Origin of the sequence: Moraxella porci DSM 25326, from assembly GCF_002014855.1 — a bacterium.
GTDB lineage: Bacteria > Pseudomonadota > Gammaproteobacteria > Pseudomonadales > Moraxellaceae > Moraxella > Moraxella porci.
This window is the reverse complement of record NZ_MUYV01000005.1, coordinates 173,015-230,685: the sequence shown is the minus strand read 5'-3', so window position 1 is coordinate 230,685 and position 57,671 is coordinate 173,015. Positions and strand designations below refer to the sequence as shown.

55 protein-coding genes and 3 tRNA genes (2 of these 58 running past the window's edge) are annotated in these 57,671 nt (G+C 46.8%); 32 read left to right on the top strand and 26 right to left on the bottom strand.

What is annotated here, in order from left to right; all coding sequences use genetic code 11:
* The 8 genes from pfkB to msrB form a co-directional block, all read right to left on the bottom strand.
* Positions 1–432 carry the 5' end (the start) of a 1-phosphofructokinase gene (gene pfkB, locus B0681_RS05305; RefSeq protein ID WP_078317704.1) on the bottom strand. 507 nt of this gene lie to the left of the window's left edge, so the window shows 432 of its 939 coding nt (coding positions 1–432); the start codon lies at positions 430–432; its stop codon lies beyond the left edge, outside the window.
* A complete protein-coding gene (gene ptsP, locus B0681_RS05300; RefSeq protein ID WP_078317703.1) occupies positions 429–3,257 on the bottom strand; it encodes a phosphoenolpyruvate--protein phosphotransferase in 2,829 nt (942 codons plus the stop codon). The genes pfkB and ptsP overlap by 4 nt, the downstream gene beginning before the upstream one ends.
* Positions 3,258–3,484: 227 nt before the next feature.
* Positions 3,485–3,844, bottom strand: coding sequence for a SirB2 family protein (locus tag B0681_RS05295; RefSeq protein WP_078317702.1), 360 nt, complete (start codon positions 3,842–3,844; stop codon positions 3,485–3,487).
* Positions 3,845–3,868: 24 nt separating this feature from the next.
* A complete protein-coding gene (gene greA / locus B0681_RS05290; protein WP_078317744.1) occupies positions 3,869–4,345 on the bottom strand; it encodes a transcription elongation factor GreA in 477 nt (158 codons plus the stop codon).
* A gap of 217 nt (positions 4,346–4,562) precedes the next feature.
* Entirely contained in the window at positions 4,563–7,802 is a 3,240-nt protein-coding gene (carB, locus tag B0681_RS05285; RefSeq protein WP_078317701.1) for a carbamoyl-phosphate synthase large subunit, read from the bottom strand.
* Positions 7,803–7,836: 34 nt separating this feature from the next.
* Positions 7,837–8,778 (bottom strand): restriction endonuclease, encoded by a 942-nt coding sequence (locus B0681_RS05280; protein WP_078317700.1) that lies wholly within the window; start codon positions 8,776–8,778, stop codon positions 7,837–7,839.
* A 6-nt stretch (positions 8,779–8,784) separates the two neighbouring features.
* Positions 8,785–9,993 (bottom strand): glutamine-hydrolyzing carbamoyl-phosphate synthase small subunit, encoded by a 1,209-nt coding sequence (gene carA / locus B0681_RS05275; protein ID WP_078317699.1) that lies wholly within the window; start codon positions 9,991–9,993, stop codon positions 8,785–8,787.
* A gap of 303 nt (positions 9,994–10,296) precedes the next feature.
* Complete coding sequence (gene msrB, locus B0681_RS05270) at positions 10,297–10,713, bottom strand: peptide-methionine (R)-S-oxide reductase MsrB (protein ID WP_078317698.1); 417 nt, start codon at positions 10,711–10,713, stop codon at positions 10,297–10,299.
* Between the two features lie 282 nt (positions 10,714–10,995).
* Between msrB and B0681_RS05260 the strand changes: the two genes are divergently transcribed.
* The gene (locus tag B0681_RS05260; RefSeq protein ID WP_114144954.1) at positions 10,996–12,576 is read left to right on the top strand and encodes an aminotransferase class I/II-fold pyridoxal phosphate-dependent enzyme; all 1,581 of its coding nucleotides are present in this window, start codon (positions 10,996–10,998) and stop codon (positions 12,574–12,576) included.
* Between the two features lie 49 nt (positions 12,577–12,625).
* Here B0681_RS05260 and B0681_RS05255 read toward each other — a convergent pair whose 3' ends face one another.
* Positions 12,626–13,018, bottom strand: coding sequence for a helix-turn-helix domain-containing protein (locus B0681_RS05255; protein ID WP_158077921.1), 393 nt, complete (start codon positions 13,016–13,018; stop codon positions 12,626–12,628).
* A 103-nt stretch (positions 13,019–13,121) separates the two neighbouring features.
* Between B0681_RS05255 and B0681_RS05250 the strand changes: the two genes are divergently transcribed.
* From B0681_RS05250 to cysG, 6 genes are all read left to right on the top strand, one after another.
* Positions 13,122–13,304: a hypothetical protein gene (locus B0681_RS05250; RefSeq protein WP_078317694.1), complete on the top strand. Its 183-nt coding sequence runs from the start codon at positions 13,122–13,124 to the stop codon at positions 13,302–13,304.
* Positions 13,305–13,413: 109 nt separating this feature from the next.
* Positions 13,414–13,563 (top strand): hypothetical protein, encoded by a 150-nt coding sequence (locus B0681_RS10435; protein ID WP_169835679.1) that lies wholly within the window; start codon positions 13,414–13,416, stop codon positions 13,561–13,563.
* Between the two features lie 13 nt (positions 13,564–13,576).
* The gene (locus B0681_RS05245) at positions 13,577–13,780 is read left to right on the top strand and encodes a hypothetical protein (RefSeq protein ID WP_078317693.1); all 204 of its coding nucleotides are present in this window, start codon (positions 13,577–13,579) and stop codon (positions 13,778–13,780) included.
* A 198-nt stretch (positions 13,781–13,978) separates the two neighbouring features.
* Complete coding sequence (locus B0681_RS05240) at positions 13,979–15,655, top strand: nitrite/sulfite reductase (protein WP_078317692.1); 1,677 nt, start codon at positions 13,979–13,981, stop codon at positions 15,653–15,655.
* A gap of 26 nt (positions 15,656–15,681) precedes the next feature.
* Positions 15,682–16,071, top strand: coding sequence for a DUF934 domain-containing protein (locus B0681_RS05235; RefSeq protein ID WP_078317691.1), 390 nt, complete (start codon positions 15,682–15,684; stop codon positions 16,069–16,071).
* Positions 16,072–16,092: 21 nt separating this feature from the next.
* Entirely contained in the window at positions 16,093–17,445 is a 1,353-nt protein-coding gene (gene cysG / locus B0681_RS05230; protein WP_078317690.1) for a siroheme synthase CysG, read from the top strand.
* 84 nt (positions 17,446–17,529) lie between these two features.
* Here the strand turns inward: cysG and B0681_RS05225 are convergent, their stop codons facing one another.
* Positions 17,530–18,603 carry a DUF475 domain-containing protein gene (locus tag B0681_RS05225; RefSeq protein ID WP_078317743.1) on the bottom strand — a complete coding sequence of 358 codons (1,074 nt, stop codon included), beginning with the start codon at positions 18,601–18,603 and terminating at the stop codon, positions 17,530–17,532.
* Positions 18,604–18,955: 352 nt separating this feature from the next.
* On the opposite strand from B0681_RS05225, the gene B0681_RS05220 reads away from it, so the two are divergent.
* A tRNA-Leu gene (locus B0681_RS05220) sits at positions 18,956–19,040 on the top strand.
* 121 nt (positions 19,041–19,161) lie between these two features.
* On the opposite strand, the gene B0681_RS05215 is transcribed toward B0681_RS05220, so the two are convergent.
* The 3 genes from B0681_RS05215 to glnE all read right to left on the bottom strand — a co-directional run bounded on the left by B0681_RS05215 (position 19,162) and on the right by glnE (position 23,300).
* Positions 19,162–19,353: an oxidoreductase-like domain-containing protein gene (locus tag B0681_RS05215; protein WP_228143864.1), complete on the bottom strand. Its 192-nt coding sequence runs from the start codon at positions 19,351–19,353 to the stop codon at positions 19,162–19,164.
* 93 nt (positions 19,354–19,446) lie between these two features.
* A complete protein-coding gene (locus B0681_RS05210) occupies positions 19,447–20,379 on the bottom strand; it encodes a branched-chain amino acid transaminase (RefSeq protein WP_078317688.1) in 933 nt (310 codons plus the stop codon).
* Positions 20,380–20,486: 107 nt separating this feature from the next.
* Complete coding sequence (gene glnE / locus B0681_RS05205; protein WP_078317742.1) at positions 20,487–23,300, bottom strand: bifunctional [glutamate--ammonia ligase]-adenylyl-L-tyrosine phosphorylase/[glutamate--ammonia-ligase] adenylyltransferase; 2,814 nt, start codon at positions 23,298–23,300, stop codon at positions 20,487–20,489.
* Between the two features lie 141 nt (positions 23,301–23,441).
* On the opposite strand from glnE, the gene tusD reads away from it, so the two are divergent.
* From tusD to B0681_RS05160, 9 genes are all read left to right on the top strand, one after another.
* Positions 23,442–23,831 carry a sulfurtransferase complex subunit TusD gene (tusD, locus tag B0681_RS05200; protein ID WP_078317687.1) on the top strand — a complete coding sequence of 130 codons (390 nt, stop codon included), beginning with the start codon at positions 23,442–23,444 and terminating at the stop codon, positions 23,829–23,831.
* A gap of 7 nt (positions 23,832–23,838) precedes the next feature.
* Complete coding sequence (locus B0681_RS05195; RefSeq protein ID WP_078317686.1) at positions 23,839–24,144, top strand: hypothetical protein; 306 nt, start codon at positions 23,839–23,841, stop codon at positions 24,142–24,144.
* Between the two features lie 30 nt (positions 24,145–24,174).
* Positions 24,175–24,498, top strand: a complete 324-nt coding sequence (locus B0681_RS05190) for a TusE/DsrC/DsvC family sulfur relay protein (RefSeq protein WP_078317685.1) — start codon at positions 24,175–24,177, stop codon at positions 24,496–24,498.
* 256 nt (positions 24,499–24,754) lie between these two features.
* Positions 24,755–25,237 (top strand): acyl-CoA thioesterase, encoded by a 483-nt coding sequence (locus tag B0681_RS05185; RefSeq protein WP_078317684.1) that lies wholly within the window; start codon positions 24,755–24,757, stop codon positions 25,235–25,237.
* A gap of 88 nt (positions 25,238–25,325) precedes the next feature.
* Positions 25,326–26,039 (top strand): MotA/TolQ/ExbB proton channel family protein, encoded by a 714-nt coding sequence (locus tag B0681_RS05180; protein WP_078317683.1) that lies wholly within the window; start codon positions 25,326–25,328, stop codon positions 26,037–26,039.
* Positions 26,029–26,460, top strand: coding sequence for a protein TolR (gene tolR, locus B0681_RS05175; protein WP_199174093.1), 432 nt, complete (start codon positions 26,029–26,031; stop codon positions 26,458–26,460). Before B0681_RS05180 ends, tolR begins: the two co-directional genes overlap by 11 nt.
* Before the next feature lie 25 nt (positions 26,461–26,485).
* Positions 26,486–27,268, top strand: a complete 783-nt coding sequence (locus B0681_RS05170; protein WP_078317682.1) for a cell envelope integrity protein TolA — start codon at positions 26,486–26,488, stop codon at positions 27,266–27,268.
* A 57-nt stretch (positions 27,269–27,325) separates the two neighbouring features.
* Positions 27,326–28,630, top strand: coding sequence for a TolB-like translocation protein (locus tag B0681_RS05165; RefSeq protein WP_078317681.1), 1,305 nt, complete (start codon positions 27,326–27,328; stop codon positions 28,628–28,630).
* A 3-nt stretch (positions 28,631–28,633) separates the two neighbouring features.
* Positions 28,634–28,882, top strand: a complete 249-nt coding sequence (locus tag B0681_RS05160) for a hypothetical protein (protein ID WP_078317680.1) — start codon at positions 28,634–28,636, stop codon at positions 28,880–28,882.
* 24 nt (positions 28,883–28,906) lie between these two features.
* Here B0681_RS05160 and mfd read toward each other — a convergent pair whose 3' ends face one another.
* The 5 genes from mfd to B0681_RS05135 form a co-directional block, all read right to left on the bottom strand.
* Complete coding sequence (gene mfd, locus B0681_RS05155; protein ID WP_078317679.1) at positions 28,907–32,476, bottom strand: transcription-repair coupling factor; 3,570 nt, start codon at positions 32,474–32,476, stop codon at positions 28,907–28,909.
* Positions 32,477–32,491: 15 nt separating this feature from the next.
* Positions 32,492–33,136, bottom strand: coding sequence for a thiamine phosphate synthase (locus tag B0681_RS05150; RefSeq protein ID WP_078317678.1), 645 nt, complete (start codon positions 33,134–33,136; stop codon positions 32,492–32,494).
* Between the two features lie 217 nt (positions 33,137–33,353).
* Entirely contained in the window at positions 33,354–33,791 is a 438-nt protein-coding gene (locus B0681_RS05145; RefSeq protein WP_078317677.1) for an HIT domain-containing protein, read from the bottom strand.
* Between the two features lie 119 nt (positions 33,792–33,910).
* Complete coding sequence (locus B0681_RS05140; RefSeq protein WP_078317676.1) at positions 33,911–34,252, bottom strand: 5-carboxymethyl-2-hydroxymuconate Delta-isomerase; 342 nt, start codon at positions 34,250–34,252, stop codon at positions 33,911–33,913.
* Between the two features lie 29 nt (positions 34,253–34,281).
* Positions 34,282–34,824 carry a tRNA (cytidine(34)-2'-O)-methyltransferase gene (locus B0681_RS05135; RefSeq protein WP_078317675.1) on the bottom strand — a complete coding sequence of 181 codons (543 nt, stop codon included), beginning with the start codon at positions 34,822–34,824 and terminating at the stop codon, positions 34,282–34,284.
* A gap of 221 nt (positions 34,825–35,045) precedes the next feature.
* Between B0681_RS05135 and B0681_RS05130 the strand changes: the two genes are divergently transcribed.
* Entirely contained in the window at positions 35,046–35,186 is a 141-nt protein-coding gene (locus tag B0681_RS05130; protein WP_078317674.1) for an entericidin A/B family lipoprotein, read from the top strand.
* Positions 35,187–35,267: 81 nt separating this feature from the next.
* On the opposite strand, the gene hemW is transcribed toward B0681_RS05130, so the two are convergent.
* From hemW to B0681_RS05115, 3 genes are all read right to left on the bottom strand, one after another.
* Positions 35,268–36,446, bottom strand: a complete 1,179-nt coding sequence (hemW, locus tag B0681_RS05125; RefSeq protein ID WP_078317673.1) for a radical SAM family heme chaperone HemW — start codon at positions 36,444–36,446, stop codon at positions 35,268–35,270.
* Positions 36,443–37,654, bottom strand: coding sequence for a DEAD/DEAH box helicase (locus tag B0681_RS05120; RefSeq protein ID WP_078317672.1), 1,212 nt, complete (start codon positions 37,652–37,654; stop codon positions 36,443–36,445). The genes hemW and B0681_RS05120 overlap by 4 nt, the downstream gene beginning before the upstream one ends.
* 80 nt (positions 37,655–37,734) lie before the next feature.
* The gene (locus B0681_RS05115; RefSeq protein ID WP_078317671.1) at positions 37,735–38,136 is read right to left on the bottom strand and encodes a hypothetical protein; all 402 of its coding nucleotides are present in this window, start codon (positions 38,134–38,136) and stop codon (positions 37,735–37,737) included.
* Positions 38,137–38,373: 237 nt separating this feature from the next.
* Between B0681_RS05115 and cysT the strand changes: the two genes are divergently transcribed.
* The 3 genes from cysT to B0681_RS05100 are packed head-to-tail and all read left to right on the top strand — an operon-like array spanning position 38,374 to position 40,920.
* Positions 38,374–39,252, top strand: a complete 879-nt coding sequence (gene cysT / locus B0681_RS05110) for a sulfate ABC transporter permease subunit CysT (protein WP_078317670.1) — start codon at positions 38,374–38,376, stop codon at positions 39,250–39,252.
* Positions 39,253–39,312: 60 nt separating this feature from the next.
* A complete protein-coding gene (gene cysW, locus B0681_RS05105) occupies positions 39,313–40,158 on the top strand; it encodes a sulfate ABC transporter permease subunit CysW (protein ID WP_078317669.1) in 846 nt (281 codons plus the stop codon).
* A 42-nt stretch (positions 40,159–40,200) separates the two neighbouring features.
* A complete protein-coding gene (locus B0681_RS05100; RefSeq protein ID WP_078317668.1) occupies positions 40,201–40,920 on the top strand; it encodes a sulfate/molybdate ABC transporter ATP-binding protein in 720 nt (239 codons plus the stop codon).
* A 254-nt stretch (positions 40,921–41,174) separates the two neighbouring features.
* Here B0681_RS05100 and radA read toward each other — a convergent pair whose 3' ends face one another.
* Positions 41,175–42,593, bottom strand: a complete 1,419-nt coding sequence (gene radA, locus B0681_RS05095) for a DNA repair protein RadA (RefSeq protein ID WP_078317667.1) — start codon at positions 42,591–42,593, stop codon at positions 41,175–41,177.
* A gap of 471 nt (positions 42,594–43,064) precedes the next feature.
* On the opposite strand from radA, the gene B0681_RS05090 reads away from it, so the two are divergent.
* The 5 genes from B0681_RS05090 (at position 43,065) to B0681_RS05070 (ending at position 47,282) form a co-directional block, all read left to right on the top strand.
* A complete protein-coding gene (locus B0681_RS05090) occupies positions 43,065–44,897 on the top strand; it encodes a phosphoenolpyruvate carboxykinase (GTP) (RefSeq protein WP_078317666.1) in 1,833 nt (610 codons plus the stop codon).
* A gap of 198 nt (positions 44,898–45,095) precedes the next feature.
* Positions 45,096–46,385, top strand: coding sequence for a DUF2254 domain-containing protein (locus B0681_RS05085; RefSeq protein WP_078317665.1), 1,290 nt, complete (start codon positions 45,096–45,098; stop codon positions 46,383–46,385).
* Positions 46,386–46,420: 35 nt separating this feature from the next.
* The gene (locus B0681_RS05080) at positions 46,421–46,909 is read left to right on the top strand and encodes a glutathione peroxidase (protein WP_078317664.1); all 489 of its coding nucleotides are present in this window, start codon (positions 46,421–46,423) and stop codon (positions 46,907–46,909) included.
* A gap of 216 nt (positions 46,910–47,125) precedes the next feature.
* Positions 47,126–47,201 (top strand) — tRNA-Val (locus tag B0681_RS05075).
* 4 nt (positions 47,202–47,205) lie between these two features.
* Positions 47,206–47,282, top strand: a tRNA-Asp gene (locus tag B0681_RS05070).
* A gap of 182 nt (positions 47,283–47,464) precedes the next feature.
* Here the strand turns inward: B0681_RS05070 and B0681_RS05065 are convergent.
* Entirely contained in the window at positions 47,465–47,851 is a 387-nt protein-coding gene (locus B0681_RS05065; RefSeq protein ID WP_078317663.1) for a hypothetical protein, read from the bottom strand.
* A 126-nt stretch (positions 47,852–47,977) separates the two neighbouring features.
* Between B0681_RS05065 and rimO the strand changes: the two genes are divergently transcribed.
* Together rimO and B0681_RS05055 are read left to right on the top strand one after the other, a co-directional pair.
* Positions 47,978–49,480 (top strand): 30S ribosomal protein S12 methylthiotransferase RimO, encoded by a 1,503-nt coding sequence (gene rimO / locus B0681_RS05060; RefSeq protein ID WP_078317662.1) that lies wholly within the window; start codon positions 47,978–47,980, stop codon positions 49,478–49,480.
* A 105-nt stretch (positions 49,481–49,585) separates the two neighbouring features.
* Positions 49,586–50,749 (top strand): sugar transporter, encoded by a 1,164-nt coding sequence (locus B0681_RS05055; RefSeq protein WP_078317661.1) that lies wholly within the window; start codon positions 49,586–49,588, stop codon positions 50,747–50,749.
* A gap of 108 nt (positions 50,750–50,857) precedes the next feature.
* Here the strand turns inward: B0681_RS05055 and B0681_RS05050 are convergent, their stop codons facing one another.
* From B0681_RS05050 to B0681_RS05040, 3 genes are all read right to left on the bottom strand, one after another.
* Positions 50,858–51,592 (bottom strand): pirin family protein, encoded by a 735-nt coding sequence (locus B0681_RS05050; RefSeq protein WP_078317660.1) that lies wholly within the window; start codon positions 51,590–51,592, stop codon positions 50,858–50,860.
* Between the two features lie 165 nt (positions 51,593–51,757).
* Positions 51,758–52,648, bottom strand: coding sequence for a 3-hydroxyacyl-CoA dehydrogenase (locus B0681_RS05045; RefSeq protein ID WP_078317659.1), 891 nt, complete (start codon positions 52,646–52,648; stop codon positions 51,758–51,760).
* A 169-nt stretch (positions 52,649–52,817) separates the two neighbouring features.
* Complete coding sequence (locus tag B0681_RS05040; RefSeq protein WP_078317658.1) at positions 52,818–53,237, bottom strand: DoxX family protein; 420 nt, start codon at positions 53,235–53,237, stop codon at positions 52,818–52,820.
* A gap of 253 nt (positions 53,238–53,490) precedes the next feature.
* Here B0681_RS05040 and B0681_RS05035 point away from each other — a divergent pair, with 253 nt between their 5' ends.
* The 4 genes from B0681_RS05035 to B0681_RS05020 form a co-directional block, all read left to right on the top strand.
* Entirely contained in the window at positions 53,491–54,360 is an 870-nt protein-coding gene (locus B0681_RS05035; RefSeq protein WP_078317657.1) for a LysR family transcriptional regulator, read from the top strand.
* A gap of 116 nt (positions 54,361–54,476) precedes the next feature.
* The gene (locus tag B0681_RS05030; RefSeq protein WP_078317656.1) at positions 54,477–56,126 is read left to right on the top strand and encodes an MFS transporter; all 1,650 of its coding nucleotides are present in this window, start codon (positions 54,477–54,479) and stop codon (positions 56,124–56,126) included.
* A gap of 20 nt (positions 56,127–56,146) precedes the next feature.
* Positions 56,147–57,298, top strand: coding sequence for an HlyD family secretion protein (locus B0681_RS05025; protein ID WP_078317655.1), 1,152 nt, complete (start codon positions 56,147–56,149; stop codon positions 57,296–57,298).
* Between the two features lie 107 nt (positions 57,299–57,405).
* Positions 57,406–57,671, top strand: the beginning of a protein-coding gene (locus tag B0681_RS05020) for a YebC/PmpR family DNA-binding transcriptional regulator (RefSeq protein WP_078317654.1). It continues 484 nt past the right edge of the window; only the first 266 of its 750 coding nucleotides appear in the window; the start codon lies at positions 57,406–57,408; its stop codon lies beyond the right edge, outside the window.

Here is a 57,671-nt window from a genome sequence, read left to right as displayed (position 1 = left end):
TGGCAGACTGCCTGCAATCAGTACAGCATCACAGGCAGCAGCCAGTTGGCCAACTTTTTGGAGCAGTTTTGTTTTATCTGCATCCGCAACCCAAAAGCCCTTGCCATTGACATCGGTCGTCGTACCATGATCGACAAGCTTTATATTGGTGCGCGTATTGCCATCGACACGCACAAAATGGTCCTCGATGGCAGCAGGCGTACAACGATCGGCAAATAATTGAACAAAGCTTGCTTGGTTTTGTTGTCCCAAAAACCCACTGGCGACACAATCAATACCCAAATCAGCCAAGATCTGCGCAGAATTTAGAGCCTTGCCAGCAGCGTCCAGCTGCGTGCTGGTTGCGCGATTAACCTCGCCGATTTTTAGGCCATCGACAGCGATGGTCATATCCAGCGCTGGATTTAAGGTGATACACAGTACTTTTTTCATAGCTGCTTGACCAGTTGGCGGACTTGCTCGGCAGTTTGGCATTCCAAAGCCTGCATGGCAAGCGCTTGCATTTGGCTGTGCTGCATCTCACGGATCATCGCCTTGGTCATGGCGATGCTTTTGGCAGACATTGACAGCTCATCAACACCCAGACCGACCAATAGCGGCACAGCATCAGGATCGGCCGCCAATTCACCACAAACGCCCACCCATTTGCCCTCACGATGCGCTGCTGTGACAGCTTGATGGATCAGCTGTAGAATGCTTGGATGCAGGCCATCAGCATCTTTTGAGATCACAGGATGGCCGCGATCGATGGCCAGCACATATTGGGTCAAATCATTGGTGCCGATGCTAAAAAAGTCCACTTCTTTGGCAAATTGATGCGCCATCACTGCAGCGCTTGGCACCTCAAGCATGATGCCCACTTGCAATTGGTCGTGCGGATACTGCACCAACACCTCATCTAAGATCGCTTTGGCTGCAAAAAATTCCTCAATGCGTCCAATCATCGGAAACATGATGCGCAAATCACGACCCTCTGATGCCACGATCAAGGCGGTGAGCTGTGCGCGCAGCAGCTCTGGTTTGGCAAGTAACAAGCGAATGCCGCGCAAGCCCAAAAATGGGTTTTCTTCGGCGGCCATCGGCAGATACGGCAAGGCCTTATCCCCACCAATGTCAAGCACACGCACCACCAATGGTTTACCATCCAAAGCCTCAAAAACTTGTGCATAATCTGCCACTTGTGTCTTGATATCAGGAATTTGGGTGTGCGACATAAACACAAGCTCAGTACGCAACAGACCCACACCCTCAGCACCACTGGCGACAGCATTGGCGGTGTCAGCGACATTACCTAGGTTTGCTGCTACCTCAACACGATGGCCATCGGTGGTAATTGCAGGCTCTTTGGCCACCAAAGCCGCCTTGCGCATCATCTCACGGCGCGCTGCCTGAATCTCGCGGCATTCAGCGATCATTTCATCACTTGGCTCAACGACGAACCAGCCAGCACCGCCATCGAGCAGCACCGAAGTCCCACCATGAATCTCCAGCACCGACTGACCAGCACCGACCAGTGCAGGTATACCCAAGGCACGCGCAATGATGGCACTGTGTGAGCTTGCTCCACCGACGGCAGTGATGATACCTGCCACACTGGTTGGATCGAGATTGGCCACATCAGATGGCAATAGATCTTCTTTGATTAGCACATAAGGCGCATCAGGTGGCGCTGCTTGTGTTTCACCAACAAGCTTTGATAGCACCTTTTGGCCGATGTCTTTCAAGTCTTGAGCGCGCTCGGCCAGCAGTTGATTTGCCAGCGCCGCCTGAGCTGATGCCAGCTCTTCGATCATCGCATGCCATGCTGCCGGTGCTGATAAGCCTTCTTGCAGCCCCTCTTTGACACCCATCAACATCTCATCATCGTCTAGTAATGCCAGATGTGCGGCGAAAATCTCAGCGATCTGAGGATTTTTGGCGGTTTTAATGACCACTTGCAGATCTGCCTTGACGGCAGCGATTGCCTCTTGTAGTTTGGCCATTTCTGCTTCTGGAAATTGGGCAGTCATCGGATAATGGTAACGCACTGGCTTGATGATATGCGCCCCACCGACTGCCAAACCTTGAGAGGCATTGATCGCTTTGTGTTGCACACCAGTTTTGATGCCGATACTGTTATTTATAGTTGATACATCGGATGTCTGATCCGTGTCATGGCTAACAACAGGGCTGACACTTTCGCCCAATCCTGAACGCACCGCATCAATAATCTCATCAAGCTTGGATGCTGCTTGTGTGTCGGGTTCTGCAATAAAAGTCAGCGTCTGCCCTTTGATGGCGCCCAATGACAAAAGCCGCGTCAAGCTCTTGGCAGAAACATACTCCCCAGCATCCACCGCGACCTTAATCTCGCCATCGATGTGCTTGGTCAGCGCCGCCAGTGCGGTCGCAGGACGCGCATGCAGCCCGTGATCATTGGCCAGCACCACGGAGGCTGATGGCCAGTTGGCTTGATTTTGGATGCCAAGCAGCTGGAGGATGGATTGGGTATCTTTTTGGCGAATCGCATCAGCAAGCGACTGACTCATCAGTGTATCCAATAGCTGTGACAGTGCTGCGCGATCGACAGATTTTTCGGCAGTGATCACCGCCAAAGCTTGCTTGGCACTGGCCACCATAGCCAATGCCGACTGATGGATGCCCTGCTGCTCTTCTAAAATCACTGCACTCACCGCATCGCTAAGCTGTGTGGGTGTATGCTTAGGCAAAAATAGCGAGCTGATCACGCCTTGTTTTTTGAGTAGCTGCACCGCTTGCAGATACAGCTCATCGACATCACTTGCCAGACTGTCGGTGATGATCAACGCATCAGACAGTCGCAGTGGTTTTTTGGTCGCGCCCAAAGCTTCGATGAGCGCCTCTGCTGTGGTGGCTTGCTGGATTTGGATGGCCATATCATCATTTAAAGCGCGTGTCAAACTTTGTAAAATCTGCAAATGCTCATCGGACTGTGCTGCGATCACCACCGCCAAATACACCACATCGCCTGCATCATTCCACTGAACACCATCGGAAAAATGCACCAATCTGACGCCAGTTTTCTTGATGCTGCTGCGCGAATCTGGTGTACCATGCGGAATGGCGATGCCTTGACCCAGATAGGTCGATGACTGATTTTCACGATCTTTTAGGCCTTGTAAATACCCTGGCGTGGTCAGACCATCTGCCACCAAAATCTCACAAAGCACCGACAGTGCCTCTTGTTTGCTGCGTGCAGTTGCTTGCATACGCACGCTGTCAGCGGTTAAGCTTAGCATATTTACCCTTTAAACCCATGTTGGATTATGATTAACGGTGTATAAATTGTAATATTATTTCAAATGATAAAACAATTTGTCAAAAAAATTGCATAATTGTAGCACAATCCAGCCGTCATCTTAAGCAAAGAATTGTAAACATTTCATCCCTTTAAGCCAATAAAAAAAGACAAATTCAGCCTCGAATTTGTCTTCATCAATGGCACATCGACGGCCACGGATCTTGCTTATAGCATCGGCTTAGTAACCGTCAAAAAGACAATACCTGCATAAGCCACACCTGCGATCAGCATCCCAGCTTTGGCCTGTGATAATGACAGATCTTGATTGCGCAGCGCCTTGATGTTGGCAGATACCGCCACGATTAAGAGTACCAACTTGGCAATCGCCCAATGCTGCACGCCTGCCACTTGGTACAGCTGCCAAAATAGCCATAGACCTGTTAGCATCAGCACGGTATAGACCAGATGCGTCATGCCACTAAATGCAGGCGAGCGCTTGGCTTTTTTGCCAGTAAAAATCGGCACAGCCTGATAAAGGTACAACAAGATCGTCACGACCGCGACCAACATGTGTAAATGTTTCATATATCGCCTTTTGATTGATCAGTTTTATTGGTAAATCACTTCAAGAATTTCAAATTCCGCGACACCGCTTGGCGTCTGGATTTTGGCTTCATCACCTTCTGATTTGCCAATCAAGCCGCGAGCGATTGGCGAGTTGACCGAGATTTTACCTGATTTAAAATCCGCTTCATCATCGCCGACGATCTTGTAGCGACGCTTAGCGCCATCATCAAGATTTTCAAGCTCAACGGTAACGCCAAACACCACGCGGCCATCTTGTGGCAGTTTGGTTGGATCGATGACTTGTGCACCGCCCAGCTTGGCTTCGATATCACGGATACGCGCTTCGCACAGACCTTGCTGTTCACGAGCGGCATGATATTCGGCATTTTCTTTTAGGTCGCCATGCTCACGAGCCTCAGCGATGGCAGTGGTGATGCGCGGGCGTTCGACAGTTTTGAGCTGTTTTAGCTCTTCTTCAAGTGCTTGATGTCCTTGTGGAGTCATTGGATAGCGTTGCATAAAGATTCCTTTTTTAAAAAACAAATGCAAAAAAGCTTGCCAAACTTTCATCTGGCAAGGCTTTTTGACTAAAATTTGATACCATTGTACTTGCTTTTTATAAAATTGCAAGGCTTTTATGTATGCTAATTGTACTAAGCAATCGGACGAATGATGTTTAAAACAAAACACCGACTGCCAACATGACAATCGGTGTTTGGTGTCAGACCAGCTAGGATTATGCCGAATGCAAATCTTGTAGCTTATACACATCAAATGGCAGTTTGACTTGGTACGCCATGCACACCGCTTGAGCAGCACTCATCGTGGTCACATAGAACACCTTGTTTTGTAGGGCGCTGCGACGGATTAAGAACGAATCTTCCTGAGCCTGCTTGCCTTCGGTGGTGTTGATGACCAAGTGGATTTCACCATTTTTTAGCATATCAACAATGTGTGGACGACCTTCGTTGACCTTATTGATACGCTCACAAGCGATGCCTGCATCCGCCAATACCTGCTGAGTGCCGCCTGTCGCGACCAGAATAAAGCCATAGTCAATCAGCTGTTTGGCGACGGCTGGCAGGTGTTTTTTATCACTATCACGCACTGACAAGAAGGCTTTTTTGACTTCGCCTGCCACCGGCAAGCCTGGTAGGCGTTCGTTTGAGCCGATGACAGCTTTGTAGAATGCTTCGCCAAAGGTCTTGCCCACACCCATCACTTCACCTGTTGATTTCATCTCTGGGCTTAGGATTGGATCCACACCTGGGAACTTGGCAAATGGGAATACCGCTTCTTTGACCGAATAATGTGTCGGGATGATTTCACTGGTAAAGCCCTGCTCTTCTAAGCTCTTGCCTGCCATACAACGGGCAGCGACTTTGGCAAGTGATGTGCCGATACATTTTGAGACAAATGGTACTGTACGGCTCGCGCGTGGGTTCACTTCTAGGATATACACAGTGTTATCTTTGACCGCATATTGCACATTCATCAGACCGACCACACCCAACTCTTTTGCCATGGCGATCGTCTGCTCACGGATCTGATCTTGGATGTCATTGCTCAATGAATACGGTGGCAAGCTACACGCTGAGTCGCCTGAGTGCACGCCTGCTTGTTCGATGTGCTGCATGATACCACCGATGACGACGGTTTTGCCATCAGACACACAATCCACATCCACTTCGATGGCATCATCCAAGAAGCGATCTAGTAGTACTGGTGCTTCGTTCGATGCTTGTACCGCCTCACGCAGATAGCGTTTGAGCTCATCTTCGTTATACACGATTTCCATCGCACGGCCACCTAGGACATAAGATGGACGGACAACCAGTGGATAACCGACAGATTGTGCTTTGACGATACCGTCTTCGCTGCTGGTCGCCAGTGCGTTTGGTGGCTGATTTAGGTTTAGCTGATGCAGCATACGCTGGAAGCGTTCACGGTCTTCGGCACGGTCGATGGCATCAGGGCTTGTGCCGATGATTGGTGCACCTGCTTCTTCTAATGCACGAGCTAGTTTCAATGGTGTCTGACCACCATACTGCACGATGACGCCTTTTGGTTTTTCGGTGCGGATAATCTCAAGCACATCTTCTAGCGTCACAGGCTCAAAGTATAGGCGATCTGATGTGTCATAGTCTGTTGAGACAGTCTCTGGGTTACAGTTCACCATGATGGTCTCATAGCCATCTTCACGCATGGCAAGTGCAGCGTGCACACAGCAGTAGTCAAACTCAATACCTTGGCCGATACGGTTTGGGCCACCGCCGATGACCATGATTTTATCTTTATCACTTGGGCGTGCTTCGCATTCATCATCATAGCTTGAATACATATAAGCAGTTGAAGTCTCAAACTCTGCCGCGCAGGTATCGACACGCTTATACACAGGATAAACACCAAGATCCCAACGCTGTTTACGCAGTTGTTTTTGGCTGATACCCATTAAGTTTGCGATGCGAAGATCGCTCATACCCTTGCGTTTAAAGGTACGCAGATTGTCGGCATTTAGGCCGCCAAAGCCCAGTGATTTGATTTCGCTTTCGGTTTTGACGATGTCTTCGATTTGCACCAAGAACCAACGATCGATTTTGGTGTATTGATAAACTGCATCCAAATCAAAACCATGGCGGAACGCTTCAGCGATATAGAAGATGCGATCGGGCGTTGGAATAGACAACTTGTTTTTGATTTCGCTATTGATGGCATCGGCTGATTTGCCTTCAAGCTCAATGATTTCATCAAAGCCAGTCGCACCCGTTTCTAGGCCACGCAAGGCTTTTTGCATCGATTCTTGGAAATTACGACCAATCGCCATCACCTCACCCACCGATTTCATCTGAGTGGTCAAAGTGTTTTCCGCTTGTGGGAATTTTTCGAAGTTAAAGCGTGGAATCTTGGTCACGACATAGTCAATCGATGGCTCAAAGCTTGCTGGCGTTTTGCCACCAGTGATGTCATTTTTTAGCTCATCTAGGGTATAGCCCACAGCCAATTTGGCAGCGATTTTGGCGATTGGGAAACCCGTTGCCTTGGATGCCAATGCCGATGAGCGGCTTACACGCGGGTTCATCTCAATCACCACCATACGACCGTTGGCAGGGTTGATGCCAAACTGCACGTTTGAGCCACCAGTCTCAACACCGATTTCACGCAGTACAGCGATCGATGCATTACGCATCAGCTGATATTCTTTATCAGTCAAGGTTTGTGCTGGGGCAACGGTGATTGAGTCGCCGGTATGCACACCCATTGGATCGAAGTTTTCGATTGAGCAGACGATGATGCAGTTGTCGTTCTTATCACGCACCACTTCCATCTCATACTCTTTCCAGCCGATCAAGCTTTCGTCAATCAGCAGCTGATGCGTTGGTGATAGATCAAAGCCACGCTCACAAATTTCAATAAATTCATCACGGTTATAAGCAATACCACCACCTGAGCCACCCATGGTAAATGAAGGACGGATAATCACAGGGAAACCAAAGCGCGCTTGAATCTCAAGTGCTTCTTCCATTGTCTCAGCGATGTCAGCGCGTGGGCATTCTAGGCCGATTTTTTTCATGGCTTTGTCAAACAGCTCACGGTCTTCGGCTTTTTCGATGGCATCTTTGGTCGCACCAATCAGTTCACAGCCATATTTGGCAAGCACACCATGCTTATCCAAATCCAGTGCACAGTTCAGTGCAGTTTGACCGCCCATGGTTGGCAAGATGGCATCTGGGCGCTCTTTGGCGATGATACCCTCAACAGTCTGCCAAGTGATCGGCTCAATGTAAGTTGCATCCGCCATCACAGGGTCAGTCATGATGGTTGCAGGGTTTGAGTTGACTAGGATAACTCGATAACCCTCTTCTTTTAAGGCTTTACAGGCTTGAGCGCCTGAGTAGTCAAACTCACACGCTTGACCGATGACAATCGGGCCTGCACCGATGATTAGGATACTTTTAATATCATTGCGTTTTGGCATAATCTTACCCTTTTGGTTAAATCTTTAAATCTAGTTATTCAAAAAAATCTTCGTCAATTTCACAAATTTCAAGCAATTGTTTGGTCTGAATACCAACTTTGTAGCGAATCATCAGTGTTACCAAATTCTGACCATCAATCAGCACCACCTTACCCAATAGCTTTTCGGCATACTCTTTAGCAGATTTGGTAAATGATGATGTGGTAATAAATACACCTCGCTCAACGCCACGACCTTGCAATGCACCAACGAACGACTGAATTTCTTTACTACCAATCGTGTTGCCATCATGATAGCGTTTAGCTTGGATATAGATGTTTTGGATGCCAAGCGGATCTTGCTTAATCACGCCATCAATACCGCCATCATGCGATTTACCGACATGTTCAAACAAATTTTCTTTACCGCCATAACCCATCGCAAGCAAAGTGCGAATCACCGCCTTTTCAAAAAATTCAGGTGTCTGTGTCCGAAGTCGCTCAAGCAAATCCACCGCCAACAAGTTTTCAAGCTCTTGCACCGCTGTGATGGCTTGTTGCTCATAATCAATCTCGGCATCAAGATCAGTATCGTTCAGATTCACTGCCACATGATCGGTTTGATTCTGCTGTGTTTTTCGGGCTTTGATTTCTGCTTGGTAATTATCCCAATCAGCCAAACCCACAAATTGCTTTTCGCTAATACCTTGCAAATCACGCCACTCTTTGGCTTTGACAATACCTAATGGCGTAGTTTGATAGGTTGCTCTTGCAATTCTTTTAAGAAGGCCCGCTTTGGTTAAGCTAGAAATTGCCCAGCCCAAAGAATTTTCGACACGGCTTTGACCTGATGCCAAAGGTGCTGCCATCTCTTCTTTGGTGATGTTGGCAAGTTTGGCAGTATCTGCATAAATCTGATGGCGGGTGCGTACTTGCCCATCTGCCATCAGTGCTAGCACCCAACGGCGAGATACATCGTGGCTGGTAATCACTTGCATGACCAACTAGCCCTTAAACTCGCTCATCTGCTCAATAAATTGATCAAACAGCACCGCACAATCATGTGGGCCTGGGCTGGCTTCTGGATGTCCTTGGAAGCTAAATGCAGGACGATTGGTCAGCTCGATGCCTTGGTTTGAGCCATCAAACAATGAGCGATGTGTCACACGCACATTGGCAGGTAGGCTTGATTCATCGACCGCAAAACCGTGGTTTTGGCTTGTGATCATCACCGTGCCATCTAGGATGTTTTGGACTGGATGGTTCGCCCCGTGATGACCAAACTTCATCTTCAAGGTCTTCGCCCCGCTTGCCAATGCCAATAGCTGATGACCTAGGCAGATGCCAAACACTGGAATGGCGGTCTCATTAATAATATGACGAATCGCATCGATGGCATAAGTACATGGCTCAGGATCGCCAGGGCCGTTTGACAAGAAAATACCATCTGGGTTGTGCTTTAGTACTTCAGCCACAGGGGTGGTCGCAGGTACGACAGTGACATGGCAGCCACGATCGACAAGCATACGCAAGATGTTGGTTTTGACACCAAAGTCATAAGCCACGATATTAAAGCGGTGCTCGATATCTTCGCCAAGCTTACGGAAGCGGCCGCCGGTCTCGGTTGTCTTAGCATTGCGGCCATCATTGGCAAGCTCCCATGAGCCTTCAGTCCAGATGTAGCCTTCTTGGTCGCAGCAGACCTTGGCAAGGTCTTGACCTTTCATCGATGGTGCTGATTTGGCAAGCTCAATTGCACGAGCTTCATCGATATTGCCATCGCTATCGGCTGTCATGATGCAGCCATTTTGAGCACCTGTGGTGCGTAGTAATGTGGTCAGCTTGCGAGTGTCAATGTCAGCGATCGCTACGACATTATTGGCAATCAGATAATCTGACAGCGAGCCTGTGGCACGAAAGTTTGAGTGCAGTAGCGGCAAATCACGAATGATCAATCCTGTCGCCCACACCTTATGGATGCGACCTGATTCACGATCTTCATCGTTACAGCCCGTGTTGCCGATGTGCGGATAGGTCAAGGTGACCATTTGTCCTGCATAGCTTGGGTCGGTTAAGATCTCTTGGTAGCCTGTCATCGCTGTGTTAAATACCACTTCACCGACAGTTTCGCCTGTGGCACCGATGCTCACACCACGAAAAATTGTGCCGTCTGCCAGTGCCAATACGGCTTTTAAGGTTGCTTGTGCTGTCATGAATCTGCCCCGGATTTATTATAGATTTTAAATATTTTAGCCTAAAAATATTAAGAATAGCCAAATTTTGGATAAAATTTTTTGGCGATCGCTCGCCACTAGACCATTCATGGTAGGAAAATCACGCACAAAAAAGCGAATGATTGATACAAATAACTTACCCTTGAAATGCCAAGATAAAGTTAGATGTATTCATAATCACTCGCTCGTCGTAGATTTTGGCTATTATATATAAAATTTTGCAAAAAATCCAACAATTTTTGACAAATTTTTACATCAGGCTAACCTCAAAAATCCCACTCATCAAGCATCAGGCTCCAAAACCACTGCTGCTGAGTTGATGCAGTATCTCAGACCAGTATCGGTGACATAATTATCATCAAAGACATGACCCAGATGCCCACCGCAGTGATGGCAGGTGACTTCGATGCGACGCATCCCATGCGACAGATCCAACGTCTCATCGACAGCTTGTTTATCAATCACCTGATCAAAGCTTGGCCAGCCACAGCCAGAATGAAACTTCGCCGCGCTACTAAATAATGGCGCATGACAGCCCTTACAGTGATAAGTGCCTGCCGTCTCGGTATCGGTATAAATGCCTGTAAATGCCCGCTCCGTGCCTTTTTGGCGTAGCACATAGTAAGACAGCTCATCAAGTCGCTCTCGCCAATCACCATCTGTCATGGTGTACAAAGTCTCTTGGTCAATGGTTTTCATGATTATCCTTAAATCTTCATTGGGTATATTGTATTTATTAAGTTAAACACCATCGGCCACACTGGTTGGCATGATGAATGCTTTGATTGTATCATAAAATCGATGGATCATTTGATAAAAGCTATAAATTTGCCAAAATTCAGTTATTTTGCAAGTAAAGCTTGCATTTTTATTATTCACATTGCTAAATTTATCTAAGTAACAAAAATTTGACAAGCATAACTTGCAAAATGGCCAATATGGGCGTAAAATACTGCCATTCATTCATCAGCGATGGTTGCTATGAGCCAAATTTTGCAAGACAATGACAGTCACGACACATTAACCAGTACCCAAGCCCAAGGTCTTCGCCTAAAACAGTGTCGCAAGGCACTCGGTATGTCTGCTGAAAGCCTGGCGATCAAGATGGGAGAGTATGGTTCGCCTGTCAGTCGTGGTGCGATTGCCAATTGGGAATGTGGCAAAAATGGCATTGCCAGTGCTAAATTGCCGATTCTTGCCCAAGTGCTTGGCGTGAGCGAAAGCTATTTGCTGCGGGGCGATGATGCCGTCACGCCAATGGGTACGCCGATGATGACTCCAAATTTACAAACGACACAACCTGTGGAAACTGCTATGCTTACCGACACCCCAAAACCCCTAAAAAAATCCAGTAAACTTGCCAATGTCTGCTACGATATTCGTGGTGAACTGCTTCAGACTGCTGTACGCATGGAGGCTGAAGGTCAGCGTATCATCAAGCTAAATATCGGCAATCCAGCACCATTTGGTCTATTGCCACCAGATGAGATCGTCCGTGATGTGGCGATGAATTTGAATGATGCGTCGGGTTATTCGGATTCACAAGGGATTTTTGCAGCGCGTAAGGCGATTTTGCAGTATTATCAAGCCAAAGGATTGTTGACGGCGACCGATGTGGCGGATGTCTATATCGGCAATGGCGTGAGTGAGTTGATTGTGATGACCATGCAGGCACTGCTTGATGACGGTGATGAGGTGCTGATCCCGATGCCTGATTATCCACTATGGACGGCAGCAGCAAATCTGGCAGGCGGTACGGCAGTGCATTATCGCTGTAATGAAGATGATAATTGGCAGCCTGATTTGGCGGATATCGAAAGTAAAATCACCCCACGCACCAAAGGCATCGTCATCATCAATCCAAATAACCCAACGGGCGCACTGTACTCTGATGAGATGCTGCACAGCATCGCCAATCTTGCCAAAAAATATGGCTTAGTCATCATGGCGGATGAGATTTATGACCGCATCTTGTACGATGGTGCGGTGCATACGCCGATGTGTACCATCACTGATGAATGCTTGGTGCTGACTTTCAACGGCTTATCCAAGTCGCATCGTATCGCAGGCTATCGCTCAGGCTGGCTGATGCTGTCGGGCAAAAAAGACCATGCCACCGATTTTATTGAGGGCTTGACCATGCTCGCCAGTATGCGTCTGTGTGCCAATGTGCCAGCACAATATGCCATTCAGACAGCGATGGGTGGCTATCAGTCTATGCAGGCTTTGACCGCACCGACAGGCAGACTGTGCAAACAGCGTGATTTGGCGGTACAGCGATTAAACGCCATCAAAGGCATCAGCTGTACCACACCGCAAGGGGCGTTTTATTGCTTTGCAAAGATTGATCGTGATGTCTATCCGATTGATAATGATATGAAATTTATGATGGAGTTATTGATCGAAGAAAAGGTGCTGATCGTCCAAGGCACAGGCTTTAACTGGGATCAACCAGATCATTTCCGTGTGGTATTTTTGCCAAATCTGATTGACCTTGAAGATGCGATGGATCGACTGGATCGGTTCTTTGCTAAAAAACGCCGTGAGTTTGGGACGGAGTGACAACCTACCTTATAAAGACAATAAAAAANNTTTTTTATTGTCTTTATAATTAATGATTTTGTTGAGCTTTGTACAGCTTGATTAATTCATCTTTTGCTTCTAATTCTTTGTCTTTTTGTAGAAGAAGTTCTTTTTGATGATCGATAATTAATAATAGTCGTGTCACTTCCTCTTGATTATTGCCAGTGTATTGATGGTAAGTGCCTTGAAAGTTTACAGCACCATTTAAGTTATGAATGATATTGCTTTCGGTAGGTAGTAAATCAACAATGCTGACCGCAAGCAAATCTGCAATCTTTTGTAATTTATCAAGATTTAATTTGGACTCGCCACGCTCTATTTTTGAGTAACCACTGGGCGACATTGACAATTTTTCAGCAAATTCTTCTTGTGTAATTTTCTTTAATTCTCTTAATTGCCGAATTTTATCATGAGTTTGCATAACCATTCCACTTTTACGGTAGCTAATGTCGATATTGGATTTGTGTAATATATCTGATTATTTATAATTTAACAACAGCGGATTTATTGCAAAGGAGTTAATTATGGCAAAATCACCTGAAGTTTATGATAAATTGGCTGCTTTTCATGAGGGCAAAGCCAAAAAAGCGTGGGCGAGAGCAAAAAGCGGTGAGGAAGGTTATAACTATGCTGTGGCAAAAAAGCATTATGGCAAAGCCAAAATGCACTCTGAAACTGCTGATCGATTAAGAAAAGAAGGTAAATAGTTAATCGATTGTTTTAATGATTTGGCTTAATGGACATAGTTAAGGTAATAGATATAGTACCAAGCCAATAAAATTGATAGTAATAAATCAAAGCAAAGATGAGGTTAGTATGTCTGAAAAGAAAGATCCATCAAAATCACCAAGAGAAACAGGTGGTCCTGTGGTAAAAACAGGTCCAACAGCAGGTCAAAACCGTTCTAGAAACCAAGATGGTCAGTGGCGAGCAAAACGCTCAGATGCTGGCATTCCACGAAAATAATCAGGAGTTTTTTATGAGTTTTTTTAGTAAACTTGCAGAAGCAGGGCAAAAAAAGTTGGGTGAACTTGAGGATCATCGATATCAGGCAAGCTGTATGTCAGATCAGGAATTGCTGAGAGCGGCAAGGTTTAAATCCGGTTTGGCAAGAACGGCTTATTTGCATGAAGTAAAAAGCAGAGGCTTAGAAGCTGAATTAAGAAAGATGATGAATTCTTAATTGCCTTACGATAAAACCCATGGTTTATTTCAAATCATGGGTTTTTTTCATTTACAATATCCCCAAACCATCTACCGATATTCCATTTTTGAATTTTAATTTTTTATGCTCAACGCTTAACATGATGCAATATAATTCTTAATCCAAAAACATCCTGTTGTTTCAATTCATTTAGCCATACGCCAAAGGAAAATTATCATGTATCAATACAGCTATGCTGACCAAAAACTGGTGGATGAGCGTGTCGCTCAGTTCCGTGACCAAACCCAGCGTTTTTTGGCAGGTGAGTTGCCAGAAGAGCAATTTTTGCCACTTCGTCTCCAAAACGGTCTGTATGTACAGCGTCATGCGCCGATGCTACGCATTGCCATTCCTTATGGTCTGATGTCAAGTAATCAGCTGCGTACACTTGCTGAGATTGCCCGTGATTATGACCGTGGCTATGGGCATTTTACCACTCGTACCAATCTACAGCTAAACTGGGTGAAGCTAGAAGAAGTGCCTGATATCCTTGCTAAGCTGGCTGCCAATCAGATGCACGCCATTCAGACATCAGGCAACTGTATCCGTAACACGACGACCGACCCGTATTCAGGCATTCACGCCGATGAGATTGCTGACCCACGCCCATACTGCGAGATTATCCGTCAGTGGAGTACTTTTCATCCTGAATTTGCCTTTTTGCCACGCAAATTTAAGATTGCTGTGATTGGCACTAAGGCTGACCGTGCAGCCACTCAGGTGCATGATATCGGTCTGCATTTGGTTGAGCGTGATGGTGAGATTGGCTTTGAAGTGCTGGTTGGTGGCGGTCTTGGCCGTACGCCAATCATTGGTAAGGTGATTAATGAATTTTTGCCACGCCGTCATCTGTTGTCGTATCTGGATGCGATTTTGCGTGTGTATAATCTAGAAGGTCGCCGTGATAATAAATATAAAGCGCGTATCAAAATCCTAGTCGAAAGCCTTGGTAAAGAGGTCTTTGCCCAAAAAGTCGATGAGGAATGGCAATCGCTCAAAGATGGTGATTTGACCTTGAGTGATGCACATTTTGAGAAGGCGCAAAGCTATTTTACCGCGCCAAATTATGAACAAATCGATCCGCTGGAGGCACAATCTAAGCTGGATGAATTTTTTGGCGATATCAACTTTAAAAACTGGTATGAGCATAACACTGTCGCCCATAAAGTGAACGGCTACCGTGCTGCGGTAATTTCACTAAAAGCGGGTGTGGTGGGCGATGCTTATGTACCAGCCGGTGATATCACTGATCAGCAAATGTTTGTTTTGGCGGATTTGGCAGATGAATATAGCCTAGGTGAAATCCGTGCAACGCATCACCAAAACCTTGTGCTTGGTGATGTCAAAATCACCGACCTATATGCACTATGGCAAAAACTGGTTGATTTGAAGTTGGCTCGAGCCAATATCGGCACGCTGACAGACATGATCGTCTGCCCAGGTTTTGATTATTGTGCTTTGGCAAATGCCACGACGCATAATATCGCCGAATCGATCGAAAAGCAGTTTAATGACTTGGATTATCTGTATGATTTGGGTGATATTCGCCTAAATATGTCAGGCTGTATGAATGCTTGTGCGCACCATCATGTAGGTGATATTGGTATTCTTGGCGTCGATAAAAAAGGCGAGCATTGGTATCAAATCAGCCTAGGTGGCAATTCAGGCGAAAATGCTAAGCTTGGTCAAATCCTAGGCCGTGCGGTCGCTGCTGATGAAGTGGCGCAGACGATTGCTACCATCGTTGATGTCTATAAAAACGAGCGTATCGAAAGCGATGAGCATATCGAGACCTTCGCTCAAGCGGTTGAGCGATTGGGTATCGCACCGTTCAAAGCCGCCGTTTATAGCTAATCAATCATAAAGCATAAGGAATCATCATGAGTCTAACTAAAGTATATAAAGATGCTCGTACCGAAAGCATCACCCTTGACGAAGCAGTGGTATCGCAAGCTTTGAATGCTGATACCACACCTGACGAGATCGAAGCGAATGTGGCAGCACTGCCAAAATCACTACTGTTTTATTTGGCGGACTTTAAAGACGGCCGTGTGTTTAGCCTAATTCGCCATGCTCGTCATAAGGGCTACACTGGTGAAATCATTGTGGCAGGCGAGTTTGCCTTGGATCAAGCCAATTACTTCGTCAAATCAGGTGCTGATGCTTTTGTCGTGGCTGATGATCAAGTCGCAACCTTAAGCAAAACCTTGACCGACCTTGCAACAGGCTATAATGGCGAGTCAGTCAATCGTTTGCCATTGTTTAGCTAATCCACAAAAAAGCGAGCTGCCATGAATACTTTGCCGTTATTTTTTAATCTACATAACAAAACCGTGCTGATCGTCGGTGGTGGTGATGTCGCCCACCGTAAAGCGGTATTGATGGCAAAGGCACAGGCTCGCATGGTGGTGATTGCCAAGCAGTTTGATGAAGAGTTTATTCAATTTCTAAATCAAAATGCGGTCACTTATCATCAAAAAATCTATGAGCCAAGCGATCTAGACACTTATCAGCCTGCCATCGTCATTGGTGCCACCGATGATCATGCGGTGAATGTCGCACTGCATGGTGATTGTCAGGCTCGTGGCATTGCTGTCAATATTGTTGATACGCCCAAGCTTTGTGATTTTATTTTTCCTGCCATTGTCGATCGCGATCCTGTGGTGATTGGTGTGTCTAGTAATGGCAAAGCGCCTGTATTGGCACGACTGATTCGAGCCAAGATTGAAAGCAGCTTGCCAAGCAGTATCGGTAAGCTTGCTGCCAAAGCCGGTGAATTTCGTGCCAAGGTCAAAGATGCCTTGCCGACCATCACCGAGCGACGCTATTTTTGGGAATCGGTGTTCGAGCGAGCCTTGGCGGATCGTCAGATTGCCCCATTGGACGATGAACTCCAAAGCTTTATTGACCAAGGCAAACAAGGTGGCGAAGTCTATATCGTCGGTGCTGGTGCAGGCGATCCTGATTTATTGACTTTCAAGGCACTAAGGCTGATGCAGCAGGCTGATGTCGTGTTGTACGATGCATTGGTATCACCTGAAATCATCGATCTGTGTCGCCGTGATAGCCAAAAAATCTTTGTCGGCAAAAAACGCACCGACCACGCCAAAACCCAAGATGAAATCAATGCGTTATTGGTGCAATTCGCCAAGGCGGGCCATCGAGTGCTACGCCTAAAAGGTGGTGATCCGTTTGTCTTTGGGCGTGGTGGTGAAGAGATGCTGGCGTGCCAAGCCTCAGGCATACCTTATCAAGTCGTCAGTGGTATCACGGCGGCACTGGCGGCAGGTAGCTGTGCAGGCATTCCGCTGACACATCGTGGTGTGGCGACTTCGGTGCGATTCTTGACAGGATGTTATAAGACGCATGAAGCGTTTGATGGCCTAAAAAGCGCCTATCAGCCTGATGAAACTTTGGTGTTTTATATGGGGCTACACGCACTGCCCAAGATTGTCGATAGCCTGATCGGATCAGGCTTACCAAGTGATTTGCCGATCGCCATCGTGTCAAATGCCAGTCTGCCAAACCAAGCGGTCTTGACAGGTACACTCAGTAATATCGTCGCCAAGCAAGCCGAATCAGGTGTCAGCGCCCCTGCCATCATTATCGTCGGTAAAGTGGTGGATCTGTATTGTGGCGACTAAAACACAAACACTTTAAGCATCCATCCATTGACCAATAAAAAATGCCAGTATGTAACTGGCATTTTTAGTGGATAAGCACTCAAATCAAGCAGCGTTTCTTTTATTATATTGCACCGAATTATACAATGACAACGCAATGAAAGCCACACCGATCAAGCCTGTAATGATCTCAGGCACATGGAATTTGGTCGATAGCAGCATGATCACCGCCAAAGCACCGATGGCATAATGCGCACCATGCTCCAAATACACGAACTCGCTTAATGTGCCTTTATCCACCAAATAAATGGTCATCGAACGCACAAACATCGCACCGATCGCAAGACCAATCATGATGATGATCACATCATTGGTGATGGCAAAAGCACCGATCACACCATCAAAACTGAATGACGCATCCAGCACCTCTAGGTACAAGAAACCTGCCACCCCACCTTTTAGGATCGTCGGTGATACGCCTGCGGTATTGACGATCACATTGCCTTTGGCGTCATAAACCACCTCGTCAGGATCGCTCTCACCCTCAAGCAATGCCGACAGCACGCTCACGCCCAAATAGACCAAAATACCCCACAGGCCTGCGGTCAGTACGACGCCCTGCTTAGCTTCATCCACCCAAGTCATTGAAACCATCAAGACGACCAATGCCACAAACACACTCATCGCATCGACTTTGCTAAAGCGCACCAACCGCGACTCTAGCCAACGGAACCAATGCACATCTTTATCGCCAAACATGAATTTTAAAAATACCAACAACAAGAACATGCCGCCAAATGCCGAAATCTCCGCATGATGCGCGTTCAGATGTTCGGCATATCTAGTCGGATCATTGAGTGCCAAGTCGATGACTTGCATCATGCCCAGATTGGCGGTCACTGCCACGATGACGATCGGAAATACCAAACGCATACCAAAGACCGCGATCAAAATACCGACAGTTAAGAAAATCTTTTTCCAAAAATCATTCCAACCCTTTAAAATAGAGGCGTTCACCACCGCATTATCAAAGGATAATGACACCTCCATAATCGCCAAAATCGCGGTGATGCCAAGCGCCATCAACATGCCTGAAACGCCACCATGACTGTAGCCCCACCATGCTGCTATCACAAAGCAGATCACAGTGAAAATAATGTCAAATAAAAAATGTCTCATAATCACCTTATGAATAATAAAAAAACGCGCCATCGAACTACTCTCCGATGGACGCCGTTATCAATTGATGATGTCATTATATCCGTAAAAGCCGCGACATTCAACGCTATGATAATGATATGGATAAATTTTTAATGGCAATTAACAAATTTACAACAGCGTTTATGATTCGATTAAATCTGCTTAGGCCTTAGATTAAGATTTTTATTAAACACCAATCCAGCATTTTTAAGCCAATTTGTTTAAATACACCAGCGAATAAAAATAAATCAAAATTTTTCAAAAAAAGTCTTGTCAAATCATAAAAATTTGCTATAATAGCGCCCACAAAGCAGCAATGCTTATCCCTTTTGGGGTCGTGGCGGAATTGGTAGACGCACTGGATTTAGGTTCCAGCGCCGCGAGGTGTGAGAGTTCGAGTCTCTCCGACCCCACCATATTAAAACCTTGCTCTGATTGCAAGGTTTTTTTATGTCCGCTTGTTAAGCTCTATCGCCATCGCCTGAGTGCTATGGCTGATGCTTTGATTAGGATTTGTGGGTGTTTAACAGCGCTGCATTATTCATCAGCTGCTGTTAATGCAGCCAAAAATGCCTGATGGCGCTTTTGCTGTTCATCATACGCCTGCTTTTCACGGCTGTATATCTCATACACACAATAATCCCCGCACTCGCTACCACAGCACTCCCAGTCTTCAGGATAGTCAGGCTTGGGCAATAATACTTCATTAAATACTTGAGTTTCGCTCATCATCACTCCTTTTGATTTATTATAACAAATTCTCATAAAAAACGCCCAAACCTACATGGATTTGAGCGCTTATAAGCCAAATGATTTTGCAGATTATTCATCCACAAAGGTCAGCCAGTGCTTGTACTGCTCATTGCGACCTTGCACCACATCGAAATATAGCGTTTGTAGTTTTTCGGTGATTGGGCCACGACCGCCGTTACCGATGGTGCGATCATCATATTCACGGATTGGCGTCACTTCTGCCGCCGTACCAGTCATAAAAATTTCATCTGCCAAATAGAACTCATCACGAGTGATGCGACGCTCAACGACCTTGATGCCAAGATCTTGGGCAAACTGGATGATCGTGCGACGCGTGATGCCGTCCAGCGCACCACCTGCCAAATCAGGCGTGTGTAGCTCGCCATTTTTTACCAAAAATAGGTTTTCGCCAGAGCCTTGACACACATAACCTTGTGGATCCATCAAGATCGCTTCATCATAGCCATTACGGGTCACTTCTTGGTTGGCTAGGATAGAAACAGGATAGTTGCTGGCCGCTTTGGCTTTACACATGGTGACATTTGGATGATGGTGCGTGTAGCTTGAAGTTTTGACACGGATACCGTTTTTGATACCATCTTCGCCCAGATACGCACCCCAATGCCATGCCGCGACAGCTGCGTGGATGGTGTTGTCTTTGGCGGCGATGCCCAGTTTTTCAGAACCAACCCAGATCAATGGGCGGATGTAGGCAGCAGCCAAGTTATTCAGACGCACGACATCTTTTTGGGCTTGGCACAGCTCATCAAAGCTGTAAGTGCAGTTTAGCTGAAAGATTTTGGCTGAATTTAGTAAGCGCTCAGTATGCTCTTGTAGGCGAAAAATCGCCGTGCGACCATCTGGCGTTTGGTAAGCGCGGACGCCTTCAAATACCGCCAAGCCATAGTGCAAGCTGTGGGTCAGTACATGCACCTTGGCATCTGGCTGTTCGACCAATGCGCCATCGAGCCACATTTTGCCTTCTTGGGTTGCCATGCTCATAAGTTACTCCATAATTGAGTTTGTTAAATTTCAAGCGATTATAGCAGATGCGATAAAATAATAAAATGCTTTTAGGATGGCCTGATCACTTTTTTATGATAAACCAATTAGCCAAGCAGCACATCTTGCCAAACTTGGCGTACAAAGTCACGCAGCTCATGCCATTCATCATCATCGACGATGGTCGTTTGTTCAGATAAGGCCAGCTCATGGGTCTTTTTGCGCAGTCGCAGATAGGCTTCTGTCAGCTTCTGACAGCGATAACTCTCCCAGATACCTGTTTTTTCGACTTCCTCAAAAATACGCACATTGTCTGGCCAAATCGCCAATGTCGGATACTCATGCGACTGACTTAGCACCATATATTGTGCCAAAAATTCAATATCCACCAAACCGCCAAAATCTTGCTTAAGATGAAACTGCTCATGATCGCCATCACGGCTGCTGGTCTTAGTACCCAAATGGGTTTGCATTTTTTGGCGCATCTCAATCACATCGCTGCGCACTTGTTCTGGATTTCGCTGCTGGGTCAGGATTTTTTTGCGAATCTGATCAAATTCTGCCAACACCTGATCATCACCAACGATGCCACGCGCGCGCACCAAAGCCTGATGCTCCCATGCCCAAGCCTTTTCGTTTTGATACATCTCAAAGGCATGGGTCGAGATCACCGCAACGCCAGCATTACCCGACGGACGCAAGCGCGTGTCAATCTCATAAGCACGGCCATCGCGAGTCTGGGTGGCCAGATAAGTCATCAGTTTTTGCACCAGACGCGCGGCAAATTTCATGCCACTGATCGGCTTCTCGCCATCAGTTTCGTCCTTTTCATCAATGCGGTGCAAAAATACCAAGTCCAAATCAGACGCATAACTCATCTCAAGCCCGCCAAGCTTGCCATAGCCGACGATGGCAAAGCCACAGTCATCGACATCGGCACGCTCGCCATTTTGAAGTAATGGAAAACCATGTTTTGCCGTCAGCTCATCAAAGGCTCGATACAGTGCCGACTCAAGCACCACTTCAGCGATAAATGTCAGGCTATCTGACACCTTCATGATATGGCGAAGCCCTAGCACATCAGCGGTTGCCACTGCCAATACTTGTGTCTTTTTAAATAGGCGAATGGCTGACAAATACCCTTCATCATCAAAAGGCTCAACACGAAGCAGGCTTTGGCGTAAAATATCGGTCAGCTCACTCTTATCCGGCAGATGCAGATAGCGTTTTTGTAAGAAAGTATCGAGCAGTACAGGATAATGCGCCAGCTCTTTGGCAATCCAAGGACTGGCTGATAGCATCGGGATCAGTCGCACGGTGGCATCAGGATTTTCGGTCAGCATTATCAGATAAATCGAGCGGCGACAAATCGCTTCAAGCAATGCAATCAGTCGTGGCAGTGCCATCATCGCAGACTGCACACCATCCATCTGCGCATGGGTCAATAATGCGTGCAAAATAATCGGATAAGCTTGGGTCAGTCGCTCTTTTGAGACATCATCAAGCGAGCCAACCAGTCTTGAGTTCATAAACTCATCAAGCTGCGCCATCGCATCATCGCCCAAAGTCTCATGCAGTGATTCACCGATTTGCTCAGCGTTTAGGCTTTCTTGCTTGGGCGATTGGCGGTCGGTCACCATACGCCCAAACGGTCGGCTGACATTTTGGCGATGTGCATCAAGTACAGAGCGGAACGACGACACCGACTCAAAACCAAGCGTCTGAGCAATCGCCAAAAGCTCATCAGCATCACTTGGCAGCCTTTGGGTCTGATGGTCATGGCGTGCTTGGATGGCATGCTCAAGCCGACGCAAAAAACGATACGCCGATGATAACTGCTTGCTTTCTTCGGCATCGATATAACCAAGCTCAGTCAGCACCTGCATACACTCAAGACACGCAGGATGCTCAGCAATCCGCACATGATGCCCACCATAAATCAGTGCAAACGCTTGTACAATAAACTCAATATCACGAATACCGCCCACGCCAAGTTTGACATTGTCAAGATCCTGACGCTGGGTTTGCTGATTGATAATCATCGCTTTCATTTCACGAAGTGCGCTAAAGGCACTGTAGTCAATATAATAACGATGAACAAAGTTTTTAGTAATTTGGCGTAATTGTGTGGCAAACTCATCACTGATGTCATTGACCACACGAGCTTTTAGCCAAGCAAACCGCTCCCAAGTTCGCCCATGCTGATTAAAATATTTTTCTAATGCTTGTAAATGCAGCACCAAAGGCGAGCCATCACCCCACGGACGCAGACGCATATCAACACGGAACACAAAACCATGTTCGGTATTCTCATCAAGCAGCTTGATCACCCCACGACCCAAATCACGCATGAATTTATGGCTGTCGATACACTTTTTACCATCGGTATCGCCATTATCAATATGCACAAAAATCAAATCAATGTCACTGGATAAATTCAACTCTCGTGCACCAAGTTTACCCATGGCAATGATGGCAAGCTCATCTTTGAGCTGCTTAGTCTTACGACGGATGATCGGATCGCCATAGCGATTGGTTAATTTATAATAAACAAAATCTTTTGAAAAACTGATACAACTATCGGCAAAATCAGACAGCTCACGGGTTAAATCTTCAAGTGTAATCACAGCCAGCGCATCTTGCCAAATCCATTTGAGCATCAAAAAACGACGCAGTTCACGAAGCCCCTGCATCACCATCTCTTCATTGATACTATCTAGGTAATTGGTCGTGCCAAGTCCGACAAATCGTCGTACTAACCCATCAAAATCAGCTCGAGTCATCGGTGTGCCAAAGCCAAACTCACCCAAAAATGCTTCAGCACGCTGTGTGTGTTTTTGATAAATCTGCAATGCAAACGGACTGGCAAGCGCCAAAATATCCAGCTGCTCTTTATTAGGGATAAAATCAAATGAACTCATGACGACCATCTCAAAGCTACACCCTTGTAGCACAAAATCCAAATTCAACTTATTTTACACCAAATTTTGCGTTATAATAAGTCAAAGCTTTGATTATTTCTGATAAAACCTGATCACAATTCTATTATATCATATTATCTTATGTCCATATCAAAAATTCTAATATTAGTCAGTGCATCGCCACACACCCACCAAGCCAAGCTTGCCTTGGCAGATGCCAAAGCACGATTGTCACAAGGTGAGATGGTGTCGGTATTTTTTTATGGTGATGGCGCTTATACCGCCAATCGCCTGATGTGGCAGACTGCCGATGTGCTAAGTATTAGCGATGGCTGGGCGACTTTATCAGAGCAATATCAGCTGGATTTACCAGTGTGTGTCAGCACGGCGCTCGCTCGGGGCATCACCGATGGTGAAAATGCCAAACGCCATGGATTGGATGGTGACAATCTACGCACGCCGTTTCGCCTTGTGGGACTGTCTGAGTTGGCACTCTTGATTGATGATGGCGTACAAGTGGTGCAGTATTAGGGGTTTTATGAAATTTTTAATAAAAATTAACACAGATAGTGAGCTAATCAGCTATGAAGCCATTGCATTGGCGTTCACTTTGGCGACTTTTGACCATGCTGTACAGTTATCATTTGGAAAGGATAGCTTAACAGTATTGATGGATGAATCTACTCGCATCTATGGCATGGTACAATCGCTTGAGCTGTATGATTTGCCAAAAGCTTATCACGAATTTTCTGATGAACCAACCAAACTAAGTCCTGCCATTCAAGCGGTATTGACAATCGGTCAGCCCGCGCTTGATGACTATGATGCCGTGCTGACTTTTTAAGATAAACACTCAGTTAAGATATATAATACAATGACAGAACAAGCATTATTACTTGATGATGATGGACATTTGGTCAATCATTTGGACTGGACACCAGCCGTCGCTCAGACATTGGCAGATACGCTTGATGTATCGCTTAGCGATGAACACTATCAAATCTTAGCCCAAGTTCGTGCGTTTTTTGAGACTTATCATCACAGTCCTGCCACTCGCCCATTGATTAAGCATCTGATGAACACCTTGCCTGAGCTTGATATTAATAATCAAAAACTACAAGCATTGTTTAACACAGGTCTGGTGGCTCGTCATGTCAATCGCATTGCCGGACTGCCAAAACCACCAAATTGCCTTTAAATTGCCTATAAGATCCCATCACTGAATCACATCCTCCACCACTGACCGATCAGTACAAAATGTCCACTGTACAGCATCGCGGACAGTTTTTATACTAAAAGCCAAATCATCATGCCGATCAGCAGCATTCGCTTACTGCACTGAGTATTGAGTGATATGGCAAGAACAGCCATTGATGTTGATTGTCATATCGATTAACACATTTATTCATCAAATCCAAGCCCTAAAAGATGAGCGAGCACCACAAGGAAGTTGTATGACACAAAATCTCACCCCTAACATTGCGCCGACCGATTTGACGATGACGCTATTGATGACGCCTGATATGGCCAATTTTTCTGGCAATGTGCATGGCGGCACCATCCTAAAGCTACTCGATCAAGTCGCTTATGCCTGCGCCAGTCGCTATGCTGGCGGCTATGTGGTGACTTTGTCGGTGGATCAAGTGATCTTCAAAGAGCCGATTTATGTTGGTGAGCTGGTGACTTTCTTTGCGCGCATCAACCATGTCGGCACCACCTCGATGGAAGTCGGCATTCGTGTCGAGGCCGAAAACATTCAGACTCGCACCACACGCCACACCAACAGCTGCTATTTTAGCATGGTGGCGGTCGATGATCAGCGCAAACCTGTGGCAGTCGCACCTTTGGCGCTGCATGATGAGATCTCCAAAAAGCGCTTTGAGATGGCCAAAGCGCGCAAAAAACTGCGCATCGAGCTACAATCGCATGACTGGTAGTGGCGATGTTCTGTGCATTTCAAATCTAGCAAATCAATTCACTTGTGGTATAATGATGGCAATTTCTTAATCAAACTGTCAATTAACCATGAACGAATCGATCAGTCTTATCTCCCTCATCTTAGAAGCCAGCTTGGTGGTCAAGCTCGTGATGGCACTGCTGTTGGCGCTCTCCATCCTAAGCTGGATTCTTATTTTTCATCTAACCACCAAGATCGGTGGTGCATCGCGCTTTGATGACAGATTTCAGGCTTGGTTTTGGAGTGATGACATCGATAAGCAGCTGTCTGTGGTGCAACAAGAAACCGAGCGCACTGGCCTTGAGGCGATTTTTTATGAAGGTTTGGCACATACAGACGCGGCTTTGGCTAATGATAAAAAGCTTGACATCATCGAGCGTCGTCTGCGCACCGCGATGGGTGCTGAGCAGGTAAAATTAGAAAAAGGTTTATCAACACTGGCAACCATCGGTTCAGTATCACCTTATATTGGCTTATTTGGCACAGTTTGGGGGATTATGAATGCGTTCATCGGATTAGGTCAGGCGGATTCGGTGAGTCTAGCCACAGTCGCACCGAGTATCGCCGAGGCGCTGATTGCGACAGCATTGGGTCTGTTTGCTGCGATCCCTGCGACGATGGCGTTTAATTATTTTACTGCCAAAGCCAATGGTGTGTATGAGAATCGAAGCTTGTTTGGCGAAAGCTTGATGAGCGCTTTGGTCGAAAAATTTGCCAAGCCATCACACCCAGTACAGTCAGCACAACTTAGCGCCGAACAAGAGCATCCTTATGGCATCTAATCGTTTCGCCCGACGCACCAAGCCGCTTACTGCAGAGATGAATGTCGTGCCATACATCGATGTGATGTTGGTATTGTTGGTGATTTTTATGGTCACTGCGCCGATGCTCAGCACAGGCGTCGAGGTATCGCTACCCAAAGAAGACACAAAACCCATCACCCAAAGTGAAGATCTGCCTGTCATCGTCAGCCTAAATGCTGATGGTCAGCTGTTTGTCAGCCACAAAAACGCCATCGATGCTCCGATCGACGATCAAGGCTTGGATGCTCTACTCCGACAAATGCACAGCGAGAATGATCGCCTGCAAGTGATGGTCAATGCCGATGCCAACAATCCGTACAGCCAGATCATGCGCATCATGGCATTGATCCAAAATGCTGGCATCAATCAAGTCAGCTTATTGAGCGAATCTGCCAACTAAGATCAGGCCAATTAAGTAGGTGAGTATGCCAAATCCCCCTTCTCATGCCAAAACGCCCGATCAGACAGCCGATCGTTCGGTCTGGACGCTGCCGATTTTGGCCAGCGTACTTGGTCATGCGATCATCTTGGTAGCCATCGGCGCACCGATCATCTCGCCACCACAGACTGATACTGGTATTCAGACGACATTGGCCAGCCAAGAGCAATTTGCCGCAGCCAGTCAAGCGCTAAAAGCCCATCACGATGCCAAGCAAAGCACGACAGCCATCACACCTGTTGATCAAGCACTGATCCAAGCCCAAAGCCAGCGCACTTATGATCAGCCGCGCGTGCGACACTCATCAACACAGATCGCAAATAGCCAGCCATCGTTGTTTGAGCCAAGCTTTGATCCGATGCTGTCCAATGACACCATCAGCGAGCCCTCAAACAGCATTGATGGCGTATTTGCCGAGGCCGAGAGCGCTGCTGCTGGCGGCGCTGAGCCAAGCAGACAGCCATCGCGTGCTGAGATTAACAGCGCATTGGCCTCAGTCAGAAGCCGCATCGAGAGCATCTGGAAACGCTATCCCAATCAGCCAAATCAGACCATCAGTTTTCAGGTCAATCTTGATGATCAAGGCAATGTCACTGGCATCAGCTTTGGCGGTGGTCATCCCGATTTGCGCGAATCAGTGACCGCGTCGGTGCATGCAGCTGCCCCCTTTACAGAATTGGCAGGCATAAGAAACAGCATCAAAATGCAGTTTACCACCGAACAGCTGATCAGCGCACCCAGCAGCAGTGACTCTGCTGATGAGTTTTAAGAATACAGCCGAGCAAGCCATGCATCAAAATTCACCCTATTTTAATAAGAGCATGTTATGAAAACCATCAAGCCCTCAACATTTAGCCAAGTATTCACCCAATCACTGATCATCGCACTCAGCACAGCTGCCATCACAGCCCACGCCAATCAGACTGCGAGCGATGATGAAGTATTGGTGATCACCAAACAAGTCGCTGCCAGCCAAAAACCTGTCGCGATTATGCCATTTGCTGGTGATGCTGCACTATCAGGCACCATCAGCTCGCTGTTAGATGGTGCAGGTCTGGGTGCCAACAGCCAAAATCTGCCGATGCTTACCCAAAGCAGCGCACAGATCACAAGCAGCCTCACCCAATGGCGCAATGCTGGCTATCAGCATGTGGTATTAGGACAAGTGCATTCAATCACAGGCAATAAAGTCGCCATTAATTATCAAATCATCAATACCCAAACTGGCACTGTCAGCAGCCAACAAACTCAGATCAGTGACAACACACCCACTGCCAAACGCGCCGCCGCCCACAAAGTCAGTGATCAGATCTTCCAAGCCATCACTGGCAACACCTCGGATCTGACTGGCGTGATCGCTTATGTCGAAGAAAGCGGCTCACCCACCAACAAGACTTCCAGCCTAAAAATCATGGATGTCAGCGGCCAAACCATTCGCACGCTAGACACCGTCTCAGGCTCGATCATGACGCCTGTATTTTCAAAAGATGGTACACAGATTGCTTATAGCACCCAAGCCAATCAAGGACTGCCAGTCATACGCGTGATTTCGGTGTCTGGCGGTCAGCCACAGCTTGTGACCCCGTTTTGGGGACATAATTTGGCGCCAAGCTTTTCGCCTGATGGCACAAGTCTGTTATTTTCAGGCAGTCATGAAAATAATAACCCAAACATCTATCGGCTACATCTAAACGCCAATCGTCTGGAGCGCATCACCAATCTAAGTGGCGCTGAGAACTCTCCAAATTATCTGCCTGATGGCTCAGGCTTTATCTATACTGCCGATCATGGCACGCGCAGCCAAAGCCTACAACGCTATGATTTTAATAGCGGCCGCAGCCAGCAGATCGCCGCTCGCGCCTCAAACCCTCGCCTAAGCTTAGATGGCTCAAAATTGGTCTATGTCACCTCAGGTCGCATTGTGATCGCAAGCCCTCAAGGTCGCGTACAGCAAAGCTTTGCTGTGCCTGGAACAGAGGTCTCAGCCAGCTTCTCCCCTTCGGGCAACAGCATCGTCTATGCCGCAAGCCAAGGCAATCAAAGCCGCTTGGTGGTACGCAGCCTGACCAGCAATGCATCGCGCACGATCTTAAGCTCAGGTACTGTCCGCGATCCGATCTGGTCAAATTGATCGATGCGCACTGCCTTTATGCACTGGCTATGGGTGTTTTTGGTGCTGTGCTTGACTGGTTGTCAACATATTCAGCTGGCCAAAAGCCCCCTACCCGTCAAGCTCATCGATGGCGCACAGCCCCCAAGCAGCCTGTCTGCCAAACAGTCGGTCGCTACCAATAAACCAACGCTACCCCAAAAAAATCGACCCGCCCCACCCAATACAGCAGAGGTCAGAACGGGCATTTTTTTATTGGAAGATTGGTTTTAATCGCTCAAGATTGGCAGCCGCCTGTTAGTCCGTACCGCCTTTATCATCTGTAATCGCCGCCTCAAAATACAGCAGCAGTTCATTGACCTTATCAATGCGTTCTTGGGTCTGCATCGCAGTTTTGGCATTAAAGCGGATACCTGTGGCGCCTTGCATTCGATAATCGCCGCCTGATTGAATCAGCTTGATGATCGCCAGAGCATCGACCGGCGTATCGGGGCGAAACTCAATGGTGATGGTATGCTCAGCTGCATCAATTTTGGTAATCCCAAGTTTTTTGGCGCGTATGCGAATGCGATGTACAGCAAAAAGGTTTTGGGTTTGATCTGGCAGTGCGCCAAACCGATCAATCATCTCAGTGCGAATGTCGATGAGTTCATCTACCTCATCTAAGCCACTGATTCTTTTATAAAAAACCAATCTCTCATGCACATCACCCATATACTCATCTGGAATCAGCGCCGATGCGTGTATGTTAATGTCACTCACCAAATCCAGCGGCGTGGCAAGACTTGGGGTTTTGCCCTGTTTGATCGCACGCGTGGCACGCTCAAGCATGTCCATGTATAGCCCAAAGCCGATGGTCTGCATATTGCCTGATTGTTCTTTACCCAAAATCTCGCCTGCACCACGAATCTCCAAATCCTCAGATGCCAACATAAAGCCTGCGCCCAGTGTATTGGCGCGTGTGATGGCATTGAGGCGTTTTTTGGCGTCGGAGGACAGACCTTTTAAGGATGGTACCATCAAATAACAATAAGCCTGATGATGGCTTCGTCCCACGCGTCCACGCAGCTGATGCAACTGCGCGATACCAAATTTATCAGCGCGGTGGATAATGATGGTATTGGCATTTGGCACATCGATGCCCGTTTCGATGATGGTACTGGCGACCAAGACATTGAATTTTTTATGATAAAAATCATTCATCACAGCCGCAAGCTCGCGCTCGTGCATTTGCCCGTGCGCCACAGCCACCCGAGCCTCAGAGATCAGCTCACGCAAGCTGTCAGCCGCCGCCTCGATGCTCGCGACATCATTGTGCAAATAATACACCTGACCGCCGCGCAAAATCTCCCGTAAAATCGCCTCTTTGATGACTTCATCGGATTTTGGTAATAAAAAAGTCTTGATCGCCAATCGGCGCGCAGGCGGTGTGGCGATGATCGAAATATCCTGCATCCCCGACAGCGCCATATTCAGCGTTCGTGGTATGGGCGTGGCTGTCATCGATAGGCTGTCAATGTCTGTTTGCATGGCTTTGATGCGCTCTTTATGGCGTACGCCAAATCGATGCTCTTCATCGATGATCATCAGACCCAAGCGTTTGAATTTCACCTCATCTTGCAATAGCTTATGGGTGCCGATGACGATATCAACCGTGCCATCAGCCAGCGATTCGATGACTTTATCATGATGCTTTTTGCTGCCAAAGCGTGACAAACCCTCAACACGGATCGGCCAATCAGCAAAGCGCGTCAAAAAACTGTCCTCATGCTGACCTGCCAGTAGTGTCGTCGGCACCAGCACCGCGACCTGATAGCCTGCCTGCACCGCGATGAATGCCGCGCGCATCGCCACTTCGGTTTTGCCAAATCCAACATCGCCACAGATCAGGCGATCCATCGGCTTGGACTGCTTCATATCATGCATCACCGCTTCGATCGCGGCTGCCTGATCGATGGTCTCTTCAAAAGCGAACTGACTGGCGAACAGTTCATATTGCGCCATATCAATCTCAAAGCTGATGCCAGATTTGGCATTGCGCCGCGCTTGTACATTGAGCAGTTCTGCTGCAACATCGTGAATCTGCTCGAGCGCCTTTTGTTTGGATTTCTCCCATTTGCCTGAGCCGATCTTTGACAGCGCTACTGCTTCAGAATCAGTACCACTGTAACGGCCGATCAGTGCCAGATTGGTGATCGGCACATAGATGCTGGCATCATCGGCGTATTTTAGGTGAATAAATTCTTGCTCACCCTCGCCCAAATCCAGTGCAATCAAGCCTTGATAACGGCCAATACCATGTTCTAAATGCACCACAAGCGACCCTTCGGCAAGCTCGGTGACTGATTTGACCAAAAACGCCTGTGAGATGCTTGATTGACGGCGTCGGCGCGTCTGGAGTACTTGACGACCAAAGATCTGCGTCTCGCTGATTACCACAAAGCCATCAGGCGTATCAAGCCACAATCCGCGCTCAATCCCAGCGACGCTGATGGCGATTTTTGAGCCATCAAATTGGTGTTTTTTGGCCAAAAACTCCCCGAAATCCGACACCAGTTCGGTGGTGATTTTACCCTTTAATAGCTCAAGAATGATCTCACGGCGACCAGCGCTTTCGGCCACCAGCAGCACTGGTATTGTCGATGATTTGATAAATTCAAGGAGTGCTGCCAAGGGTTCGGGGGCTTGATGATTGATTGGCAACGATGGCGGCTCAAGCATCGGCATCGATTGCAGACTAGGATCATCGGTACGCTCGATGATAATGCGCGGATAATTCTTTAATGCTTGATGAAATTCATTATTTTGAAAAAATAAATAATCAGGCGGCAAAATCGGCAGCTGTGCATCATGCGCGCGTGAATGATGGCGCGTCTGAATCTGCATCCAATGCTCTTGGTGATGCATCGCCATGTCGTGATGGCTGATGATCAGCGCATCTTTTGGCAAATAAGAAAACAGGCTGCCCATCGCCATCCACTGCTCAAGCTCAAAAAACAGCGGTGCGTAATACTCAATACCCTGTGGCGCAATGCCTGCCATCACATCATTATACAGGTCGATCTTACGCGCACTGGCAGCAGGAAACAAACTGGCGAAATTCTGGCGAAACAGGTCGCGGCCATCTTCTAGGGCAAATTCTTTGGCTGGTAATAATGAAAATTGATCGATTTTGGCGTGTGTAGGCAGCTTATGTGGCTGATGTAGATTCAAAGAAGATTCTGCATCTTTTTTTAATTTTTCTAAACTTAAATCAGTATGGGTGCGCTGCGTTTCAGGGTCGAAAAATTTGATGGTCTCAATTTCATCATCAAATAAGTCCAGACGAAACGGCAGGCTCTGCCCGATGGCAAATATGTCGATAATGCTGCCACGAACCGCAAATTCGCCGGGCTCAAACACCGTGTCAGTGTAAGTGTAACCCGCTTGAGTCAATCGCTCGCGTTCTTGCCCGATATCAAATTTATCCCCGACTTTTAAATCAAAATGCTGGCCGATTAACCAAGATGGCGGTGCGATGCGCTGCATCAATGTCTGTACGCTAACCAGTAACACACCTGACTTTGGCATGTTTGTCAGCAGTGCGATGCGCTCGGAGATGATGTCTTGATGGACAGATAGCTGATCATAAGCTAAGATCTCCCAATCGGGAAAAACCTTAGCATTCACCCCAAAAAAAGCCAGTTCAGTGTCCAGTTGATTGAGCTCATTTTGGGTATTGGCCACCATGACGATCAAGCGATTTTCATGATGGGCAATCTGCGACAGCCAAAAGCTCAAATCCGCACCACCTAAGCAGCTCACCGTTTTTTTATAATTCGCCTGCGTCGGCAGCTCGCCCAAATCTGGCGCAAAATCTTGTGTCATGATACTTACCACATACTACCAATTATTTAGTTTTTGTTGCCAAGCACGGCATTTATCAGCGATCGTATCGACCGAATGTCCCATGATATCGGCTGTCACGGCGATGTACTCGACGCGTGCGCCTTGCAGCTCATCGCGCAGCTGTAGCACATTATCCAAAGCAATGCCGCCGATGATGCACAGCGGAAAATCAAACTCACTGGCTTTGGTAAGCGTCTCGCGAGGGATGATGCTGGCGCGAGGCTTGGTGATCGATGCAAAGGCTGTACCCATCGCCCCATAAGTCGCCCCCTCTTTGCGCGCTTGTTTAAATAAAGCGATGTCAGTGTGACAAGTGCGCCCGATCACCACATCATCCCCCAAAATCTCGCGCGCAACTCGTACACTGCCATCGCGCTGACCCAAGTGCAGCCCTGTGCCAAAATGCGAGGCCAGCTCCAGATCATCATTCATCACCACATCGATGTCATAGTCATTAGCAAGGCTTACGATCAGCTCAGCTTCACGATACACCGTCGCCAGATCATACAGCTTTAGCGTTGATTTGCGGCGCACTTGCAATAAAGACACCGCGCCCGTATCAAACACTCGCTCGAGCTTTTCAAGCAAGGTATTAATCTCATCATCATTGGTCAGTAGATATAATTTTGGCGCGGCCATCTCTCCCCCGATCGCTCTGTCATCTTGCATTGCAAGTTAAGCTGTCATTATACCCCAGATGATGGCTGAACACCATGCCAATCCGATGCATACTTCGAGGATGATTTGAAAGTCAGCTTTCAAGATCGCATTCAACTTGACCAAATCTGTATATAAAACAACAAAACCCTGCCACACAGACAGGGTTTATATGTTAAATAAAATAACTACTTATAAATTATACATCCATCTTCCAATCAAAAGGCATCTCGTGATGACCGCGCAATGCCATCATCAAAGTTTGTTGCATGTGAGTTAAGACCTCGCCAGTATAAGGAATGGCAGGGCGCCCCCAGACAGGATTTGGCCAAGCCACATCGTTTTGATAGCGGACGATGTGATGAAAGTGCAGCTGCGGCACTTGATTGCCAAGGGCAGCGACATTCATTTTGTCAGCGCCAAAAATTTTTGCCATTTGGCTAGATACCCAGCTTGATTCGCGCAAAAACTGCACTTGATCGGCTTGGCTAAGCTCATAGATCTCTTTAATGCCAGAGACGCGCGGCACCAAGATCAGCCACGGGAACTGACAGTCATTCATCAGGCGCACCGTGGATAATGGAAAATCCCCCACCAAAAAAGTATCCTTAGCAAGGGTTGGATGTAATTGAAACATGTTGCTCTCTTTTTTATGATTTTAAATGAGCCTATTGTAGCACAGTTTTATTGCTTAGGGGAAGTTTTAGCAGCGCTGCACTGGCGTCCGTCGATGTGATGACACTCATCAAAAATTACTTATAATTTAAAATAATGTTCTGATAAATCAATGACTTCTACGCCATACTGTACGCCAAGGTTATCTTCATCAAGCACAAATTTTAGTGCGCCAAGCACACTTGCTCCAAGCTGCGCTTTGATGGCATCACTACGCCCTGGCAAGATGGCGACTTTGGCATACACAAAGCCTTGCCCGCAGCCGCCATCACCAATCAATACATGCTCTGGCCGATACAGCCGTGATTTGATGTCTTGCAAGCGAAACACACCGCTGGCATCCAATGCCTGATTGACCGCATTCAGTAATAATGACTCATCCACTTGGATGCTATCGGACAGCTCCATGGTGACTTGTGGCATGATAATTCCTTTTTAATCAATTACTTATATTATCTGGAAGTTGGTTTATGATAGCCTATACTTTGCCCAACATCACCGACAAAACCAAGCTGTCGCCACACTTCATACAGACAAATCGAGACGCTATTGGCCAGATTTAGGCTGCGAGATTGTGGCAGCATCGGCAGCCTTAGCCAGTTATCCGCACCGATATCAGCGCGCACATCATCAGGCAAGCCATCGGTCTCAGATCCAAATACCACCGCCACACCACGCGCATCACTCTGACCATCAAGCCCAAAATCATAGTCATAAAATGGTCGGCTAAACTTGGTCGTCATCGCCACAAATCGGCTGACGCCGCTAGCCATCAGCACCGCCTTGGCACTCGCCCAATCGTCATGCACCTGTAGGTTGGCGTATTCATGATAATCAAGCCCTGCTCGTTTAAGCTTAGTATCATCCAGTTCAAAGCCCAATGGCTTAATCAGATGCAGCTGCGCCCCTGTATTGGCGCACAGGCGAATGATATTGCCGGTATTATTGGGAATTTTTGGTGAAAAAAGCACGATGTGAATGAGTGCGTCTGTCATAAGTGTAGATCAATATTCGTAATAATGTGCTTTATTGTACTGCCAAATGCGCCAAATCGCCAGTAAAAGCTGTCAGATATTGCCAAAATTTATCAAAATGTAAAAATAATTGTCAAAATACATCCAGTACTGGCATTCCATCAAAAATTTCGCTAAGATAACCATGTGGTCATCAAACATTGCACCACAATTCATTCATGTTTTACATCAAGGACAGTATTATGAAAAAAGTAATCATCGCATCATTGGCAGCTGTGTTCGTTTTGACTGGTTGTAACACCGTCAAAGGATTCGGTAAAGATGTTTCAAAAACTGGCGATGCAGTCAGCAACACCGCTCAAAAAGTTGAAAACAAGCTGTAAGCAGTTTAGCAACAAAAAACTCGCCCTGATGATGGCGAGTTTTTTATTATGCTTAAAACCATCGATCACACATATGCATCATCACAAAAACTGACTCACCAGATGATTGACATAACGAAATCCCAACTCTGTCGGCGCAATCAGCAAAGGATCAAATACCATCAATCCTTGATGTTGTAGCGGCATCATTTCATTATCAATGGTACTGACAAATAAGCCAGTTCGCTCTTCAAAAACTTGCGTCGTCGTCCCACGGCGTAAGCGTAAGGCGTTCATCATAAATTCAAACGGTAGATTTTCTTGAGCAATGATCTCAAAGTTCACCATTTTTGGCGCACCTTGATAATTTAGATAATCTTTTGGCAGGCGTGATTTTTGAAAACGATAAATCCCCTCTGCCAAGTCCACCTGATCTGCGACGGTAACTTTGCCATGCGCGCCCGCACCAATCGCTAGATAATCGCCAAACTGCCAATAATTCATATTATGCCGACACGGGCTATCGACTCTGCCTGCCCATGCACTGACTTCATAATGATCAAATCCGTGCTGTGTCAATACATCTCGCCCTGCCGTCTCGATGGCCTCCATCGTCTCTTCATCAGGCAGATCAGGCGGCGTCCGATGAAAAGCGGTATTAGGCTCAATTGTCAGCTGATACCATGAAATGTGCGTCGCACCAGCATCGATGGCGGTAGTGATATCTTGCACGGCAAGGCTTGGTGTTTGATTGGGCAAGCCATACATCAAATCAGCATTGATTCGCTCAAAGCCTGCTTGCCTTGCTTTAATGATGGCGTTGATAGCCTGATCAGGATTATGGATACGCCCAAGCACTGATAAAGCCGTACCATCAAAGCTCTGTACACCGATCGATAGGCGATTGATACCGATATCCAAATATGACTCAAACGGTGCGTGCTCAAGCGTACCCGGATTGGCTTCTAGCGTGATTTCACAGTCTTTGGCAAAAGGTAGGATTTGCTTAAGTCCTGCAAATAGCCGCGCCATCTCATCGATGGGCAATAATGAAGGCGTACCACCGCCGATAAATACCGTCGCAATTTCACGATTTGCCAAAAATCGCACCTGTGATGACGCATCCGCCAATAATGCATCGACATAATCAGCAAACGGTGTATCACTGGGCAATGCGTGCGAATTAAAGTCGCAATAAGGGCATTTTTTGATACACCAGGGTATATGAATGTACAATGACAATGGAATGCGTGATGGCACCAAGCTCAAATCAGGGATCATGCGTCGCCCAAATCTGCCGTATTACCATCTGATGCTTCGGTTGCTTCCTCAAAATCAAACTGGCTGAGTTTAAATTTTTGGTCAATATGCGACTCTAGTGCAGGTAGATTAAAGGCATCATTTTCACTGACAAAGCTGATCGACACCCCAGTATGACCCGCTCGGCCCGTACGCCCGATGCGATGCACATAGTCATCCGGCATATCAGGCAAGGTAAAATTAATCACATGAGTGACATCATCAACATGAATGCCACGCCCTGCCACATCAGTCGCCACCAAAATATTCACCTCGCCTTCTTTGAAACGCTGCAAATATCGCTCTCGTTTTTGCTGAGCAACATCACCTGACAGCATCGTCACCTCATGATGGCGGCGTAGGTTGTCATACAGTCGCTTGACTTGATCCTTTCGATTGGCAAAGACGATGACTTTTTTGACCGCTTTGTCTGACAAAATCTGACGCAAAGCAGTCATCTTCTCACGCTCAGTCAATAGATAAAATTTCTGCTCAATGGCGGTATTGGTCTTGGATTCGGGTGCAATCTCAACAAAAGCAGGATGATACAGCCAGCGATACGCCAAATTCATCACATCTTGGTTGAAAGTCGCCGAAAATAGCAAGCTTTGGCGGTCGGTGTTAGCAGGCATATGACGCACGATACGCTTAATATCAGGGATAAAACCCATGTCCAGCATACGATCGGCTTCATCAAGCACAAAGACCTCCACACGATCCAAGAACAGCACGCCCTTATTCACCCAATCAATGATGCGCCCTGGTGTACCGATGAGAATATCCAGCGGTCGTTTATTGATTTGTTCAGCCTGCTTATCAAAATCGGCACCACCCGTGATGCACAGATTGTACAGCTCACTAAATCGAGTCAACTCACGACAATCGGCCAAAATCTGCTGAGCAAGCTCCCGAGTCGGTGCCAGCACCAAAGCGCGCGGCTCACCCAAGTAGCGTTTTTCGTCTTTGGCGAATGGCTTATTTAGCAGTGCTTCAATGATAGTAATCAAAAAAGTCGCCGTCTTGCCCGTGCCTGTCTGTGCCTGCCCGATGGCATCTTGATTTGCCAAGGTGTGCGGCAAAATCTGTGCCTGAATTGGCGTTAATTTGGCGAAATTAAGTGCCTTGATTGCCTTTAGCGTCGATGGCGACAAAGGCAAATCTTCAAAATGAGTAAAAGTACTGTCGGTCATATCGCGTTATCTGCATTGGTCTGTATCTATGGTGATCATCATAAATACAATAAATAATTGAATACTTAATAAATTAAAAATTAAGATGTGGGCGCTGCAAGTGTTTGCTCAAGACAATGATTAAAAGAAGATTCACCAACTGCCATCACAAAAGCCTGTTTGTCAGGCTCGCTGCCGTAAATGGGTTCTTGATATAGACGCTCGGTGGCATCTTTCCAATATTGATCCAGTGTGTCGGCAGTCGCAGCAGCCATCTGCGATCTCATCGCGCCCATGCTTTGGTTCAGCTCACCGACCAGCTTGGCTTGATCGATCCCAACTTGACGAGCCGCTGCAATACGCATCACGCCCTCGGTAGCAAAAGAACAAAAATCAACAGCAGCCTCTTCGTGCGCTGTGGGTGATGCAGCGGTATTGGCATAAGCCATAAACGGTAACGATAAGACAATTATCAAACCCGATTTTTGTAGTAATTTTATCATTAGGATACCTATAAAGGATGGCTAGCGAACAGCTGTACAATTCTCATTATCGCATGTTTGTTGATAATTTTAAAGCTATTAACGCTGTGTTGATGAATTTTATGCCATGATGCCATCACAGCGTTGGCATAAATTCCATTTTAGAAAATAAAAATTCAATTTTTGCGCTGGCGGTTTTGATAGTCATCCCGTAAAGTACAGCCATCTTTATCTTGATGATTAACTGTAGGAATGCTCATGTCACAACCCCAAACACCCCTCAAAAATCGCGCTCGCCGAGTCATGCCATTTTTTGGGCTGAGCATGGGTGTGAGTATTTTTGCATTATCGTTACTGGTGATTTTGCCATTTGCGATGATGATTATCACCACATTGCAGATGGATTTTGCAGACATCATACGCACCATCAAAGAGCCTCAGGTCTTTGCAGCCATTAAGCTGTCCTTATCGATGGCGGCTTTGGCGACTTTGACCAATTTGGTATTTGGTACGCTGATCGCTTGGGTGTTGGTGCGCTATGAATTTTGGGGAAAGTCATTCATCAATGCATTGGTGGATTTGCCCTTTGCGCTGCCGACCGCGGTGACAGGCATTGCACTGGCCACTTTGTACGCGCCCAATGGTTTTTTTGGTCAATGGTTTAGTAAAATTGGCATCGCCTTGACAGGTGAGCCGATTAAGATTGCCTTCACGCCGATTGGCATCTGGCTTGCGCTTGTTGTGGTCAGCTTTCCTTTCATCGTGCGTGCCGTACAGCCTGTATTGGCTGAGCTGTCAGTCGAATTTGAAGAAGCAGCGGCAGTGATGGGCGCATCTCGCTTGACCACCTTTCGCCGAGTGATTTTGCCTGAGATCGCCCCTGCAATGCTGATCGGTGCTGGGATGATGTTCGCTCGTGCCACTGGTGAATATGGCTCGGTGATTTTTATTGCGGGCAATATTCCAATGCAATCTGAGATTCTGCCGCTGATCATCGTCTCAAAGCTTGAACAATTCGATGTCGCCGGTGCAGCTTGCGTGGCATTATTCATGCTGCTGTTGTCATTGATTGTGCTATTTGCCATCAACTACGCACAGTGGCGTCTGTCGGCTCGCTTGGGTGCGAAGACCAATTAAAGTGGTGCTTTGAGATTTTTAATTATTGTTTAAATTCAGTGGATTAAGGTTTGGTTTATTATGGCAGTTTCAACGCATTACGCCTACCAAAAAAACCCAGCAACAAAAGACAACCCATGGGTCAAATGGCTGCTGATTTTCATTGCCATCGCCTTTATGATGGTGATGTTGGTGGTGCCTTTGGTATCGGTGTTTTATGAGGCGCTCAAAGATGGTTGGCAGGCTTATCAAGCTGCATTGCTTGAACCTGATGCTCTATCCGCGATTAAGCTTACCTTAATTACCACCGCCATGGTTTTGCCGGTCAATACGCTCATCGGCGTGGCACTGGCTTATCTGATCACTCGCCACAAATTCCGTGGTAAATTTATTATCACCACCCTCTTAGATCTGCCCTTTGCAGTTTCGCCAGTGGTGGCAGGTTTGATGTTCGTGCTGGTATTTGGCGCCAATACTTTATTGGGTGGTTGGCTTGAGAGCATGGGGATTCAGGTGATTTTTGCGACCACGGGTATCGTGCTGGCCACTTTATTTGTCACCTTTCCATTCATCGCGCGCGAACTGATTCCTCTGATGCAAGCACAAGGCGATAGCGAAGAAGAAGCAGCGCTAACGCTTGGCGCGAATGGCTGGCAGATGTTTTGGAAAGTGACTTTGCCAAATATCAAATGGGCGCTACTGTATGGCATCATCTTGACCAATGCCCGTGCGATGGGTGAGTTTGGGGCAGTGAGTGTCGTCTCAGGGCATATTAGTGGTGAGACCAATACCATGCCGCTGATGATCGAGATCGCTTATAACGAATACGCCTTTACTTTGGCATTTGCGCTATCAAGCTTACTGGCGCTCTTGGCACTGGTGACGCTGTTGGTTCAGGGCATCATGAGTCGAAATACTCGCCACTAATTTAGTTTATATTTTTAATTATATCTTAATAAAGGCAGACCGATGAGTATCAAAATTCAAAACATTCATAAGCGCTTTGGCAACTTTGTGGCACTCGATGACATCAACATCGAGGTGCCGACAGGTGAGCTGACCACTTTGCTTGGCCCCTCTGGCTGCGGCAAGACAACGCTGCTGCGCATCATCGCCGGCCTAGAAAATGCTGACAGCGGACGGATATTTTTTGATGGCACGGATGTCACTGACATCCCTGTTCAGCGCCGCGGAATCGGCTTTGTGTTTCAGCAATACGCCCTGTTTCGCCATCAAACCGTCGGCCAAAACATCGCCTTTGGCTTGACACTACTCCCAAAAAACGAACGCCCAAGTACTGAGCAAATCGAGCGCCGTGTCGATGAACTGCTTGAGTTGGTGCAGCTGCCACACACCAAAAAACGCTATCCACACGAACTGTCAGGTGGTCAGCGTCAGCGTATCGCACTGGCGCGCGCCTTGGCCACCAATCCCAAGCTTTTGCTGCTCGATGAGCCATTTGGCGCACTTGATGCCAAAGTCCGCAAAGAGCTGCGCACTTCGCTCAAAGACATTCAGCGCGAGATCGGTATCACCAGCATCATGGTCACCCATGATCAAGAAGAAGCCCAAGCCATCTCTGATAAGATCGTGGTCATGAACCATGGTAAAGTTGAGCAAATCGGCAGCCCCGCTGAATTGTTTGCAACCCCTGGCAGTGATTTTGTGGTGGATTTTTTGGGATTGTGAGGAACATCTTACATCACAGAGCCATCATCTTGGCTTTAGACTTTGGTTATGACAAGATAAGTATTGCATATCAATCGGGATAATGCCATGTGTTGATGAATGATCCTGATGAGCCATATATGATAAAGCACGGTTATCATCCGTGCTTTATTTGATTTAACACTTTATGTGATGACACTTTGGCTAATATCTTTCAAAAAAGGCGGGTTTTATCAATGATCGGTGCTGCGCGGATAGATTTACCACACCAACCATCACTGTATCTCAAACGCCTGATAAATCGCATCATCCAATCGATCCACTGCAATGATGGTGATGCCAGCAAACTGACGATTGCCCGCCTGCGGTGCATTGGCGCGTGGCACGATGGCATGAGTAAAACCGTGCTTCATCGCTTCTTTTAGTCGCTCTTGACCGTTTGGCACAGGGCGAATCTCCCCTGATAAGCCCACTTCGCCAAATACACACAAACGATTGGGCAAGGCTTTTTCACGGATACTTGATGCACAAGCGAGCAATACCGCCAAATCCGAGCCTGTCTCCATCACCTTGACCCCACCGACGACATTGACATAGACATCCATGCCGCTGGTGTGAATGCCGCCATGACGGTGCATGACCGCCAAGAGCATAGACAATCTTTGATAATCAAGACCCAGTGCCATGCGCCGCGGCTGTGCTTGCGAGCTATCTACCAATGCCTGCACTTCAACCAATAGCGGACGCGTGCCTTCACGACTGACCATCACCACCGACCCTGCAATCGGCTTATCGTAGCGACTCAAAAAAATCGCCGATGGATTGGCAACTTCTTTTAGCCCGGTATCTGTCATGCCAAAAATACCCAGTTCATTAACCGCCCCAAAGCGATTTTTCACCGCACGAATCATCCGAAAGCGACTATCCGACTCCCCTTCAAAATACAGTACCGTATCCACCATATGCTCAAGCACTCGTGGACCAGCCAGCGCCCCTTCTTTGGTCACATGACCCACCAAAAACAGCGCTGTGCCCGTCTGCTTGGCATAGCGAGTCAAAATCGCCGCCGACTCACGAATCTGTGCCACACCCCCAGGTGCGGACTGTATCATCTCAGTAAATAGTGTCTGAATCGAGTCAATCACCGCAATCGCTGGCTGCTCTGCGGTCAATGCCATGCAGATGGTATCGACATTGGTCTCAGCCAGCACGCGCAAGCGATCAGTCGGCAAGCCCAATCGCTTGGCACGCATCGCCACCTGCGACAGACTCTCTTCACCAGTGATATAAAGCGCAGAGCCTGACAGGCTGTCACTTGATGCCATATTAATGGCGGTTTGCAATAGAATCGTCGATTTGCCAATCCCTGGATCACCGCCAATCAGCACCACCGACCCTGCCACAAGCCCACCGCCCAGCACACGGTCAAACTCGCCAATCCCTGTCGGCATCCGAGTCTCAAGCGTCACGCCGACATTGTCCAGCGTCATCACGCCACTGGTTGCCCCTGCATAGTTGGCAGTCTTACGGGGAGCGGCTACTGCACTGCTTGATTTTTTGGTGTGATGTGGTAAGGCAGTGTTAGGCGCTTCGATCAGTGTATTCCACTCACCGCAGTCGGTACATTGCCCTGCCCATTTGCCATACATCGCACCGCAGTTTTGGCAGACATAGCTTGATTTGGCCTTTGCCATGAGATTTCCTAATGCTGAGATATTTGCGCAGATTGTAGCATTTTTGTAGGATTTTCGCTGAATTTTTAGTGCTAAATGCCAATACCGCGACAGATTAAGCCTTATTACAATAAATCAGCCACTGACTGTTGATAGGCTTCATCTACTGTCTTATTTTAAAATCAAATAATAAGAGTACCCAAAAAAAAGCATTTTTGGCTAACACAGATCGGCAAAACAGGTATCAATTTTTACAATAAAAACAGTCACAAGACGAGCAATCGCAGGTTTGCTTTATCATTTAATAAAAAAATACCAGTATTTATTTACATTAGGATACTTATCATCGAACAGATTTTATGGCATAATATTGGCTTTCAAAAGATTTGCATCAATTTGTTACACTTTTTTGAGTTTTAATGATATCAATTTTTGATGTCAATAATGTGACAGCCTGCAAATCTGCATTTTCTTATCAAATGAGACTTCATCATGACTGCAACGATTACTGCACCAGAATTTGTCCGCCACCAAGCCCTAATTGATTGGGTTGCCAAGATTGCCGCATTAACCAAGCCAGCTGCCATCAAATGGTGCGACGGCTCAGAAGAAGAAAATCAGCGCTTGATCGACTTGATGATCGACAATGGCACGATGATCAAATTGAACGAAGAAAAGCATCCAAATTCCTATTTGGCTTTTTCTGATCCATCGGATGTTGCTCGTGTTGAAGATCGTACTTTTATCTGCTCAGAGAATGAAGCCGACGCTGGCGCTACCAATAACTGGGTTGCTCCAGATGAGATGCGCACTAAGCTTGATAGCCTGTTCGATGGCTGCATGGCTGGTCGTACCATGTATGTGGTGCCATTTAGCATGGGTCCATTGGGCAGCCATATTGCGCATATCGGCATTGAGATTACTGACTCACCGTATGTAGTGGTCAGCATGCGCAAGATGGCGCGCATGGGTAAGGCTGTGTACGATGTGCTGGGTACTGATGGTGAATTTGTGCCATGCGTACACACCGTTGGTAAGCCTTTGGCTGACGGCGAAAAAGATGTCGCTTGGCCTTGCAATGATGACAAATACATCGTGCATTTCCCTGAGACGCGTGAGATCTGGTCATATGGCTCAGGCTACGGCGGCAATGCTCTACTTGGCAAAAAATGCCTAGCACTGCGCATCGCATCAGCCATGGGTCGCGAGCAAGGCTGGCTGGCTGAACACATGCTTATTTTAGGCGTGACCAATCCACAAGGCAAAAAACACTACATCGCTGCTGCCTTCCCATCAGCGTGTGGCAAGACCAATTTCGCCATGCTTATCCCACCAGCAGGCTATGAAGGCTGGAAAGTCGAGACTGTCGGTGATGACATCGCTTGGATCAAGCCATCAAAAGACGGCAAACTATACGCCATCAACCCTGAAGCAGGCTTTTTTGGTGTCGCACCAGGTACCAACACCAAAACCAACTCAAACTGCATGAGTACGCTTAGCACCGATGTCATCTACACCAATGTCGCGGTCACGGATGACGGTGAAGTCTGGTGGGAAGGCAAAACCAAAGAAGCCCCTGCAAACCTAACCAACTGGAAGCGCGAGCCTCATACTGGCGAAGAGCGCGCTGCGCATGCCAATGCTCGTTTCACCGTATCGGCAGCCCAATGCCCATCGATCGATCCTCAATGGGAGAATCCAGAAGGTGTGCCGATTTCTGCATTCATCTTCGGTGGCCGTCGTGCCAATACCGTGCCACTGGTCTCAGAAGCATTTGACTGGGTCGATGGTGTGTACAAGGCCGCCACCATGGGTTCTGAAACCACCGCCGCAGCCACTGGCGCGCAAGGTATCGTCCGTCGTGATCCATTTGCGATGCTACCATTTGCAGGCTACAACATGGCTGACTATTTCAACCACTGGCTACAAATGGGTGAAAGCGTCGGTGCCAAAGCCGAAGCTGCTGGCAACAGCCTACCAAAAATGTTCAAAGTCAACTGGTTCCGCCGTGATGAGAATGGCGACTTCGTCTGGCCAGGCTTTGGTCAAAACATGCGTGTCCTGCAGTGGATCATCGAGCGCTGTGAAGGTACTGCCAATGCCGTTAAGACACCGATTGGCTTAGTCCCAACTTATGATGACATCAACTGGGATGAGTCTGACTTTAGTAAAGCGCAGTTTGATCTGGTCACCAGTCAAGACAAAGATCTGTGGATCAAAGAGTTAGAGAGCCATGCCGAACTATTTGAAAAGCTGGGTGAGCGCATGCCAGAGGCACTAAAAGCTCACAATGCCAAGCTGATGGCAGATGTGACAGCCGCCTAAGCGACCGCTTAAGCCATTTAAAGGGGCAGAGGGTGATCTTCTGTCCCTTTTTTGTCATCAATTATCAGCAGACCAAGATTGGTATTTGCCATCCGTATTTTAGGATGTCAATCAATACAAGCATCATGCATAAGTGATGGCCATTGAAGCTCATAAATATGCTATAGTATGCACAAGATAGGGATAAGGTGATCCTCTATGTGGTTAAAATTCAAACTGTGGCTAAGTAATCCAGCTCAAAATCTATGGGTGCAGCCGACGCTTGGCGCCTTATTTGCCATCGGATTTTCGGTATTGGCCAGCATCACCCATTATTTCATCCCTGAGCGCTGGTTGATCGAGATCAGTGCATCAACACTATCAGATCTATTAGACATCATCTCAGGCAGTATGCTGGCAGTGAGCACATTTTCGCTGTCAATCATGGTCTCAGCATTAGTGGCGACCTCATCAAGCATCAGCCCTCGTGCGCGTGTCTTGGTAATGTCTGATGCCAGTACAAGACTTGCCATCACCAGTTTTATCACCGCCTTTATCTATGCGGTGATCGCCAAAATTTCACTAGAATTACAGCTTTATGGCACTGGCGGCCGCTTGGTGATGTTCATCGGCACTTTGATTGTACTGATGTATCTGATCTTCACCCTGATCCGTTGGGTACAGACACTGTCAAACCTCGGCTCTTTGGTCGATACTGTCGAGAAGATTGAAAGCGCAGTCATGGCACAGCTTGCCACTTATCGCCAATACCCACAGCATGGCATCATAGGCGCCAAGCCATTGATTGCACCAAAAACCCTCATCTACTGCCGACGCACGGGCTATCTGACACACATTGAGTTTGGCTTACTCGATGAATGGTGCCAAGAACACCACTGCCGCATTCACATCACCTTAAATTTAAATGAACTGGCTGCCAGAGATACTGTGCTATTTGAAGTATATGCACAGGATAACTGCACACTCGATGCCAAGGCTTGGGCAAATCTTGATGATACGCTTAATGAATTTGCTGTCATCAGCTCAGCGCCCTCGCACCAGTCTGCGCCCTTATACGGCATTCAGCTCTTGGCCGAGATCGCTGAGCGCGCGCTGTCTGCTGCTGTCAATGACCCGACCACTGCATTTCAGACCGTCAGCGTGATCACGCATCTGCTCGCCGATGTACGACCCGCAAAAGACGATGAGGCGCTGGATTATGCTTATTTGAGCATTGAGCCGTTTTGCGTATCGCGGTTTATTGAGCCATATTATCCAATCGCTCGCGATGGCATTGCACACACCGAATTCATCGTTCATATGCTGCGGTGCTTGCACATCGTACATCGTACTGCGCCTGAGACCGCCCTACAAGATGCCGCTGTCTTGATGGCTGAGCGCATTTATTTATTGGCGCATCATCACACCGATTATGATGCTGCGCTGCATCAATTAGATCAGGCATGGCGATCGTATTTTGGTCATCTGCCCATGCCGAAGCATCCATAAGCCATAAAATTCAACCACTGAAATAAGGACACATTATGAGCATCATTTATGATTTCACCACCCAAGATTTACTGGGCAACACGATTGATTTTGCTGATTTTACTGGCAAAGCACTACTCATCGTCAATACTGCAAGCGAATGCGGATTTACCCCACAGTTTGCAGGACTGCAAGCTCTACATGAACAGTATCACGATCAAGGGCTTGTGGTGATTGGCTTTCCATGCAATCAATTTGGCAAACAAGAACCCAATGACGGTGCTGCCATCGGTGAGTTTTGCCAAAGAAATTATGGCGTCGAATTTTTGATGATGCAAAAAATCGATGTCAATGGCGAGCACGCTCACCCGATTTTTACATGGCTAAAGTCCCAGCAAGGCGGACTTTTGACCGATGGCATCAAGTGGAATTTCACTAAATTTCTCATCGGTCGTGATGGCAAAGTCATCGACCGCTATGCCCCAATGACCAAGCCTGAAAATTTGACAGCAGATATCGAGTCAGCCTTAGCAAAATCGCTCTAAATTTTATAATAATAAGTTGTTAATTTTCAATAGGTTATAAACTTTATCACAAATTTATCAAATTTTTGATAAAAAGTATTTGACACCTGTGTAAATTTCTATATAATACGCACCACAACGAACGAACATAGCAACACACTGTAGCGTGTTTGGTTCAGACTTAAAATGTGATACCTTGACACAGTATCAATTTTCCAAATTGGAAAAGACATTTTAGGGTGGTTAGCTCAGTTGGTAGAGCATCTGCCTTACAAGCAGAGGGTCAGCGGTTCGATCCCGTTACCACCCACCACTTTGCAGCGGTAGTTCAGTTGGTTAGAATACCGGCCTGTCACGCCGGGGGTCGCGGGTTCGAGCCCCGTCCGCTGCGCCACTTTTAGTGTAGCTTTTATAAGCTTTTCACTTTCTCCCCAAGTCTCCCCTGGCTTGGGGATTTTTTCTTGAGTCGAGTTTATTGCAACTTTAGCATATCAAATCATCGTACGCTTTCAAACTTAACCAAACCAACTTTTTTAAACTAAATCACCCACCAAAAAACCTTACCTTTTTCATCTGTCATTTTATGAGCCAAATAGTACGGACAATGAACCAAAAACACCAACCCATATAGTCATTTTCTCGATCCAATTTGTCCATTTCATCTTTTCCAATCCAAATTTCTTTTACCAAGCTTAATTGTTCTTTCGGTGTCAATTTATCCATCTGTTCATTTGGCAAGGACTGTGAATTTGAACGCAATTTGCAAAGTTTGTTATCTAGTAAATACTCTAAAGCTTCAAAGAAATATCGCTCTGGATTATAATCTGCATTCAACGGAGTTTCTAGCTGATCCATCCAGCCATAATAACCCAAAGCCACATCCCACAAATAGCTTAAGTCCATACCACCACAATTATCCAAATAGGTTTGGGCAATTAATTTCGTTAAATCAATTGATTTCATCAACTAAAATCCATTCTGTTTTATAGACAAACAATTTTATCATACAATTGTAGCACACCATTTAAATCAATTTATGCTAAAATACCCCCAATTTTTTATTCAAAATCTGTCAGCCAAGAGCCAACTATGACCAGCACGCCAACCGTATTTGATCCAAAAAACCCAGCCCAAACGCCAAATCCCAACACACCTGCCTATCACCATAAAGCCAATCACAACCAAAACCGCAGCATTGATGAATCCGCTGCCGCCATCGCACAAGCCTCAGGTAGTGCACCCAAAGTTGGCTTTGTGTCCTTAGGCTGTCCAAAGGCACTCGTCGATAGCGAACGCATCATCACCGAGCTGACTCGTGAAGGCTATCAGGTCGCCAAAGATTATGACGGTGCGGATTTGGTCGTGGTCAATACCTGTGGTTTTATTGAGTCGGCCGTCCAAGAGTCGCTCGATGCCATCGGTGAAGCCATCAACAAAAACGGCAAAGTCATCGTCACTGGCTGCCTGGGCAAAGATGCCGACAAAATCCGCACCATGCACCCATCGGTGCTGGCAGTCACTGGTGCACACGCCTATGATGAGGTGGTATCAGCCGTCACTCATCATGTACCAAAGCCTGCCAAATCAAAGACTTATGATCCAAAAATCGATCTTATCAACGATGCAGGCATCAAGCTGACACCCAAGCATTATGCTTATCTAAAAATCTCAGAAGGCTGTAATCATCGCTGTACATTTTGTATCATCCCATCATTGCGTGGTGATTTGGTCAGTCGTACCATTGATGGCGTAATGAAAGAAGCCGTCGCACTCAAAAATAGCGGTGTCAAAGAGCTACTCATTATCTCCCAAGATACCTCAGCCTACGGTGTCGATACCAAGTACAAGACGGTATTTTGGGATGGTCAGCCGATTAAGACGAAGTTTTTTGATCTGTGCGAGCAGATGGCAAAGCTAGGCATCTGGGTACGCCTGCACTATGTCTATCCTTATCCCCATGTCGATCAAGTTGTACAACTCATGGCTGATAGCATGGCAAAATCAGGTGGTACAGGCGGACTGTTGCCCTACCTTGACATTCCATTCCAACACGCCAGCCCAAGTGTGCTAAAAGCCATGAAACGCCCTGCGATGAGCGAAGACACCCTTGAGCGTATCCGTGCATGGCGCGCGATTTGCCCTGATATCGTCATTCGCTCGACTTTTGTAGTGGGCTTCCCTGGCGAAACCCAAGAAGATTTTGAATACCTACTTGACTGGCTAAAACAAGCTCGCCTTGATCGTGTCGGCTGCTTTACTTATTCAGAAGTCGAAGGTGCGGTGGCAAATGACTTGCCAAACCCTGTACCTGAGCACATCAAACAAGAACGCTATGAGCAACTGATGGCACTTCAACAACAAATCAGCTCTGATAAGCTTGCCGAAAAAGTGGGTAAACGCCTAGTCGTGCTCGTCGATGAGATTGATACCGAAGAAAATATCGCCATCTGTCGTAGTTATGCTGATGCCCCTGAGATTGACGGTCATGTGTATGTGGATAATATCGATGCGACAGTCAAAGCTGGCGATATACTGACGGTGACGATTGATGAAGCCAGCGACTATGATTTGTTTGCAAGCTTTGGTTCTTGATTCGCTTTTAAATGACTTTATAACCACCCCCAAAATCTACCCCAAGCCATTCGCTGAATGGCTTTTTTATCTCATATCATGATAAACAAATAATAATAACTAACCATGACCAACACCAATCAAAGCTTTTTACCTGTCATTATTCTTGCGTTATCCGCATTTATTTTTAATACCACTGAGTTTATCCCCATCGCCCTACTGACGAATATCGGTACCAGCTTTGGTATGACTGCCAGCCAAACAGGTATCATGATGACTGTGTATGCATGGATTGTCGCTGTGCTATCTTTGCCAATGATGCTTGCGACCGCTACCATCGAACGCAAAAAGCTACTGTTGATTCTTTTTGGCTTATTTGCCATCGGTCATATCGTCTCATACCTTGCCACCAGCTTTACCATACTGCTTGTGAGCCGTGCGATCGTGGCGATTACCCATGCAGTGTTTTGGTCAATCACCGCAAGCCTTGTCGTGCGTCTGGCACCCATTGGTAAAGGAACTCAAGCCTTAGGGCTACTATCCACAGGCAGCGCATTGGCAACCGTGCTGGGATTGCCACTGGGTCGTGTACTGGGTCAAGTATTTGATTGGCGAACCAGTTTTGGGATGATTGGTGTGATTGGCCTTGTGATCATGCTGCTGCTCGCCTATCTATTGCCGCGCCTGCCTGCCAAGAATTCAGGGAATCTATCTAGCCTACCAAGCGTCATCAAAAACAAGCCCTTATTATCCGTCTATGCAATGATTGTGCTGACTGTCACAGCGCATTTTACTGCTTATAGCTATATTGAGCCATTTGTGCTTGGCATCACAGATTTTGGCGCTGATTTTGCGACGATGACTTTGCTACTGTTTGGTGCAGCTGGGATTGTAGCAAGCATTTTGTTCGGTCGATATTACGAAAAACTGGGCGATCGCTTTATTGCCATAGCATTTGGCGGTATGCTTATTGGACTTGTTGGCTTGATGCCGATGGCTGACATACAGGGTATTTGGACAGTTTTGGTGTTTATTTGGGGTGTATCGCTGACCGCTTTGGCACTGGCATTACAGATTCGCGTGCTAAAACTTGCACCAAAAGCCACCGATGTCGCCATGTCGATTTTTTCGGGTATTTTCAATATCGGTATTGGTGGCGGTGCGATGGTTGGTGGTCTTGTGATTGCAGGATTTGGCTTGCCAATGATTGGCTATGTGGGCGCATTGATTGTGATGGGTGCGGTGGCAGCATTCATTTATACCAAATCAGCTGCCCCAACAGACTATTAGGATAGGGACGCGATGGCTCTTAGAGTACAGATACATGGATGGCTTTGCTTTATATCAGTGCATCTTGATAACTTTGCAATGATACACTTACCAAGATGCGCAAGTACCTTAGGGTTGATTGGTGGCGGTATTGATATCCATCGGCACATCCATCAGTAGGATTTGACTATCACCAATGGCAGTGACGTCGAAGCCATCGGTATCCCACACGCCCAAGCCGTCTCGCTCACCCAGCACAGTATCACCAATCTTGGCACCGCCTTTGATGACAAAGACATACACGCCATTACCATCACGCTTGATGTCATAACGCTTAGCCGTGCCATCGCTAAAGTGGGCTAGGCTAAACCACGCATCTTGATGAATCCACACGCCTGCATCGTCAGCAGTTGGCGATAGGATTTGATGAAAATCATTGGGCGTAGCATGATCGCTGATACGAATTTGTTGATAACGGGGCTCTACGCCATTTTTGCGAGTTAAGACCCAGATTTGTAAGAACTTCACCGCACGGTCAGCATTGGCGTTCATCTCACTGTGGCGAATGCCTGTACCTGCACTCATCACCTGAATATCTCCTTGACGAATCACCCCGCCATTACCCATGCTATCACGGTGTGCCAAATCGCCTTCTAGTGGAATGGAGATGATTTCCATGTCATTATGCGGATGTGTACCAAAGCCCTGCCCGCCTGCGACCGTGTCATCATTAATCACACGCAGTACGCCAAAATTGGTACGCTCAGGGTTATAATAGCCACCAAAGCTAAAGGTGTGATGACTGTTTAGCCAGCCATGATTGGCGACGCCACGACTGTCTGCGGCATGATAGATGGTTTTCATAAGTTACTCGCTGTATTGTGTTGATGAGTGTATTATCCATCAATGTCAGCAAAGCAACAAGTCACAGCTGCATCAAATGATTTTTCAAATATAGAAAGATAATTTTATCATCTTTATCATCATCAAAAAAAACCACCGCAACATGGCGGTGGCGATTGATCCATTTTATTCATCAATGATGGTATTGCCAGCATCATCATAGTTATAAAAACCTTTGCCAGACTCTTTACCTGTTCTGCCCTGATCAAGATAGTCGGCTTTGAGCTTTTGGATAAATTGTTTCTCAAGCTCATTGCCTGTGCGCTCAGCATTGGCAGAGTGGATGGCATAGACGGTGCGCAGACCAACGATGTCCATGATCTCAAATGGTCCTTTGGGTGCATGAGTCGCTTTTTTCCAGACTTTATCGATTTGTTTGGGATCTGCCACTTCATTGGCATACAATTGGCTGGCAGCATCCAGCAGCGGCACCAAAAGGCTGTTCATGATATAGCGTGGCTGCTCTTTTTGTAGCACCACAGGATCCATGCCCATATCTTTGGCGAATTGTTCTGTCATTGTGACATATTTGGTATCAGTTTGGGCAGTACCCATGACTTCGACGATATTTTGCACCCAGATATTATTGGCAAAATGCAGCGCCAAAAACCGCTCAGGCGCACCGGTGCTCTCTGCAAAGCTGCTCGGTAGTAGTGTCGATGTATTGGTCAAAAAGATGGTATGATCAGGTGCCGCTGCCCCCACCTGCGCCCAGATTTGTTTTTTTAGATCTAAGTTTTCAGGCACCGCTTCGATGATCAAATCGGCAGCACTGACTGCACTATCCAGATCACTGCTTTGGCTTAGGCGATCCATCGTCTGGGACAGCTGATCGGCAGTTGCGCCGACTTCTTTTTGGTACACGCCTTGCAAGCTCTCAAATCGCTTGGCAGCAGCGGCAAGTGCGTCATCATTGATGTCATAGCTGACCACTTCAAAACCGGCATACGCCGCCTGAAAAGCGATCTGCGCACCGAGTACGCCAGCACCGAGTACTGTTACTTGTTTGATTGTCATGTTAGTCTCCTTTTAAGTTGTTGTGTGCTACTGTGTGAATTTTGATGAGTAATCACTGAACTCATTATGCAAAAGTTTTGGTTATCATGCAAGCCATCGGGCCGCTCATTGACCGATTTACTGTAGAATGATGAGTCAAAAAATCGCCAGCAGTTACTGCTGATTATGTTTATGAGTTAAACAGTTTGGCATCTAGCGAATATTTACCAGCACCCACCACCCAATAAATTAAAAATACCATACAGTAAAGAGCTGCCGCCTCGCCTTTATTGACAATCGGATTAAAAATCAAATCAAAGCCCGAATGAAAATAAAAATACGCCACCGCCATCATACCTGCCATGATAAAGGTATTGATGCGGGTATATAAGCCCAAAATCAGCAAGACTCCGCCGATAATCTCAAGCATACCACCAAGCCCCATCAAAGTCATCCACTCAACAGCAGGCTTACCATTGGTCATCGACTGTGGAAAAGCGAACAATTTCACCGTGCCGTGCACCAAGAACATATATCCGACAATCACCCGAGTGAATAACAACACCAAATCTTTCATTGGATGTTCGCTGTGTTGTACTGACTTGTTCATGATGACCTCTGAATAATTGAACGACTTGATGATAGATAAAGATTGCTAAGTACTTTACTTAATGTGACTGGTTGTGACTTAGCGATCAGTTTTGGCTTTATTTTAATTGATTTTGGTGATTGAACAAGGTACACTTTGACAAGTCATCTTTGCAAATATAGAAAGATGAGTATCAACATTAAACATACTGTTGTTATCATATATCATAGTTTATGACAGTTTTTACTAAATTTAATCAAAAGAAGTCCTCGCCATGAGTCAGATTAGCCTTGATGATATCCGTCTATTTGTTTCTGTCGTCCAAGCAGGCAGTCTGAGTGCCGCCTCTGATTTGACTGGTGTGCCAGCTTCTAGGCTCAGTCGCAGACTCACACAGCTTGAAAATTCGCTTGGTACACAGCTGATCAATCGCGGCAAAAAAGGCGTGAGCCTCAATGAACTTGGTGAGCATTTTTTTGCTCATGCCCAAAATATGCTCGAACAAGCCGATGCCGCCATCCAAAGCATCCAAAACGGTCTGAACAAACCCAGCGGCCTACTGCGCATCTCTGCACCTGTCGATGTCGCGCACCGCTATGTCATTCCCTATCTCAATGACTATCTGACTGAGTATCCTGATGTGATGATCGACATCAATCTTAGCCAACAAAAAGTCAATATGATCCAAGATGGCATCGACATCGCCATCCGCGTCGGCTCAATTGAAAATGACAATGTTGTCGCCAAACGATGGCTGGATATGCAATTTGGCATTTTTGCCACCCAAAGCTATCTTGACACCTATGGCGTGCCAACCAACCCAAACGACCTATACGATCACCGTATCATCGCACAGACACTAAGCTTACCTTGGCAGTTTCAAAAAGATGATCAGCTCATCAAAATTAATCCCCATCCATTTATCGGCTGTAATGACTTTACCGCTGTCGATCCTTTGATCGCACAAGGGCTTGGCATCGGCAAGATGACCTTTGAAAGTTCTCGGCATCACCCACAGTTGGTGCGCGTGCTGACAGATTGGGAAATGGGCAGCAAAACAATTTCTATGCTGTACTATAAAAACCGCGGCGGCATTCCAGCGGTGCGCAGTTTTATTGATTGGTATGTTGATTTGTTTAATTAAATCTCTTTTCTTACTTTGGAAAATTAAAGTTATACGCCCAAGTCATCAAATTCGCTTGACCGGCTATGATAGCAGTCGTATAGTTTGGCGATACTCAAAAATAACAATAACAACCAATGCAAACACCAGAATATATCGAAAAACCACCTAATTGGACAGCGGATGAGCGGCCTGCCCTGCCCGGGTCGCCCGCCAGCATCACTCATGCCCGTCCGATCGCCATCTTGTATTTTATCATCGGGATGTTCGTGACCATCGCAGGCGGTATGGGTAATGGCTTTACCACTGCCAATTTACCCTATCTACAAGGCGAATACGGTCTGACGACGACGCAAGCCGCTTGGTTTCCCGCTGTTTATGTCATCGGCAGTATGAGCTCAAGTATTCTTGCCTATAAAGCACGGCAACAACAAGGTATCCGCTGGTTCACTGAAGTATCACTGTTTGCGTTTTTGGTGGTAACAGGGCTACATCTACTCACCCATAGCTATGAATTGGCGCTGTTGGTGCGTGGCTTGAGTGGGTTTGCTGGTGGTACGCTCTCGACACTTGGGCTGTTTTATATCATGCAAGGCGTCAAAAAACAGTATAAACTGCATTCGCTGTACTTTGCGATGGCGGCAGGACAACTGGGTGTGCCATTGGCTTGGGTCATCTCGCCGTATCTGCTATCAGCGGATAACTGGGGTCGGTTGTATAGCTTTGAATTTGGCTTGACGCTGTGCTGCTTTGCAATGGTGATGATGCTCAAGCTACCCCGTGGCGTACGCATACGAGTGTTCAATCAAGGCGACATCGCAGCATTCGTCTTACTGACTGCAGGTTTTGGTGCTTTGGCAGGTGTACTGGTACAAGGTCCGATCGTCTGGTGGCAAAATGACCCAACGCTCGCCTACTGGCTAATCTTCGGCTTTGGTGCGCTGATGTTGGCATTTTTTATTGAGCATCATCGTCGCCTGCCTTTGGTGGATACCCGCTGGCTGACGACGATTGGTTTGTTGCGATTTTTGATGGCTTCGATTTTGTTGAGATTTTTGATGGCGGAGCAGTCTTGGGCGACGGTGAATTTTCTGCGTAATATGGGCATGAGCAGCGATCAGTTTGTCGGCTTATATGCCATCATCGTCGCTGGTACTTTTGTTGGTGGTATGGTCAGTGCAATGACCTTTTCGCCAAAGACTGTATTCATACAGCTGCTTGGTGCAGGTGTATTGATCGCGATTGCCAGTTATTTTGATACCAATTTGACCAGCGATGTGCGGCCACAGAATTTTTATATCAGTCAGTTCCTCATCGGCTGTGCTGGCGGTATGTTTATCGGTCCGATGCTATTGGTCGGCTTTGTCAAAGCGATGCTAAAAAGCCCTAACCACATTGCCATGTTGATCATCTTATTCACCGCCAGTCAAAACTTCGGTGGTTTGCTTGGCTCGTCATTTTATTCAACATATCAGCAGCAACAATTTCAGGTACATCGTCAAGCCATACTTAATGATATACCATCGACTGATCCTCAGTCCACACTCAGACTTGCCCAGTATCAAGCAAGCTATCGCCCTGTACTCACCGACAGCACTCAGACAAGCCAGCAAGCCACCTTAACTCTCAATCAAGTCATTAACCGTGAAGCGACAGTTCTTGCCTTTAGAGATGTGATTCGCTTCAATTTTTATTTGGCATTGGTAGGCATTATTTGGGGCATCGTTCAGATGTTCATTGTCAAACGATATTTAAAGAAAAATCCCTTACCCATCGGTCAAAAATAACAATAAATTTGGAGAAATACATGAGCCAAGATCAGCAAAATACCGACAGCAATATTGATGTCACGAACAAGGAAGATGTCATCCAAAAACCCACTGCTGAGACGTCCAAACTCATCGCCGCCAAAAAATCGACAATCTTTATCATGTCTTTGGTGTTTTTGCTTGGTGTGGCGATCATTTTATGGGTATGGAAAATCCCACCTTTTGTCTCAAACAGTGAGCAAACAGACAATGCTTATATACGAGGAAATTCCACCATTTTATCATCGCAAATCAATGGCTATGTTGATGAAGTATTGGTTAAGGATTTTGACACCGTCAAGGCAGGTCAAGTATTGATGCGTATCAACACTGCCAATTACGACCAGCAAGTCATACAGGCTGAATCAGGCATCACCCAAGCCCAAACCAATCTGAATAATCAGCAGCAAGTCATTGAGCAACGCAAAGCTGACATCAAAGTCGCCAATGCACAGATTAAACAAGCACAAACCCAATATGAGCTAGCCCATACCCAGCTTGATCGTTTGTTAAAGCTCGTCGATATCGGTGCTGTCTCACAAGCTGAAATCGATAATGCTCGTGCCAGTGTCCGCTCTAGTGAAGCTGCGATTAATCAAGCCAAAGCATCTGCTGATGCCGCAATACAAGCCCTAAAGACCGCAGAAGTTACTCGCACAGGACTTGAAGCACAAGTAAAGAGTGCCGCCGCATCCGCCACCCAAGCCAAAACCTATCGTCAGTACAGCGAAGTGGTGGCGCCGATCTCAGGACAGCTTGGGCAAGTTGGCGTGCGTAATGGACAATATGTCAGCACCGGCACACAGCTTATGTATATCATTCCAAAAGACACTTGGGTGATTGCTAATTTTAAAGAAACACAGCTTAAGCACATTCACATCGGTCAGCCGGCGACTTTTAGCGTAGATGCTTTGGACGGTGCGACTTTCACAGGTATCGTGAACAGCATCTCGCCTGCCACAGGCTCTGAATTTAGCGTCATCAAGACCGACAATGCCACAGGCAACTTCACCAAAGTCGTCCAACGCATCTCTGTACGCATCGATATCATGCCCGATCAGCCCAATCTCGATCAGCTTAGACCAGGGATGTCGGTCATTGCCAAAGTCGATACTCAGCCCAAAAATGCAGAAAAACAGGCATCAAAGTAGCGAAGCAGTAGAAAATCCACCGAAAATTGCGTATAATACCCAGTTATTTTTTATTAATTTTGTTTAATTTTTATCCATTATTGGATTATTCTATACAAAGGTGCATTATGGCAGGTCATAGTAAATGGGCGAACATCAAACATCGTAAAGCCAAGCAAGATGCCGCAAAAGGCAAGATTTTTACCAAAATCATCCGTGAAATCGTCTCAGCATCCAAAGGCGGTGATCCAGACCCAAACAACAACCCACGCCTGCGTGCGGTACTCGAAAAAGCCAATGCTGCCAACATGACCAAAGATGTCATCAAGCGCGCCATTGAACGCGGTCAAGGCGGTGGTGAAGGCGATAACGTCCAAGAAATCACCTATGAAGG

Coding starts and splice junctions, on each gene's coding strand:
- ptsP (WP_078317703.1), bottom strand. CDS start 3,257: ATGCTAAGCTTAACCGCTGACAGCGTGCGTATGCAAGCAACTGCACGC.
- B0681_RS05295 (WP_078317702.1), bottom strand. CDS start 3,844: ATGAAACATTTACACATGTTGGTCGCGGTCGTGACGATCTTGTTGTAC.
- greA (WP_078317744.1), bottom strand. CDS start 4,345: ATGCAACGCTATCCAATGACTCCACAAGGACATCAAGCACTTGAAGAA.
- carB (WP_078317701.1), bottom strand. CDS start 7,802: ATGCCAAAACGCAATGATATTAAAAGTATCCTAATCATCGGTGCAGGC.
- B0681_RS05280 (WP_078317700.1), bottom strand. CDS start 8,778: ATGCAAGTGATTACCAGCCACGATGTATCTCGCCGTTGGGTGCTAGCA.
- carA (WP_078317699.1), bottom strand. CDS start 9,993: ATGACAGCACAAGCAACCTTAAAAGCCGTATTGGCACTGGCAGACGGC.
- msrB (WP_078317698.1), bottom strand. CDS start 10,713: ATGAAAACCATTGACCAAGAGACTTTGTACACCATGACAGATGGTGAT.
- B0681_RS05260 (WP_114144954.1), top strand. CDS start 10,996: ATGAGCCAAATTTTGCAAGACAATGACAGTCACGACACATTAACCAGT.
- B0681_RS05255 (WP_158077921.1), bottom strand. CDS start 13,018: ATGCAAACTCATGATAAAATTCGGCAATTAAGAGAATTAAAGAAAATT.
- B0681_RS05250 (WP_078317694.1), top strand. CDS start 13,122: ATGGCAAAATCACCTGAAGTTTATGATAAATTGGCTGCTTTTCATGAG.
- B0681_RS10435 (WP_169835679.1), top strand. CDS start 13,414: ATGTCTGAAAAGAAAGATCCATCAAAATCACCAAGAGAAACAGGTGGT.
- B0681_RS05245 (WP_078317693.1), top strand. CDS start 13,577: ATGAGTTTTTTTAGTAAACTTGCAGAAGCAGGGCAAAAAAAGTTGGGT.
- B0681_RS05240 (WP_078317692.1), top strand. CDS start 13,979: ATGTATCAATACAGCTATGCTGACCAAAAACTGGTGGATGAGCGTGTC.
- B0681_RS05235 (WP_078317691.1), top strand. CDS start 15,682: ATGAGTCTAACTAAAGTATATAAAGATGCTCGTACCGAAAGCATCACC.
- cysG (WP_078317690.1), top strand. CDS start 16,093: ATGAATACTTTGCCGTTATTTTTTAATCTACATAACAAAACCGTGCTG.
- B0681_RS05225 (WP_078317743.1), bottom strand. CDS start 18,603: ATGAGACATTTTTTATTTGACATTATTTTCACTGTGATCTGCTTTGTG.
- B0681_RS05215 (WP_228143864.1), bottom strand. CDS start 19,353: ATGAGCGAAACTCAAGTATTTAATGAAGTATTATTGCCCAAGCCTGAC.
- B0681_RS05210 (WP_078317688.1), bottom strand. CDS start 20,379: ATGAGCATGGCAACCCAAGAAGGCAAAATGTGGCTCGATGGCGCATTG.
- glnE (WP_078317742.1), bottom strand. CDS start 23,300: ATGAGTTCATTTGATTTTATCCCTAATAAAGAGCAGCTGGATATTTTG.
- tusD (WP_078317687.1), top strand. CDS start 23,442: ATGTCCATATCAAAAATTCTAATATTAGTCAGTGCATCGCCACACACC.
- B0681_RS05195 (WP_078317686.1), top strand. CDS start 23,839: ATGAAATTTTTAATAAAAATTAACACAGATAGTGAGCTAATCAGCTAT.
- B0681_RS05190 (WP_078317685.1), top strand. CDS start 24,175: ATGACAGAACAAGCATTATTACTTGATGATGATGGACATTTGGTCAAT.
- B0681_RS05185 (WP_078317684.1), top strand. CDS start 24,755: ATGACACAAAATCTCACCCCTAACATTGCGCCGACCGATTTGACGATG.
- B0681_RS05180 (WP_078317683.1), top strand. CDS start 25,326: ATGAACGAATCGATCAGTCTTATCTCCCTCATCTTAGAAGCCAGCTTG.
- tolR (WP_199174093.1), top strand. CDS start 26,029: ATGGCATCTAATCGTTTCGCCCGACGCACCAAGCCGCTTACTGCAGAG.
- B0681_RS05170 (WP_078317682.1), top strand. CDS start 26,486: ATGCCAAATCCCCCTTCTCATGCCAAAACGCCCGATCAGACAGCCGAT.
- B0681_RS05165 (WP_078317681.1), top strand. CDS start 27,326: ATGAAAACCATCAAGCCCTCAACATTTAGCCAAGTATTCACCCAATCA.
- B0681_RS05160 (WP_078317680.1), top strand. CDS start 28,634: ATGCGCACTGCCTTTATGCACTGGCTATGGGTGTTTTTGGTGCTGTGC.
- mfd (WP_078317679.1), bottom strand. CDS start 32,476: ATGACACAAGATTTTGCGCCAGATTTGGGCGAGCTGCCGACGCAGGCG.
- B0681_RS05150 (WP_078317678.1), bottom strand. CDS start 33,136: ATGGCCGCGCCAAAATTATATCTACTGACCAATGATGATGAGATTAAT.
- B0681_RS05145 (WP_078317677.1), bottom strand. CDS start 33,791: ATGTTTCAATTACATCCAACCCTTGCTAAGGATACTTTTTTGGTGGGG.
- B0681_RS05140 (WP_078317676.1), bottom strand. CDS start 34,252: ATGCCACAAGTCACCATGGAGCTGTCCGATAGCATCCAAGTGGATGAG.
- B0681_RS05135 (WP_078317675.1), bottom strand. CDS start 34,824: ATGACAGACGCACTCATTCACATCGTGCTTTTTTCACCAAAAATTCCC.
- B0681_RS05130 (WP_078317674.1), top strand. CDS start 35,046: ATGAAAAAAGTAATCATCGCATCATTGGCAGCTGTGTTCGTTTTGACT.
- hemW (WP_078317673.1), bottom strand. CDS start 36,446: ATGATCCCTGATTTGAGCTTGGTGCCATCACGCATTCCATTGTCATTG.
- B0681_RS05120 (WP_078317672.1), bottom strand. CDS start 37,654: ATGACCGACAGTACTTTTACTCATTTTGAAGATTTGCCTTTGTCGCCA.
- B0681_RS05115 (WP_078317671.1), bottom strand. CDS start 38,136: ATGATAAAATTACTACAAAAATCGGGTTTGATAATTGTCTTATCGTTA.
- cysT (WP_078317670.1), top strand. CDS start 38,374: ATGTCACAACCCCAAACACCCCTCAAAAATCGCGCTCGCCGAGTCATG.
- cysW (WP_078317669.1), top strand. CDS start 39,313: ATGGCAGTTTCAACGCATTACGCCTACCAAAAAAACCCAGCAACAAAA.
- B0681_RS05100 (WP_078317668.1), top strand. CDS start 40,201: ATGAGTATCAAAATTCAAAACATTCATAAGCGCTTTGGCAACTTTGTG.
- radA (WP_078317667.1), bottom strand. CDS start 42,593: ATGGCAAAGGCCAAATCAAGCTATGTCTGCCAAAACTGCGGTGCGATG.
- B0681_RS05090 (WP_078317666.1), top strand. CDS start 43,065: ATGACTGCAACGATTACTGCACCAGAATTTGTCCGCCACCAAGCCCTA.
- B0681_RS05085 (WP_078317665.1), top strand. CDS start 45,096: ATGTGGTTAAAATTCAAACTGTGGCTAAGTAATCCAGCTCAAAATCTA.
- B0681_RS05080 (WP_078317664.1), top strand. CDS start 46,421: ATGAGCATCATTTATGATTTCACCACCCAAGATTTACTGGGCAACACG.
- B0681_RS05065 (WP_078317663.1), bottom strand. CDS start 47,851: ATGAAATCAATTGATTTAACGAAATTAATTGCCCAAACCTATTTGGAT.
- rimO (WP_078317662.1), top strand. CDS start 47,978: ATGACCAGCACGCCAACCGTATTTGATCCAAAAAACCCAGCCCAAACG.
- B0681_RS05055 (WP_078317661.1), top strand. CDS start 49,586: ATGACCAACACCAATCAAAGCTTTTTACCTGTCATTATTCTTGCGTTA.
- B0681_RS05050 (WP_078317660.1), bottom strand. CDS start 51,592: ATGAAAACCATCTATCATGCCGCAGACAGTCGTGGCGTCGCCAATCAT.
- B0681_RS05045 (WP_078317659.1), bottom strand. CDS start 52,648: ATGACAATCAAACAAGTAACAGTACTCGGTGCTGGCGTACTCGGTGCG.
- B0681_RS05040 (WP_078317658.1), bottom strand. CDS start 53,237: ATGAACAAGTCAGTACAACACAGCGAACATCCAATGAAAGATTTGGTG.
- B0681_RS05035 (WP_078317657.1), top strand. CDS start 53,491: ATGAGTCAGATTAGCCTTGATGATATCCGTCTATTTGTTTCTGTCGTC.
- B0681_RS05030 (WP_078317656.1), top strand. CDS start 54,477: ATGCAAACACCAGAATATATCGAAAAACCACCTAATTGGACAGCGGAT.
- B0681_RS05025 (WP_078317655.1), top strand. CDS start 56,147: ATGAGCCAAGATCAGCAAAATACCGACAGCAATATTGATGTCACGAAC.